Below are 57,671 nucleotides of genomic sequence, written 5' to 3'. Positions count from 1 at the left end.
TCGCCAGCGCCCATGTTGGCCAAGCGGCGGCGCAGACCATGCTCACCCCGGCTATCGCCAATGCCTATGCTGACGGCGTGGCAGCACTGAGCGAGAACCAAAACGCCCGCTGCGCGGCGAACAGCCTGCCGGCGCAGGGGCCGAACCAGTGCCAGGCTCAGTTGTTCGTCACCACCGCGCAGGCGTTTCTTGCCGACCCTACGCTGCAAGCCGAAGTGTTCGGCGCCGCCTCGCTGGTGGTGGCATGCGCCAACGATGAGCAAATCCGCCAGGTGGCCGAGCATCTGGAAGGCCAACTGACCGCCACCCTGCACCTCGACGAGGCCGATCTGGACAGCGCCCGCCGCCTGCTGCCAACCCTCGAACGCAAGGCCGGGCGGATCCTGGTCAATGGCTGGCCGACCGGGGTCGAGGTCAGCGACGCCATGGTCCATGGCGGCCCGTTCCCGGCCACCTCGGACGCCCGCAGTACCTCGGTGGGCACTGCGGCGATCCTGCGCTTCCTGCGCCCGGTGTGCTACCAGGACTTCCCCGACGCCCTGCTGCCCGGGGCATTGCAGCAGGCCAATCCGCTGCACCTGCGGCGGCTGCTCGATGGCCAGCGGGAAGCCTGAACCATGACCGCCACTGACACGGACATCGCCGTGGTCGGCGCCGGCATCGTCGGCGTCGCCTGCGCCCTGCAGCTGGCACGCCAGGGCCGCCGGGTGCTGCTGATCGATCGCCAGGCACCGGGCCATGGCGCTTCGTATGGCAACGCCGGGCACCTGGCCACCGAGCAGGTGTTTCCCATCGCCGACCTGTCGATCCTCAAGCGCCTGCCGGCGATGTTGCTGGACCCGATGGGCCCGCTGCGCCTGGACTGGAAGTACCTGCCGCGCGCCCTGCCCTGGTTCACCCGGCTGCTGCTGAACCTGCGCCCGGCGCCGTTCCAGCGCAGCGTGGCCGGCATTCGGGCGTTGAATGAAAACAGCCTTGGCGCCTGGCAACGGCTGCTCGCATCCATCGACCGCAGCCCCTTGCTCAAGGAAGACGGGTCGCTGCTGGTGTTCGAACGCCACGAATCGCGCCAGGTCCTCGCGGCGTTACGCGCCCGCATGCAGGCACAGGGCGTACCCGTGGACCTGTGGTCGGCAGAGGCAGTGAGCGAAGCGGCGCCGCAGTTGAGCCCGTCGATCCTGGGTGGCCTGTTCTTCCCGCGTACCGGTCACTTCCTCGACCCCTATCATGTGGTCTGCGAAATGTTCAGCGCCGCAAAGGCCGGCGGCGTACGCTTTCTTCGCGCCGAGGTCAGTGGCGGTCGGGTGCATGGCCAGGGCGTCAGCCTTGCCAGCGACCAGGGCCCCCTCGAGGCCAGCCAGGTGTTGATCAGTGCCGGCGCCCACTCGGCCAAGCTCACCGCCACCCTGACCGGCCGGCGGGTGCCCCTGGATACCGAGCGCGGCTACCACCTGATGCTACCGGCGGAGCAGCAGCGCCTGCCGTTTGCCGTCACCTCGCTGGAGCGCAAGTTCATCATGACGCCCATGGCCGACGGCCTGCGCCTGGCCGGCACGGTGGAGTTCGCCGGGCTCGAGGCGCCGCCGAGCATGCAGCGGGCTTGGCAACTGCACAGGTTGAGCAAGGGGTTGTTTCGGCGCGAGCTGGATGCCGAGGGGGCGACACCGTGGATGGGGTTCCGGCCTTCGCTGCCGGATTCGCTGCCGGTGATCGACCGGGTGGCCGATGGCAAGGTGTTGCTGGCATTCGGGCACCAGCATTTGGGGTTGACCCAGGCGGCGGTGACGGCGGAATGGATGGGGCGGTTGGTAAATGGCGAAGACTGCCCGCAAATCAGCGCCTATCGATTGAGCCGGTTTTGAAACGGGGGCCGCGTGGCGGCCCCTGCCTCACTCAGCGATAACGCTCGAGCCAGTGCGCATAAGGCGCTGGCAAGGTCCACGAAGCCTTGTCCACGCCCAGGGCCTTGGCAGCGGCATACGGCCAGTGCGGGTCAGCCAGGTGCGCACGCCCTACCGAAACCAGGTCCAGCTGGTTGGCCTGCAGCGCGCCTTCGGCCAGCTCCGGGGTGCCGAAGCCCCAGGCCGAGGTCACCGGCAGCTTGGCCTCGCGACGCACACGTTCGGCGATCGGGCCCATGAACGCCGGCCCCCACGGGATGTTGGTCTCGGGAATGGTAAAGCCAACGCTGACGCTCAGCAGGTCCAGGCCACCGGCCTTGAACCGGCGCGCCAGTTCGATGGATTCCTGCAGGGTCTGCTCGTCACGGCCGTCATACTCCAGCACGCCGAAGCGAGCGGTCAGCGGCAGGTTCTCCGGCCACACCTCACGCACGGCGGCCAGGGTTTCCAAAAGGAAGCGCGTGCGATTGTCGAAGCTGCCGCCGTAGGCATCGGTGCGCTGGTTGGAATGCTCGGAGAAAAAGCTCTGGCCCAGATAACCATGAGCAAAATGCAGCTCGATCCATTCGAAACCGGCATCGCGGGCACGCCGTGCGGCATCGACGAAGTCTTGCTTGACCCGGGCGATATCGTCCAGGGTCATGGCCTTCGGCACTTTCGGCAGGTGGGCGCCGAAGGCGATGGCGGACGGGGCGATGGTGTCCCAGCCACGGGCATCGTCGACGGCGATGTGGTCGTCACCTTCCCAGGGGCGGTTGGCGCTTGCCTTGCGCCCGGCGTGGGCGATCTGGATGCCCGGCACGGAACCGGCGGCCTTGATCGCTTTGACCACCGGCACGAACGCCTGGGCCTGGGTGTCATTCCAGATCCCGGCGCAGCCGGGGGTGATGCGCCCTTCCGGGGACACCGCGGTGGCCTCGACCACCACCAGGCCGGCGCCACCACGGGCCAGGCCCGCATAATGCACCTGGTGCCAGTCATTGATCAGGCCATCTTCGGCCATGTACTGGCACATCGGCGGAATGGCGATGCGGTTGCGCAGGTTGACGTCTTTGAGGGCGTAGGGTTCGAACAATGCGGCCATGAGGTAACTCCAGGGATGGGGTTGGATACGATTGTTCGATCATATTCGAACTATGGCAATTTGTGAAACCCCCGTTATCATGTCGACCATGCGAGCCTATACCCACCCCAATCCCGAAGACCTGACGCTGGAGCGCTTGCTCTACGCGCTGAGCGACCCTGTGCGCATGGATATCGTGCGCCGCCTGGCGGGTGTCGCCGAAGCCAGCTGCGGCGAGCTGGACGGCGGCCGGCCCAAGTCGAGCATGTCCCATCACTTCCGTGTATTGCGTGACTCGGGGCTGGTGTACACCCGCAATGTCGGTACCACGCACATGAACTCGTTGCGCAGCGATGAGCTCGAAAGCCGTTTTCCAGGGTTGCTGGGCAGCATTCTCGAACAACGTTGAACCCCTGCCTGCCGCCGGCGGGGCTGTTTCTCTCGATTATCCAGACACAAAAAAACCACGAGGCCGCCAGGGGCGATCCTCGTGGTTGGTGTTGCCGGGCAAGCCCGGCCAACATGGGCCTTACAGCGCCATGTCGTTCGCAGGCTTGCTCTCGACCGGCGCGCCTGGGGCAGCGGTGGTCTTGACGCTCTGATCGAGCACCGGCGGCTTCTCAAGTTGCAGGACTTCAGCGGTGTAATCCCACTCTTTCTGGGTGGCAGCGGCCGAGTCGTTCAGCTTGGTACCGTAGCTCGGCACGATTTCCTTGATCTTGGCCTGCCATTCAGGGGTGGCGACCTTCTCCTTGAACACGGTTTCGAGCACGTTGAGCATGATCGGCGCGGCAGTCGAGGCACCTGGCGAGGCGCCCAGCAGGCCGGCGATGGTGCGGTCCTGGGAAGCCACGACCTCGGTGCCCAGCTTCAGCACGCCACCCTTCTCTTCGTCACGCTTGATGATCTGCACGCGCTGACCGGCCTGCCAAAGCTTCCAGTCTTCCTTCTTGGCGTTCGGGAAGTAGGTCTGCAGGGCGGCGAAACGGTCGTCGTCGGACTGCATCAGCTGGCCGGCGAGGTACTCGACCAGCGGGTACTGGTCGATGCCGACGCGGGCCATCGGCCAGACGTTGTGGGTGGTGGCGCTGCTCAGCAGGTCCAGGTACGAGCCGTTCTTCAGGAACTTGGTCGAGAAGGTGGCGAATGGCCCGAACAGGATCACGCGCTTGCCGTCCAGCACGCGGGTGTCCAGGTGCGGTACCGACATGGGTGGCGCGCCGGTCGAGGCGATGCCGTAGGCCTTGGCCATGTGCTGCATGGCAACGGTCGGGTTCTCGGTCACCAGGAACGAGCCACCAACCGGGAAGCCTGCGTATTCCTTGGCCTCGGGGATGCCCGACTTCTGCAGCAGCTTCAGCGCGCCGCCGCCGGCACCGATGAACAGGAACTTGGCGTCGGTGGCCGATTCGGTACCGTCCTTCAGGTTCTTGTACTCGACGTGCCAGGAGCCGTCTTCGTTGCGGGTGATGTCCTGCACTTCGGTGGACAGCTTCAGGTCGAAGTTCTTTTTGGTCTGCAGGCTGCCAACGAACTGGCGGGTGATCTCGCCGAAGTTGACGTCAGTGCCGATCGGGGTCCAGGTAACCGCCAGCTTCTGGTTCGGGTCACGGCCTTCCATCATCAGCGGGACCCACTTGGCGATCTGCGCGTGGTCCTCGGAATACTGCATCGGACGGAACAGCGGGCTGGCCTGCAGGGCGTCGTAGCGCTTCTTCAGGAACTTGATGTTGTCATCGCCCCAGACGAAGCTCATGTGCGGAGTGGTGTTGATGAACGAGTGCGGGTTCTTCAGCACGCCCTGGCGTACCTGCCAGGCCCAGAACTGGCGGGAGATCTGGAACGACTCGTTGATCTCGATGGCCTTGGTGATGTTGACCTTGCCGTCTTTGTCTTCCGGGGTGTAGTTCAGCTCGGCCAGCGCGGAGTGGCCGGTACCGGCGTTGTTCCAGCCGTTGGAGCTTTCTTCGGCGACGCCGTCCAGGCGCTCGACCATCTCCATCGACCAGCTTGGCTCCAGCTCGTTGAGCCAGACAGCCAGGGTGGAGCTCATGATGCCGCCGCCAACCAGCAGCACGTCGACTTTCTTGGTGTCGGCAGCGTGCGCTTGCATGAAGCTCGCCGCGACAGCCAGACCCAGCAAGGTCTTGCCAGCTTTCTTGAACATTGATCGATTCCAGTCAGTAGAACGGAGGGTGGGCCTGTGGCTGGCCCAGGTATTCCATGTTCTTCAGCGCAGGCTTGTTGTGATCATTGTTCAGCAGCCAGAGAGACATTGGACGCGCCAGCCTTTGGTCGGATTGACCGACAAGGCTGAAACGATTTACGGATTGTAACCGAATTGCCAGCACAAACAAACGCGGGCCGGGGCGTCAAGACGACAGGTTGCCACGCGACAAGCCACCACGCCCCGGAAAACAAAAACCCCCGGCCACATCCATGGTCGGGGGTCTTGGATCAGGCCGTGAACGGCCGGATCAGGGTAATCCCAAGATTACTGCTGCTGAGGCAGTTTATCGATCGGACCGCAGCCGCCGATGATCTTGGAGATGGAAACCGATGGGTGGAACAGGTAGTCGTACGAGCAGTTCTTAGGCTGGTTGTAGACCTGGCCGGTGCAGCCGGACAGCAGGGCAACGCCCGAAACGACAGCAACAGCGACAGTAGCTTTGATCAGCTTTTTCATAAAAATCCTTTAGTCCATGATCCACCATCAAACGGATGGCGCGCGGATCATACGGAAAAGGGCCGCGCAGTGAAAGCCATTAGTGCAACGCTGGCCCTGGGGTTACATACACTCACAAGTGTCCAGACTAAAACTAAGCCAGTTCAGCCACTGCTTAATCGTTACAGGATCGGTAGTTTGCATCGTCTGCGCCGAGCGGCCTGATCGAAGGCGACCACTTGATGCTTGAACTAGAAGAGGCAATGGAAAGCGCCGAGCTTGAATACGGTATTTTGCGTAGCGATTGGACAAGCCGGCAAGCGATCTCACCGAAATAGGGTTTGCGGCGCTAGTGAATGAAGCTGTTTTTTACAGCGAGGACAAGCAGTTTCCATGGACTGGCAAATGTCGAAATCGTCTCTTCACCGCCGGTTTAAAAAAAAAGCCCGCGCAAGGCGGGCAAAGAAGGGGGGTCGGTTAAATCTGGTGGCTGTAGAACAGCGAGTAGGATTCAATACCGTCGTTGGGCTGCTTGATCCCTGCGTTGGAATAATGAATGGCGCGAAGGCCTACCTTTTGGGTTTCACCAATTTTCAGGCCGGCCCCGAGACGGTCTTCGAAGTTGAACGCCGAGCCGAACTCTTGATCGCCTGCCGCCGTTCCGGAGAATACCGCGACACCAATGCCCGCTTCCACGAACGGTTTAATATGGCCGTTACCGAATTCATAGACAAAGACCGGAGCGAACGAAAGCGAGTGTGCTCCGCCGGAAGCATCACCAGCTTCCCAATAGGTGTAACCCGCGTCCCAGTAGCCAGTCAGGCGCCCTGTGCTCGACTCGAACCAGCTTTTATCCCAGTTAAAACCCAGGCCTGCACGAGCGGTGATGCCGCCTTGGCTCGTCGCGCCAATGGCACCAGATAACTCCGCAGCGCCAGTTGTCGCGGCAAAAAGGGACAGCATCGCCACAGCGATGAATGTTTTCATGATCACGGTCTTCCATGGTTTGTTTACTTAGCTAGCGATCAGAAGCAAAGTGACATCAAAACGTTCAATACTTTTAAATTTTTTTTGTCGCGTCTGCCGGAATGCTTGTAGACGCGGGTGCTCCTGACCGACTCGTCACTTGATTTGCTGAGTGTCCAGCGCCCACCAAACATGCCGAGATGCCACGGCGCCAGCGGCTGATGACAAGCCTCCAGGGCGCGAAGCTGACGTAGGTCGACTATCGCACTCCTTGCTACCCTTCGGCATTCGAGTCGTTCGACAAGGGTCGGTCCAGGTCATCTCTGGCATGTAGCAGTCCAGGGCCCCGACGAGCGCTGTGCTCTCGTCATCGCGCATGTAGACGAAGCGCGCAGGCAACATGTCGCCTTCGGCAGCCCATCGCCGGGCTCAGCCTTGGATCCGGGGGGGCAAGCGGTTGGGTTTTGCCTGCGATGGATCTGGACGCGCCAGGCCTCGCCGCGCTTTTCGTGGTACGCCTCGGCGGGATGACTTCGAATGCTTGGAGGAATATCACCCTCCCCCAAAATGCACCCGGACGAAAAAAGCCCCGAGGGCTATACAGCGCTCGGGGCCTTCAATATGGCGGAGAGATAGGGATTTGAACCCTAGGTACTGTTGCCAGCACAACGGATTTCGAATCCGTTTTCGGCCCTAAATAAATTCTAGTGATTTACGAAAAATCCAATAAAATCAATGCCTTAAACGAATAGTCACACAACAGCACTCCACATGATTTGGGGGATCCATTCCCCCAAAATTCCCCCAAGATCGAGACATTCCTGATACGTGGGCTGCTTAAACCATCAAAATTCAGACCTGTCTTATTGGACGGAGGCCTGCCAAAAGATAAAACGGTCTCAAGCCAGACAGACTGGCCTTCCCTGCCACGTCGCACCGAAAGGTAGATCCATGAACTCCATACATAGCATCCAGTCCCTGCAGTTGCGTCTGATCGAATCAGCATCGGTGAGCGAAAGCTGTGCCAGCGATCTGCTGATGATTTTACGTAAGCTCAGCACAGCCGAGGCCACCAGTGTTGTCGGCATCATCAGTCTGCTCCACAGTGAGGCAGGGGCGTTGAGAAAGATATCCAAGGACATCACGCAGCGTTACGCAGCTTTGTCGGCCTGCTGAGGTCGACGAACGCTGTGTCAAAACTTCCTGACGCTTTCAGATCAACAGGAACGCCCGCCAGGTACGAAGAAAGGTAACTGCTTGGAAGCGAGGTACATTGCCGGGAGCGCCCCCTCATCTCAAACCCAGTTGTTAGCAATTCGCATAATGGCTTGGTAAGACCAGTCCGCAGCGCTCGAACCACACGCTGCCTGCAATCTCCCGGGCAAAACCGCAGGGTGTCAAGGCGACGTCAGAATGACCACATAATTACCTTGTGAGACCTGTTTACCGCCGGCATCAACCAGCGTGTAACGCAGAGTGGTACGGTCAAGTGCGCCAGCGCTGATCACCTGTACAGCCCCCCCTTCGCTTTCCACGCCCTGGACATCAATGTGGCTGCCAAGAGTCCCTGATGGACACTCATCCAGCCGAACCCCCCAATCCCCCGCAGTCCCACGACAGGAAGGCTCAACGATGCTGCCAGTGAACTGCAGCACTCCCGAACTTATATCGCTTTTTGCGTGCACCTGCGCTACCGCCCCCAAGCAGCTCATTGCGCATACCGCAAAGATCTTGATGTTCATTGCTTCACTCCCCAGTGAACCCACTTGCCCTCAGCCTATCCGATAAGTGGTGACAAGCACCGACCAAGGTGTGAGCCCGCTCACAAAGCGGATAACGAAAAGTGGATGCACATCGAGACCTTTTAAGAAACGTCTCAAAGCCGACAGGACTATCAGCTTCTAGCATGGCTCCTGACTACCCCAGTCAGCCTCACCGGAGCCGTTACTTGCCTACACCGCAGCGCTTCCCCTTGTTTTCGCTCAAGGCCGTCCAGGCGCTACTCGCCTCCCTATGCCTGGCGAGTAGTGCCTGGGCGCAGCTCAAGGTCGAAGGCACCCGCTTGATCTACCTTGGACAGGACAGGGAAGCCAGCATCAACGTTGTCAATCGCAGTGGCGAGGAGACCGTCATGCAGAGCTGGGTCAGCGACCCGCAAGGCGGTGACGATATCCCATTCGCTATTGTCCAGCCTCTGACCTTGTTACCCCCGCAAGGCCACCAAATGTTGCGCGTGCTCTATGCAGGTCAGGGCCTACCCACCGATCGAGAGTCGATGTTTTGGCTGAACATCCTCGAAATCCCGCGCAAGTCCGAGCACGCTGACAGCATGCAATTCGCAATTCGACAACGACTCAAGCTCTTCTATCGCCCTACAGAGCTGCAGGGCTCGACCAGCGATGCAGTGCGAAATCTGCAATGGCATCGGCATTCACAGCGTATCGAAATTAGTAACCGAAGTGCCTTTCACCTCTCGCTGGTGGACCTTGCACTCGAAGGCCCTGGCCTCCATCAGCCCTTAACAGATTACGTGCTGCTCCAACCGGGTGCATCAATCACCCTCGACGCGCGCTCACCCGTGCCTGACGGCAGCCGTGTCGCATTCACCGAAATCGCCGACAGCGGTCTGCTGCAAAACCACAGCGCGCCGCTGCCGTAATGACACAGCCACAGGATTCTCCCATGCCACCGATCAGGAAACACCTGTTGGGTCTACTGCTCATTGCCGCTGCATGTCCCACCACCAGCTACGCGCTGGCATGCAAGCTCGACCCGTCCAAAACAGCCGTTTTTAAAGAAGCACTGGGCACCGCGCTGGCTGTTCCAGCCGACGCGCCGGACGGCACCATCATCTGGGAGTCGGAGGAGCGCGCGTTGCCTGTGATCTGTGCGGATGATTACGAGATGGGGTTAGATGAAATCGTCTATTTCTACATCAACCCTGCGAAGGTGAGTGTCGGCCAGGGAATACGAGTGGGTATTCGCTACAAATCACAAGTGATCACCCAAGCCTCGGGGACTATCAGCACAGGCTACAGCTCGTTTTACGGGTGCAACTGGGCCAACTGCACGGGGTGGGACAAAGCGAGATTCACCCTGAATTTCAGTGTCTTCATCGAAAAATTCGGCAAAACGCCAGCCAACGGACAGGCCAGTACCGCCACCGAGTACCGGGTGTTTCAGCTGGACGGCAGGGGCGGCTTGAACCCCAAGCCTAACAGCAACCTGAACTATGTCATCACCGGCATGAACAACATCCGCTTCGTTCCCTGCTCGCCGGAGCTGACCATCACACCGTCCGTGGTCAACTTCCGCCGCGCCCTGACCAGTTCGGCGCAAGTAGGCCAAGTTGCCAGTTCGGCCAACTTCAGCCTCGACCTGATCAGAAACTGCGACACCCCCTACGCGGTCAACGCCCGCTTCACACCCGTCGCCGGTACGGCAAGTGTCATCGACAAGTTACTAGTACCGACCCAGAACACCTCCGTAGGTATCGCGCTGACGCGCCAGGACAGCAATCAGCCAGTCCCATTCGGAGACTGGTTCAAGCTCAGCGACCTGACGACGCCAGGGTTGATCCGGAACGAATTCCGCGCCGACCTTGTCTGGCGTGCCCCGGCAACCCCTGGAGCGTTCGAAGCCTCGGCCCTTGTCGATCTGTTTTTCAAGTAGCCACGGTTTAAGGATCGTCTGATGTCGTACTGCCACCTCCGTATCTAAAGTCGCTTCATGCGACTGAAAACCTACCTGCAGCAGATCAACCCACTGTTCTCCAACCCGGAAGCCGCTCGCCACCTGCTTCGCTTGTTGGCGCTTGTACTGTCGGCGGGCATTCTCGGTGGTGCCTATAGCTTTCTGCTGCTCAGCTTCAATACCGAAATATCCCAGCGCCGCGGCTACATGAGCAGTGCGATTGCCGAGGCGCACACCTTCTTCACCAACCGTGAAGCGCTGCTAGAAAGCCTGAGCCTCTCGGCGATTACCCGAACGGCACCAGGCGTAACGCACATGACGCAGACACCCAGCGAGGAGGTGCACCTGCTACTGGGCAACAAGCCGGGCCAACAATGGAGCCTGTGGCTGAGTCAACGTATGTGCGACTACCTTCGCGCCAAGCAGGTCAACCTGCTGTACGTCGGCGCTGGCCCTCAGGCCCAGGCGCGCTGGCTGTACAGCACCATTGCGCACGCGCATACCCCGTCCACGGCGCTGCTGGAGCGCTTGCAAACCGAGCAAAGGCGTCTGCCAGCCACGGTCAATGAGCTATGGCTGGCCGACAAAGATGAGCAGCATACGCACCTCTACATTTTCCAGCGCCTGGACCAGCGCGACCCAGAATCCGGTTGGCTGGGCCTGGAGATTGATAGCCGTGAAGTATCCCCGACCCTGGATGACGCGAGTTCGGGCAAGTTCATGATGTACAACGCCGATGGCATGCTGGTCTTCAGCAACAGCTCCGACCAGGCGCTGAGCCAGATGTTGAGAGCCCACCAGGGCAGTGACTTTTTCGGTTTCATCGGCCAGGGGTTGTTACCGGAGTACCTGGTCATCAACAAACCGTTGATGTCGTCAGATTGGCAGCTGGTATATGGGATCGACCTGCTTTCCATTCTCTCGGAGCTCTGGGTACAGCTGCTGGGCGCCCTGCTATTCTGCCTGCTCAGCATCAGCCTGATGCTGTTGCTGATCCGCCGCTTCGAACAACGGTTCATCACCCCGACGGTGCAACGCATACGGGCATTGGTTGAGAGCGAACTGTTCAACCGTGACGTCATTGAGACCGCGCCGGTCGCCCTGTGCGTGCTGCGTCGCAGCGACGGCCAGGTGGTGCTGGAAAATCACTTGGCCCAGCAGTGGCTAGGCGAAGCCCGCGAATCACGCAGCGCAGCGTGGATTGATCAGGCGTTCGCCGTGCCAAATGTTGCGGGTAGCGATTACTTCGAAACCAGTGATGGCCGGCATCTCTACCTCAGCTGTGCGCCAACCCGCTACAAAGGCGAGGACGTCGTTCTCTGCGTCTTCAGCGATATCAGTGCACGCAAGCGGATCGAAGCCGCTCTGGAAGATGCCCGACGCTCGGCCGACAGTGCCAATGAAGCCAAGACCCAATTCCTTGCCACCATGAGTCACGAGATCCGCACGCCCCTGTACGGTGTGCTCGGCACTTTGGAACTGCTGTCACGCACCGCGCTCGATGGGCAACAGCGCGACTACCTACAAGCAATCGAAGGCTCGTCGGCGACACTGCTGCAACTGATCTGCGATGTACTCGACGTATCGAAGATCGAGGCCGGCCAATTGGCTCTGGAGCACAGCGAGTTCTGCGTGCCGGAGCTGGCCATGGAAGTGATCCAGAGTTACAGCGCGGCGGCAAGGAACAAAGGCTTACAGTTGTATGGCTGCCTGGATCCGCACCTACCCGAACGTTTGCTAGGCGACGTCAACCGGATCCGCCAGATACTGAACAATCTTCTAAGCAATGCTGTGAAATTTACCGATTGTGGACGGGTGGTGCTGCGGGCGAGGCTGCTTCATCGCGAGGGCGAGCGTTCGTCCATACTGTGGCAGGTCGCAGACACTGGCAAAGGTATTGCCGAGCAGGATCACGCATCAATTTTCGACCCCTTCTACCAAAGTGGCGGTCACACACAGCTAGTTCCCGGTACAGGTCTGGGACTCGCCATCTGCCAGCGCCTGACGCAATTGATGAATGGCCAGTTGCGCCTTGTCAGCGAATTGGGCCTGGGCAGTAGTTTCAGCCTGACCTTGCCGCTGGAGGTGGTATCCGCGGGTGCCGCCTCGACCCTTGCCCCCTTCAACCTGCTGGCGGAACGCATACAGGTGGTCTCGCCAATCCATGAATTAGCCGAAACCTTCGCAGGTTGGTTGTGCCGCTGGGGCGCACGCGCCCAAATCGGCGTGGCGTCTACCGGCAGCCATGCCCCTGCCGGACTGCTGCTGGAGCTGCATCCCGGCAGTTTCGAGCAGTGGCTGGTGGCAGACTGGGACGGTCCGCGTATCGTGGCAAGTGCATTTGGCGGCTGGGAGGCCCGTAATGATGCCGGCCAATGGCAGGTGAACATAAACGATCTGGGCGCGCTTCATCACGCTATCAGTCAGGCCCAGGGCCTGCATCGCCCCCGCAGCGCCCTCTCGACGAGCACGGACGCGCCGGAACCACTCGGGCTACATGTGCTGGTTGCCGAAGATAATGTCATCAACCAATTGATCTTACGCGATCAGCTCCAAGAGCTGGGCTGCAGTGTGACCTTGACCTGCAATGGCGATGAGGCACTGCAGAGCTGGCAGCGCGAGCCATTCGACTTGGTTCTGACCGACGTCAACATGCCGATCATGAACGGCTATGACCTTGCCCGATCCCTGCGCAAGCAAGGTTGCAGTCTGCCCATCATCGGTGCCACCGCCAACGCACTGCGCGGTGAGGAAGAGCTGTGTCTGGCTGCCGGCATGGACCACTGCTTGATCAAACCTTTCAACCTACAAGCTCTGTTTAACTGCCTGGCCGCGTATAGAGGTAGCCGTTTTGAAGCCCTTTAACATCCTGATCGTCGAAGACCACCCGTTCCAGCATATGTACCTGCAGCACCTGTTCAACGAACTGGGCGCTTTCAAGCTGGAGGCGGCACGTGATGGCCAGGAAGCGCTGGAGCGCCTGCGCCAACAGAATTTCGACTTGGTGTTGACCGACCTATTGATGCCGGGCATGGATGGCGTGCAGTTCATCCAGCACCTAACCGGCCTGCCGCACAAACCAGGCCTAGCGATCATGAGTGCTGCTTCGCGGCGCATGCTCATGGCCGCGAGCCTCGTGGCCAAAAACCTCGGAGTAGACGTTCTCGGGTTGATCTCCAAACCAGTCGAGCCCGCTGCTTTGCGCAGCCTCATCGATCAACTACTGCTGCGACAGCAAGCTACCGTGCAAGCTAAGCCCGCCACCCTTGAGTTCAACCGGCAGACATTAGTTGATGCCCTGAACAAGCACTCGTTTCAGGCGTGGTTCCAGCCCAAGAAATCCTTACACAATGGCCGTATTGTGGCGGCCGAGGCGCTGGTACGCTGGATGCACCCGGAGCAAGGTGTGCTTTTGCCCAGCGCCTTTCTCCCCACCCTCAACGCCTTCGGCCTGGAGGAGCGCCTGTTGTGGGTAATGCTCAAACAGGCCATGGATGCGCAGACGCGTTGGCGCGAGCAAGGTTACGATATCCCAGTTTCAATCAATCTACCGACCCATCTACTGAACAGCCACGACCTCGCCGACCGACTTCTGGAATTCGTCCTGCATCACCAGGGGATGCCCGGTAAGCTGTGCTTCGAACTGATGGAGTGTTCAGTTCCAGAGGACCTTAGCAACTTCTACGCAGGCGCATGCCGCCTGCGAATGAAAGGATTCGGTCTCTCTCAGGATGACTTTGGCAAGGGCTATAGCTCATACATGAGTCTCGTGTCGACACCTTTCACTGAACTCAAGATTGACCGGGCGCTGGTGCAACGCTGCGATGAAAGCGAAAGTTTGTCCTCGGCGCTAGCCAGCATTGTCGCCCTCGGCCGCAAGCTCGGCCTCACGGTGGTCGCCGAAGGCGTCGAGACCCCCCAAGAGCTTGAGTTGCTGCGCAAGGTCGACTGCAATCAGGTACAAGGCTTCCTAATCTCCCATGCCGTATCGGCGGAACAGTTCCAGCGCCTCCTGCGCAGCGACGGCCCTCCCTTGACTTTTTAACCTATAGCGACCCGCTGTGGAGGCCGAGCATCGGAGGTAGTATCCATTTGATATCGACGCCCTCCAGGTCTTGTGGATCCCGTTCTCCATGAAAAAGTACAACGCGTTGTTGGACAACCTAGCCCGCAGCTCATTACGCCTGAACAAAGGCATGACCGCGCTGCTGGGGCTGGCTTTACTATTGATTGCTTTCGGCATCTGGTCACTCCAGCGCCTGGTCGACGAACACAACGACACGGTGAACATTCACTTCGCAAGGTTGATGGAGAACCTCCGCGAGCAGGAGTACTTCCTGAGGACCCTGGTACGGCAAAGCGTCGAAGGTCAGTTGCTTGAACGCCACCGCCCATTGGATGCAACGTTGACGCCGTTGCCCGAAGAAGGACAGGGGATTTTCCAGGGGCAGGCGTTCCCGTTTACCCTGCCGTTCAGCGTCAAGCTCGACTCAGAGCGGGTCAATAGCAGCGAAATGCCGCGCATCTTTAGCCAGGGCGCAAACCTAGCGGCCTTCTACAGTAGCTTCTGGTCTGCTGCCCATTACCGCTCACCCCAGGTGTTCCTGTTTTCGCCGAGCATGCACTACGATATTGCAGTGCCTGCAGCCGGCCGTGGTCGGGGTCAAACAATAAGTGGCAACGAGCCATTCTTGGAGGTGGTCGAGCAAGTGGCCATGCGAATGCCCGAAGAGAGCGCGTGGTCGCAGAATGACGCAGTAATCTGGCGCAGCTACGTCCCCCATCCCGACCATGCGTCCCCAGCGCGGTTACTGGCGTATACAAGTGTTCCCTTGAGCCCGACGCGCGCAGGCGCTGGCAGGTTCCTAATCGCATCGCTGGTCGACCTAGCCCAGATCAACGACTTCGAACGCATCATGGCCTGGACCGTGTATGACCGTTTTACCTTGATCACTCCGTCCGGCAGGACGCTCATTGGCGACGCCTTGTCACTAGCTGACCTACACGAAGGCTTGAATTTCAAGGCCAATGGCCTGGTGTTCCGCCTGTATGAACACGCAGGCGGCGGGTGGAGCGCGGTTTACACCGTGACCTACCAGCATTTCTTCCGCTATGCCTTCTGGTCGCTAGTCAGCCTGGCCGTAATCTTCCTCGTCATATTCGGACTGGGCCGGCTGGCCATCCGCTGGTACCAGTGGCGGGTCATCATTCCTGCGCGCGCCGCACACGCAACCATTACTGAGAGCGAAGCCTTCAGCCGCGTGGTCATAGACACTGCCCCGACTGGACTTTGCGTAGTGCGTAACGCCGACCATACCTTGCTGCTGGAAAACCAGCGCGCCCAAAAATGGAACAGCACCAGTGATCTGATCAAAACGCTTGCACCTCAGCTGGGCACCATATCCAGCGGAGAAGATCACGTGCAAATCGAAGGTCGCCATTTCAAAGTCGGCTTTGTCTCTACTCGTTATCATGGTGAGGACGTCAAGCTGCTGGCCTTCAACGATGTCACACACCACATCGAAGACGCCCAGGCGCTAGAAGATGCCCGCCGCGCCGCCGACGCTGCTAACCAGGCTAAGACTTTGTTCCTGGCGACCATGAGCCATGAAATCCGCACCCCACTATACGGCGTACTGGGTACACTCGAACTGCTCGGACTGACACAACTGGATAGTCGTCAGCAAGGTTACCTGCATACCATTCAGCGCTCCTCGGCAACCTTGTTTCAGTTGATCAGCGACGTGCTTGATGTGTCCAAAATCGAGTCTGGCCAGATGGCCTTGGAGCCCGTGGCATTCTGCCCATTGGACATGCTTGAGGACACCCTGCGCACCTATTGCGCTTTTGCCGAGCGTAAAGGCCTGCTGCTTTATGCATGCACCGATGCCCGTCTGCCTGCCCAAGTAGTGGGCGATCCGATACGCATCCGGCAGATTCTCAACAACCTGCTGAGCAACGCTATCAAGTTCACTGATACTGGTCGGGTAGTGCTACGTACTCGCGTACTGGCGATCGATGCCGCCCAGGTCAGCCTAGAATGGCAGGTGACAGACAGCGGTATCGGTATCTCCGAAGCCCAACAAGCCCGCCTCTTTGAGTTGTTCTACCAAGTCATGGATGCAACCAGCGAAGGTGGAGCTGGCCTAGGCCTGCCTATCTGTGGCTGGCTGGCGGACATGATGGGTGGACAAATCAAGGTGGTGAGCGAACCGGGCCTGGGCAGTAGCTTTTCACTGAAGGTGAGCTTGCCATTGGCACAGGGTGTACTGGGCGACTGCCCGTCGCTGGTGTCCGAGCCGACCCCAGTGTATGTCCGTGCGCCAATACCCGAGTTGGCACAGCATTGCGTCGACTGGCTCCAGCGGCTGGGCATCGCCGCGACCCTGACGATCCCCTCACAGGAGCAGGACAACGTCCAGGCCTTGGTGGTAGACATGCTCGACTGCACGAACAGTGAACCTTGGCAAGGCCAGCGGATCTGCGCCAGTAGCGACGGCCCCGTGCCCGCCGAATTCAAGAACGGCCGCTGGCATGTGAACATGCACGACGTTCGCGCAATCGCCCGAGTCATAGACCAGGTTCGCCGCGGCGATACGGCAGAAAACCATGTGATAGTGCAGCCACAACGTAACGCCCTAAACTTGCATGTGCTCGTGGCAGAGGACAACCCGATCAACCAAGCGATCCTGAAAGAACAGCTTGAAGCACTGGGCTGCAGCGCGGTCGTTGCTGCCAACGGCGAGCAAGCCATGCAGCAGTGGCAACCTGGCCTGTTTGATGTGGTGTTGACCGACGTGAACATGCCCTTGATGAACGGCTACGAACTAGCCAGGACATTGCGTCAACTCGACACACATATATCGATCATCGGTGTTACCGCCAATGCGCTACGCGAAGAAGGCCAACGCTGTCTCGAAATGGGCATGAATGCTTGGATGGTCAAGCCGTTGAGCCTGCATGCACTGCGCACCCACCTAGCACAAGTGTGCCGACCGAACTCGTTGAACGTCAGTGTCAACGTCAGTGACGAGCACAACCCCCTTGGCGCCCCCGCGCCTGCCGACACCGTGCAACTATCTCCGGCAATGCGCACGCTATTCATCAGCACCATGCAGGAGGACATGAATCTCCTGCTCCAAGCCCTGGAGCAGCGCAACAGCCAGCGCCTCATCGAACGCTTGCACAGCATTTCAGGCGCACTGGGCGCAGTTCAAGCCCGAGCCCTTGCCGAACAGTGCTGTGCCTTGGAGAACGCACTGCTCAGCGCCCCGATAGATGCCTCTCTGGTCGAGCGCGTGGACGAGGTCTTGACCAGGTTGACAGCAATCCTCGCCTCACTCGAATAGAATCCACCTTGGCACCGAACACAAATGGAATACCCCTCCCATTCGCACCGGCTAACGGGTCGTTTTTAATGGAAAAACTCAAGGTCATCATCGCTGACGATCATCCCATCGTGCTGCTCGGCGTGCGCGAACTGGTCGAGCGTGACCCGCGTTTCTGCGTGGTCGGTGAAGCGGTTGGCTCGCAAGGGCTTATCGAACTGCTCGAACGCCAGGCGGTGGACGTAGTCATTTCCGACTACAACATGCCGGCCGACTCGCCATACGGTGACGGCCTGAAACTGATCGACTACCTCAAGCGCCACTACCCAGCGTTACGCATCCTGGTACTGACCATGATTTCCAACCCGCTGATTCTGACACGACTGCATGAACTCGGGGTCGAGGGTGTCATCCAAAAGAGCCAGTTGCACACTGAAATAGAAAAAGCTCTTAACGCAATCGCGCGTAATAATACGTATCGCTCACAGGAGCCCACGAGAAACTCGGTCATAGCCTGTACTACCGCGATCGATCAACGGGTGGGGAGCCTGTCCCCGAAAGAATTCGAAATATTGCGTCTGTTCGTCGCCGGGCAAAGTGTGAGTGAAATTGCCCGTAGTCAAAACCGCAGCACCAAGACCATCAGCGCGCAAAAAGTCTCCGCCATGCGTAAACTGGACGTTACCAGCGATCAGGAACTATTAGCCTATTGCCTAGCCAGTAATATTTTTAATTGAACAAGTGGCATCAGGCTATCATTAAGATTCGTCTGATGTCCCCGTAACGCCATGCGACCTATCGTAAGCGTGCATTTTACATGCAGCACTTACTCATAATCGCATGGACATCAACATGAAAAAGTTTTCCTTGGCCGCATTGACCCTGTCGCTGATCACCGCCTCCGCCGGCGCCTTTGCCGCAGAACCTGCAGGCCCGGTCAAAGGTGGTAGCGGCAAGATCTCCTTCACCGGCGTAATCAACAATGACGCTTGTTCGGTCGATGGCGCCAATGCTGACCGCGTAATCGCGGTGGATATGGGCACCGTCTCGATCAAGGACATGGGCACCGCCGAAAACCCGGCATCGGGCCGCGTCACTGGCAAGGACTTCAACCTCAACGTCAACTGCAACGTGGGCACCAAGGTATCCATGGTCTTCGACGCCAACAGCGGCGGTTCGGGCCTGGTAACCGGTAAAAAGGTCCTGGCTCTGACCAAGGGTACCGGTACGGCCGCCAACGTCGGCATCGCCCTGCTCGACCCCGCCGGCAACCTGATCGACCTGAGCTCGGCCGCCACCGCGAAAATCCAGAGCGACGTGCACGGTACCGGCGCACAGGGTGGTGACGCAACTCTGAGCTTCTCCGCAGCCTACGTGACCACCGGCGCCGCCGGCACTGCCACCGCCGGTCGTGGTGATGCCACCCTGCCCTTCATCCTGCAATACGAGTAATCACCTAGCAGGTGTTCCATGCGCGAGGCCGAACAGGCCTCGCCATTTCTTCATACCGCAAGGTGCCCCACCATGTTGCCTCGTTCTATGTATTCCGTCCTCGGATTGCTGGGCATGCTCATCGCCGCCCAGGCAACTGCAAGCATTTCCCTGAGCGCCACTCGCGTCGTGTTCGACGGTGCGCATAAAGAAGCAAACGTCACCGTGCGCAATGGCAACCAGGAAGTCCTGGTCCAATCCTGGGTGGATAGCGGCGAAAGCGAGCTGGCACAAGTGCCGTTCGCCATTACCCCGCCGCTGGCCAGGGTGTTGCCTAAGCAAGAGCAACTCCTTCGCATTCTTTATGAAGGCCAAGGCCTGCCTACCGACCGCGAATCGGTGGTCTGGCTGAACGTCCAGGAAATTCCACAAGCCAGTGGCCAGGCCAACACCCTGCAACTAGCCGTGCGCCAGCGGATCAAGATTTTTTTCCGTCCCGCCAACTTGCCCGGCAATGCCCTCTTGGCGCCGGAACAATTGGTCTGGCAGATAACCCCGAACGGGGATAAAGCACAACTGACAGTTAAAAACCCCAGCCTCTACCATGTATCCATGGCAGATATCGAGGTTAAGTCAGGTAAAAAAATTCTCTTCTCCGCTGACTCGACAATGATTGCGCCCGGCGTTCAGAAAACTTTCACATCCGCACTTACGCCCGCGCAGACTACGATGACACTCACATTCAAGAACATTAACGACTATGGCGCCCAACATAAATATTCGGTGCAACTGAACACTACCCAACCCGCTAACGCCAAACCCGCAGAAACCACTATCGCCTTCTGAAAATCATCGCGCCCTACCTCGTACCGCCGGTTTGCGTGCGGCCTCCCTGTGCCCACTCCGTGCCGGGACATGAAATAGGTTCCTCGTATGTCTCTGTCCATCGCAGCTCGCCCCGTACGCGGCGCCGACGCAGGCGCGCGCGCGTTCAATCGCAGCACACCTCGCCCGACCTGGCAGCGCAACGCCCTGTCACTGGTCATATGCACCGCCCTGCCTGGACTGGCTGCCGCCGACACGCAAATTCAGGGTTTCAACACCACCTTCCTGCAGGGCGCACAATCCGCTGTCGATCTGCAACTACTGTTGTCGGCCAACAGCGTACTGCCGGGCAGCTATCGGGTGGACTTGTACAGCAACGAGGTGCTGGTGGGCCGACGTGACATCGAGTTCAAACGCAATGAGCAGACGGGGCGCGTTGAGCCTTGCCTGACCCTTGAGCTGCTTGAACAACTGGGTATCGACATGGACAAGCTTAAGGCACAAGGGCGCCTGGACACCGAGCAAGGCTGCCATGACCTGCCGACACTCATCGACCAAGCCAGCCTGAGCTACGACTCAAACCGCCTGCGCCTGGCCGCGAGCATCCCGCAAGTTGCGATGAAGCGCGGTCTGCGCGGCTACGTCGACCCGCAACTGTGGGATGCCGGAGTGTCCGCAGCGTTCGTAAACTACCAATTCAACACCAGCCGCAGCGCCAGCGACGACAAGACCCGCACCGCCAACAACCTGAGCCTGCGCAATGGCCTCAACCTGGGCGGATGGCGGCTGCGAAACGAGTCGAACTTCAGCAGCGGCACCGGCCGTCCGGATACGTTCAAAAGCAACCGCAGTTACCTGCAACACGACGTGACCGCACTGAAGGGCCAGTTCAGCGCCGGCGAAATATTCACCGACTCCGACCTGTTCGACAGTGTGCGTTACCGAGGCCTGAAACTGGCCTCGGACGAAGGCATGCGTGCCGATAGTGAACGCGGTTATGCACCAGTGGTACGCGGCGTGGCACAGACCAGCGCCACGGTCGAGATCCGCCAGAACAACTACGTGCTGTATACCACCAGCGTGCCACCCGGGCCGTTCGAAATCAGCGACATCTACCCCAGCGGCTCCAACGGTGACCTCGAAATCACCATCATCGAGGCCGATGGCCGTCGGCGGACCAGCGTGCAGGCGTTCTCCAGCCTGCCTCTGATGGTGCGCAGCGGCCAGGTCAAGTACAGCCTGTCCGCAGGGCGCTACAACAGCAACAGCGAAGGCTTGGCCACACCGCAGATGCTCAGCACTACGCTGGCCTACGGTCTGTCCAACACCTTAACCGGCGTCATCGGCCTGCAAGCCACCGATGACTATAAGGCACTGGCCGTAGGCAGCGGCCTGAACACCCTGCTGGGCGCGTTTTCCCTAGACATCACCCATTCCTCGAGCAAAGCCCAGGGTGAGACCACCCAAGGTAACAGCCTGCGGGCGCTCTACGCCAAGACCTTCACTGGTACCGACACCAACTTCACCCTGGCCGCCTATCGCTACTCCACCGAAGGTTTTCGCAGCATTACCAATCACATCGAGGACATCAGCACAGATGTGCGCAAGCGCAGCGGCAACTCCAAAACCCGCACCGACCTGACCGTCAACCAGAGCCTGGGGCGCAATCGCGAGTTCGGCAGCCTATACCTGACCGCTATCGATCAGCGCTACTGGAACCGAGGCGGCTCGCAAAGCCTTTCGGCCGGCTACAGCAACAACTGGGGAGATGTGACATACAACATCGACGTCAGCCGGACCAAGGACCTGGGCCCCTCCGGTCCATCAAGCGACGACACCCAGTTCAACCTTTCGGTGTCGTTCCCGTTGGGCAATCGAGTGCGAGCACCGCGTGCGTTCGTCACCACAAGCACTCAGAAGGCTAACTCCACCACCCAGGCGGGCATCAATGGCTATCTATCTGAAAACAGCGACACTTTCTACTCGATCCAGGGAGGCCACAGCCGCACCAGCGGTAGCTCCGCCTCGGCCAACCTGAATACTCGCACCTCGGTGGCCGATATCAGCCTGGGCTACAGCCAAGGACGCGGTTACGATTCGCAGAACCTGAACCTCGCCGGTGCGGTGGTGGCCCACCGAGGCGGCATAAACCTCGGCCAGACCGTAAGCGAGACATTCGCCTTGGTAGAAGTCCCCGGGGTGACGGGCGCAAAAGTCAGCAGCTACAGCGGTGTTGAAACCGGGCGCAACGGCTATGCGGTGCTCCCCAATGCACAGCCGTACCGGGTCAACTGGATAAGCCTAGACACCCGCGATCTTGGCGGCGACATCGAGATCGACAACGCGACCCAGCAGCTAGTACCGCGCCGCGGCGCCGTGGTGATTGCCCGCTATACCGGTAAAAGCGGGCGCCGCGTTCAGTTCGAGTTATTCGACAGTGGCGGCCAACGAATGCCGTTTGGTGCTTCGGTGGAGGATGCCGAGGGCAAACAACTGGCAATTGCCGACCCGAGCGGCAAAGCGTTGGTGCTGGTGGAGCAGGATCAGGGCAATCTGATCATAAAGTGGGGCGAGAACCAGTGCACGGCGCCCTACCAGTTGCCGGCGCGCGACAAGGCGGTGAACTATGAACGCCAGCGCCTGGTATGCCAGCCATGATCGCCAAGTCCCTGGCCACCGCGCCGGTCAGCAGTGGAGCGCAACTCTACCCTGACTCACAAAATGCGATTTTTTTTAATTTCGCGGGTGTGTAAAAACGGCTGGGCGATCGGTGGAGGAAGGCAAAAGCTGTAGAGATTTACCCTACCCCCCCTTCTCGCCGTTTTTTGGCCGATTTTCCGCGCTTGATCGCGACAAACTTTGATCGAGGATGGTCGGGCCTCTCGCTCGATTTGCGGGAGAAAGTTGTCAGTATTTACGTGCTGACGAGGCTAGAAATCGCCCGTTTCGCCCTAAATTTCCGGTGATATATGGTCGATTTCTGCCGGGGGTAAGCCGTTTTCCTTCGCCTCTTGGTGCTTGCTCCGCCGAACGATAGCTAGAAGATCACCTGCGGAATGTGCGGCACGGTCGAGACCTATGGGAAGCTCATGAAAGCTGTTGGGGGCCAGGCCTCGAAAGAGCTACAGCGTAAGTTCGGAAAGTTGTTCCAGTGACCTGATTTTCGAATTTGCATCCTCCCTTGGGATGGATCCTGGAAACCGCCACAGCCCGCGTCGGCACTGGCCTCGGCGGGCGATGGCGGGGTTTCCTGTCTCGGCTATGTCTCGGCGTGCAGCGCGGCAAAGCACCCTAAGCCAAAGTCGGGGCGAAAGCGGAAAGAGCCGCCAACCCTGATGAGCGCGGCATGAATGAGGAATGGAGTCCCCGCAGGAAGCCCTATACCAGGGGATCGTCTCATTGAGCGGGGCCGGGCATAGCCATTATTGCCTGATGGCACTCCGCACCCACTCCTTGGCCTAGCGAGAAGTCAAGTCAATTCGAAAGCAGCCGGCCCCGAATTACCAATATCGAACCATAGCGGTCTTTGAAAGGTGCGGCTGCAAGGACGCCGAACAGACGCCCCTTTGGATCACATCGCATTTGAGGACGTGATGTATGTCCTTTGGCTCGTCATTCAGTGAACCCTGCCACCATCACAGGCGCAAGGCTTTGCAGCAGTAGCGGGTCGCCTCGCAGATCTTGTTGGAAACCGGGAGGCTCACTCGCGGCACTCAAAGTGCGACGGGGCAGCTGGAGACTGCACCGTAATGCGATCCGCCAGGTCGCTCACTACCAAAGGCGCCCAGCTCCCACGTCCTTACCTGGCACCAGTGAACGCACTGACGAGTTGCATCAAGGCGATCGTCCGGAGGAATCCCCCTCCTCCTTCTCGAAGCGGAAATCCAGCGCGACGCAGCCTACGCCTACGGTAATGGGCCCGATTTAGCTGGTCATCCCCTCCTAGCTTCACTGAGTGAATCGTTGGAAGGATGTGGATGTAGTAACCGCCATCCCCATTAAACGGGCCTTGTAGGCCTAAATGTCAGTGGAGACGAAACAGTGACCATTTAGGCCACCAAAAGGCCATCTGTGTAAAGGTTATGGAGATGGCTATCTGCCACTGGTATACTGTTAAGTATATACGTCTAAATTTTTTCCGGGTTGCGTAGTAATGGAAGTGAAAGATCCAAGTGAATGGATGTACGACCGAGCAGATCACCGTCGGAAGCACTGCTGGAATCAGCCGTATGCAGACTTCGCGCCACGGCATTGGGGGCAGGTAGGGAAATGCTCCAATCAAATCACGGATGCTATTGCTACGGAGTTGCTTCAAGGTGCAATGCGAGACCAGCTCTACGTTGAGGACTCGCTCACTGAAGGGGATGACGAGACCTTTTATCCAGAAGAGGTTTATGCCGTCTATGATGGAGCTATATATGTAGCTGTGCCCACCCGAGCAGGCATCAGCTACCACGGATACCCTTACAAGGGGACGCTAAATAAGCGCCTTGTAAAGAAGCTGCAGGCGAAGGCTGAAGAAGCTGACTGCGCTGCGAAATTTAAAAAATGGGTGAAGGAGTACATTAAGTGATGGACATCTCTACCAATTTTTCCTTTGAGCTGAGCTTTGATAAAGTTCGCAATCAAGCGGAAAACCTTGCACGGGGTGACCTTCTTCTTCATATCAATGGTGATCTGATCTGGTGTCAGCAAGAAGAAGAAGCCGATCCAGCTCGTGGCAATGAAATTAAAAGCGTCGTGAATTGGACCTGGGTAGATCTTCTCGCATACCTGGCCAAGAACTGGTCTTACTTATTGTTTGAAGAACTTTACCCATTAGACCTACATCCTGAGACACCGCTTGAGCTGCGGCGTATTGCTGAGGCGCGCTGGCGCGATGCCTCTCTTGATGAAGACCAAATATTTGACGAAGACGATGAAGTTTGTGCTTTCGAGAAGCGGCATAACCTTTCTTCTGGACTGAAAGGTCTTTACCTTCCATCTGTATATATTGTGAGAGAAGGTCATCTGGCATGGGTTTGCGTGAAGGACGACCATGGCAATGAGACACCATGTAAGCATCGCTTCAAATTTGAGGTGATTAAGGAGGAGCTTCTTCGAGTCGGGAACCAAATCGCTTATCATCTTGCAAACTCCACGCACCCAAGCGCTATCAAAGCAGTGAATTCTTGGCAACAAGCATTGGAGAGCACTTCTAGAAAGCTAATCTCCATTCGTAGCGGGCTTAGTAATGCCGAACTCAAAGCGATTGAACAGTTCGCTGCAAATGACAACGACTTCTGGGAAGTGGCAGGTCATGACGATAGTGAGATTCTCGCCGCGGCTCGCCTAAGCCCTGGCAGCATGGGTGTTTCTGATAAAAAATATATTCTCCAGCGCGTCAAGGCTGTTCCATTTAGGTCTACACCTATTCTCGATAAGCTTTCTGATGAATGCTTGGCGACTATTCCTGCTTATCATGGTGAGCGTCCGTTTATTGGTGGATACGCTGCTGCGCTATGGCTCAGGGAAAAATTGGGTATCAAACAAAATGAAACTTTTGATCCCAAATACTGGCTTGAGACTTGGGGTGTAAGCCTTGACTATATCGAGACCGATGAAGAGTTGGAGGCTTTGGCATTCTGGGGGCGCAAGCATGGACCAGCAATTCTGATCAACAAGAATGGCGTCATCAACTCGAAGACCTCGGGCAATCGTACTACACTTGCTCACGAAATCTGCCATTTGCTATTGGATCGAAAAGGCTCGCTTCCTTTTGCCGATGCCATAGGCGGTAATACGCCTGAGTGGGTGGAAAAAAGAGCCAGGGCGTTTGCCGCTGAATTGCTATTGCCGCGCGACCTAATAAATGCCTACTTGTTGACACACTTAATGCTTACTGATATTTCTTCTCAACTGGATGCAGTTGATACTGCCATTGAAAATGCTTCATCTCACTTTGATGTTAGTACGAGCTTGATTATCCATCAGCTGTATAACTATAGAAGCGCGGAATTCAGCACAGAAGTTCGTAAAAAAATTAAAGGCCTACATGTTCACTATGCGCGTGAGACGCGCTTGGCTTGATTTACTAATTTCTGATTCGTAGTGTCACAGAGAAGGCCTAAAGCTCTATGAGCTTGGGGCCTTTTTTGTTGTCATTCACGAGCATCAAATGACACAGCACCATATTCCATGGTACCGGCCAAAGGGCCGGCGTTTACAGCACGCTCATCAGGCTGACGCGGTGCCACGGCAGGCCCAGTATCAACGCCTGGAGTTATTATACTGTCGAATTCTACCTCACAGCCATGATCAAGCTGCTGGGCTCGAGGCGTCAATCAGGGAAAGGATCCGCCGCGGAGTGTCGTGGCCGCCCAAGAGATTCAAATCGGACAGCCGACACTACTAGCAGAAAGAGGATGTGCGCACGTTTCTGCCCGAACTTCGAGAAGGGGAACACCAGAAAAAGCGAAAAGATCCACCATCGCTTCGGGTAGCTCAGGGCTTCTCGCTTTTAGAGCTCCAAGTAGAGCGCAATAGGATGCACGATAATTTGATTTACGGGAGGGCGATGAAAATGTGCCTCCAGCCCCTGCAGCGCCATCGTCGTATGACGAATCATTTCACTCATTGGACCTCCGCCAAAAATCGGGAAATCATCAGCCCCTTTCGCATTCTCGTCATACGCTCGGCACTGAGTAACCATACCGAGGAGAACCAACTCCACTTCAGCCATACGAGAATAAGTTTTAAAAACAAAATCTTCAGAATCCTTCAAGCAGTCCCGCTTGAGATCAGCATTTACTCGGCAATCCCGCATATCCATAGAAAGATCTAAACGTCTCTTGAAACCATGCTCAAGCACCGCCGCAATATTCTTATACTGAAGACGATCATTGGACGCCTTATCTTTCGGAATCTGAAATTTAGAAAATCTTTCAAGCTCCGACTTTAGTTGGGCCAGCCTTACTTTTTTGCTCGAATTATCTGCCAGGTTTTCGATCTCATTGAGCAAAGCTTCACGAAAATCATTGACGGCAACTATCGAGATCGCTTCTTGCATGTCAACCAAGGCTTCCAGATTATTCAAAATCTCTATCGCATCAAGGAAAGTCGCCTTCGCTTTGAGTCGGATAAACCTCCGTCCATCCGAAACGTTTGATACCTCGGCGAATAAACTATCCGAGGTGAGAGATATTATCTTGCCACTCTCCTGCAGTCTATCTTCAAAAATGGTATAAGCATAATCGTGCAGAAACTTTTTCTCCACATTACCGGATGTAGTTTCTATAATACTAGCCAATTTCTGGCCACTGCTAAACTTACCAGCCTGTGCCTCTTGCTCAGAATCTCTTGAAGAGTGCTCTTTAACCACGAAGTCAGTTACACCCTCCATTAATTGAGAAGACAGCGAGTACATCTTATTTTCATCTAGGTACACGAAGCTTTTCACGCTCTGCCTTCCTTCTCATAAAATTCTCATAGTGCCTATTTCGTGTATTTCTTGCGGTCAAAAACACAAAGAAGGACGAGATAACTATAAAGAAAACCCCAATCACAATTACAACCAAGTTGATCATGCCGCCACCTCATCCTTTTGGCCAGGAGCATAAGTCAACCGATCATACACCGCCCAGCACATCGCGAAGGAGCCAACAACCATACCTATTGAAGTTAACAAAACAAACAAAGAGTCAATATCTTTATATACTTCGGCAAGTAAAGAAAAAACGTACATTACTGCATAAAAAACAACCGCCAATACAGAAAGGCCAACGACCTGCTTTTTCCACACTGCCTCTTCAGTGTCGTTATACCTGATTTCTGCCAGAAGCGAGATATGCAAAACTATCCCTAGCGATATGACATCCGAAGCCGTGATCCACGGGATTTTTCCACCATTAACAAGCCCGGATGCGAGCAGCCGCATAAATATCGGCACCATGCCAAACAGAACGGTATAAATTAGCCATAGCACTTTCTTTTCGCTAAACAATTACCTTAACCCTCCCTAATTTCGAATCTGCCCTCACGTATCGAAAATACTAATAAACTATCCTAATTTTTCGGCCAGATCGTGCGGTGAAAGGTGCGTATAACGCTTGAGCATAGCAAGGGTCTTGTGGCCAGTGATACTCGCGACCTCCATCATGGTGAAACCGCGCTCAAAAAAACGACTTGTAGCCTCATGGCGAAGATCGTGAAGGCGCAGACCTTCAATCCCAGCAGCTTCGCAGGCTCGGGGGAAGTAGTTGCTGATCGTATTGAGAGCTAGGCTGAAGTACCGGCCACCACTGATCGGCGTGGGCAGCCCCTCAAGTAGCGCGATCGCCCGGGAAGACAGCGGAACAGCACGACGCTCACCATTCTTCGTGTCCTCAAGGTAGGCCACCTTGCCGCGCACCTGGTCGCGGCGCAGCAGCAGCAATTCCGATCTGCGCATGGCCGTCTCAACAGCCAGCTCAATGAATACCGGGAGCTGCGCATTCATCTGACCTGCAGTTTTGTAGAGAGCCTGGAGCTCCGCCGGTGTCGGCCGCCTATCCCTCTCCTTGCTGCCCCTCGGCATCCGGATAGCCCGGCACGGGTTGGTCAGACCTTCAATACCCCACTCCTTGGTGGCCACCGTATACAGGTGACTAATCACCGCCAAGTTAAGGCGAACAGTAGCAGTCGACTTCCCCTCCTCGAGCTCAGCATCTCGATACGCGGCCATATCGCTGGAGCGAATGGCGGCCAGGCCCTTGCTGGCCAGCTTGTGCTCCTTCCACTTCCTGATGCGGACCTCTTCCTGTTTGGCGCCTTTCTTGGTCGAGGTCACCTCGGACATATACCGGTCCAGGGCCTCGGAGAGCGTTGTGCTCTCGGCCTCGCGCATATCGACGAAGCGCGCACGCGACATATCGCCCTCGACCTCGGCAGCCCATCGTTGTGCTTCTGCCTTGGTGTCGAAGGTGGCGGAAAGGGTTGGGTATCCTTTGCGACGGATCTGGGCACGCCAGGCCTCGCCGCGCTTCTCGTAGTAGGCCATGGCGGAATGATATCGAACGTTTGGGGGAATATCACCCTCCCCCAATTCCCCCAAAATTCCCCCAAACGAAAAAAGCCCCGAGGGCTATACAGCGCTCGGGGCCTTTAATATGGCGGAGAGATAGGGATTTGAACCCTAGGTACTGTTGCCAGTACAACGGATTTCGAATCCGTCCCGTTCGACCACTCCGGCATCTCTCCAATGGCGCGCATCATACCAGCGATTTCGTTTCTGGCAAATCTTTTTTGAAAAAAATTCGCGTGGTATCAGGCGCTTGCGTGAACGCGCCGCTTACAGCGGCACGCCCAGGCGCTTGGCCACTTCTTCATAGGCTTCGATCACGTCGCCCAGGCCCTGGCGGAAGCGGTCCTTGTCCATCTTCTTGCGGGTCTCTTTGTCCCACAGGCGGCAGCCGTCCGGGCTGAACTCGTCGCCGAGGACGATCTGGCCGTGGAACACACCGAACTCCAGCTTGAAGTCGACCAGCAGCAGGCCTGCGTCGTCGAACAGCTTGCTCAGCACTTCGTTGACCTTCAGCGACAGTTTCTTCATCTCTGCCAGCTGCTCGGCAGTGCCCCAGCCGAAGGCAACAACGTGGGATTCGTTGATGAAGGGATCACCCTTCTCGTCGTTCTTCAAGAACAGCTCGAAGGTGGACGGCTCCAGCTTGATGCCCTCTTCCACGCCCAGACGCTTGACCAGGCTGCCGGCGGCGTAGTTGCGTACCACGCACTCGACCGGGATCATGTCGAGCTTCTTAACCAGGCATTCGTTGTCGCCCAGCAGCTTGTCGAACTGGGTCGGCACGCCGGCTTCTTCGAGCTTCTGCATGATGAAGGCATTGAACTTGTTGTTCACCATGCCCTTGCGATCGAGTTGTTCGATGCGCTTGCCGTCGAACGCCGAGGTGTCGTTACGGAACAGCAGGATCAAGCGGTCGGCGTCGTCGGTCTTGTAAACCGATTTGGCCTTGCCGCGGTAGAGTTCGTCGCGTTTTTCCATGATGGGCTCCGCTTGCTTGAGTAGGTGGGCTAGGCGATTTGGCGCCAGTCGAGCCCTTGATCCTGATTCGCCACCTGGAGCCAGTCCGGGTCGCACCCGAGGGCGTCGACGAAGCACTGGCGGGCCAGATGTGGCAGGTTGTTCTTGCTGCTGAGGTGGGCCAGCACCAGGTGCTGCAGGTTTTGCCAGCCCAACTCGGCCACCAGGCTCGCGGCCTGGTGGTTGTTCAAATGTCCCTGGCTGCCGCCGACCCGCAGCTTGAGAAAGCGCGGGTAATGCCCACGAGCCAGCAGGTCGCGGCAATGGTTGGCTTCGATCAGCAGGGCATCGAGCCCCTGATAGCGCTCCAACAACTGCGCGTCGTAACTGCCCAGGTCGGTGAGCATACCGAAGCGGCGGCGACCGTCGCTGATCACGTACTGCAACGGCTCGTAGGCATCATGCTCGACCCGTGCCGCGCTGACCTGCAGATCGCCGATCTGCACGACATCGCCGCAACCGAGAAAACCGGCCACCTCCACCGGCTTGCGCATGCCGCGCAAGGTGCCCTGGCTGAGGTAGACCGGTACATTGTAGCGCCGTGACAGCAACCCCACGCCATGCACGTGGTCGGCATGTTCATGGGTCACCAGCACCGCGCTCAGCTGCGTGGCCGACACCCCGAGCAGCGACAGGCGCCGCTCGGTCTCGCGCAGGGAAAAGCCGCAATCGACCAGGATGACCGTGTCACCACTGGCGATAAGCGTGCCGTTTCCCTGGCTACCGCTTCCCAGAACCGCGAAGCGCACTTAGCCCAGGTGGTCCTGGATCGCGCTCAGCACGCGGCGGGCGACATCGGCCGGTGCCACGGTGTTGATGTTCTTCTCGACGGTCACCTGGACGTTCTCACCCACCTTGCTCAGGCGTACCTGATAGCGCTCGGCGCGGGCTTCACGCTCTTCCTTGCTCGGCTCGCTGCCGAACAGGCGGCTGAAGAAGCCTGGCTCCTTTTGCTTGTCGTCGGGTTTTTCGGACAGGTTGATGTAGTACAGACCCAGGCTGCGGTTGATGTCTTCGACACGCCACTCGCCCTGTTCCAGGGCGCGACCGACGCCGGACCAGGCGCGGTCCAGGTCGGACCCCAGGAACAGCACCGGGTTGCCGCTGCCGTCCTCGCTCAGGCTGACCTGGCTCGGGGCATCGAAGTCGCGCGCGGCCAGCAGCGAGACCGACCCGCCCTTCTCGGCGCTGCGGTTCATGCTGGCGAGCATTTCGTCGACCAGCAGGGCGTCGGTGCCGGTATTGCTGGAGGCGGAGGGGAAGTCAGGCTCGGCAGTGCTGCCGGCTGGGCGCTCGACGCTGACCACGTACACCTCGGAAGTGTTGCGCTGCACGCCGGGCTCCATGCGTACCCGCACGCGGACTTCGCTGTCCGGGCTGCTGGAGGTGCTGGCCAGGCGCTGGCCGAGGGAGGCCGACAGCTCGTCGAAACGCTGCCAGGTGGTGTTGAATTCGCCGGTCTGCGGGCGCTCTTCAGCGATGCGGAAACCGTTGTCCTCAAAGAACTGGCGAGTCACCGGCCAGACTTCGGCGGGCGAGCGCTGGGCCAGCACCCAACGGCTGTTGCCGCTGCGCTGCAGGCTGAAATCGCTGATGTCGGCGGTGGCCGACAGCGGCTGTGGACGGGGTACCTCGAACTCGCCAGTGGCGCGATCGTCGGCCACGTTGCGCGGGATCGGCAGCAGCGGATCCAGGCGCTTGACGTTGCTGGCGTCCGGCGGCAGCTGCATCGGCGCGGTTGGCTGCGCCTGCAGGTAGTCGCTGCCACGGTCGCGGAAATAGCCATCCTCGCCCCACAGCCAGCCGCACCCGCTGGTGCTGGAAATGATCAGGGCGAGAGCGGAAAGACCAGCCAGTCGCTTCATGCGGTGTACTTCCTCGATTAAACCAGTACGCCGGACTGGCGCAAGGCAGTACGGACTTTTTCGTGACAGCCTTCGCTCAGCCAGGTCAGCGGCAGGCGGATACCTTGTTGCATCAGACCCATTTCAACCAGCGCCCATTTCACCGGGATCGGGTTGGCTTCGCAGAACAGGTCCTTGTGCAGCGGCATGAGTTTTTCGTTGATTGCGCGGGCCTTCTCGGCATTGCCCGCAAGGGCGGCCTCGCACAGGTCGGCCATTTCGCGCGGGGCGACGTTGGCGGTGACGGAGATGTTGCCCTTGCCGCCCATCAGGATCAGCTCGACGGCGGTCGGATCGTCGCCAGACAGGACGATGAAGTCCTTGTCGACGCCGTCCAGGATCTGTTTGGCACGGGCCAGGTCGCCAGTGGCTTCCTTGATGCCGATGATGTTCTTGACTTTCGACAGCCGGATCACGGTCTCGGCCTGCATGTCGCAGGAGGTGCGGCCGGGCACGTTGTACAGGATCTGCGGGATGTCGACGGCTTCGGCGATGTGCTTGAAATGCTGGAACAGGCCTTCCTGGGTCGGCTTGTTGTAGTACGGGACTACCAGCAGGCAGGCGTCGGCGCCAGCATTCTTGGCGTTCTGGGTCAGGTGCACGGCTTCGGCGGTGGAGTTGGCACCGGTACCGGCGATCACCGGGATCGGCTTCTTGCTGTGCTTGACCCGCTCAACCACGTGCTTGATGACCAGGATGTGTTCTTCGACATCCAGGGTGGCGGACTCGCCGGTGGTGCCGACAGCTACGATCGCGTGGGTGCCGTTTTCCAGGTGGAAGTCTACAAGTTTGTCGAGGCTTACCCAGTCCAGACGCCCTTGTGCATCCATGGGTGTGACCAACGCCACCATACTGCCCGCAATCATGTAATTGCTCCTGCCGGAAAAAGAGAGCGGTAATGGTACTGGCGCCATCGGCCTTGCACAAGCGAAGCAGGCGGGCGGAGCATTCCCCTTCGCGCCGCTTTTCGCTACCCTTGATCCTTTGATCGATACAGCGCGGCCCGTCGGGCCGTCGACAGTGCTCCTCGCCTGCGTCCACCGCCGCCTAAACCGGCCGGGGCCCTGCTGGAAAAGGAGGCTTGCCCCCGTCCTGTACCGACCGCTCATCGCTTTAGGAATGCTGCATGTCCACCCCCACCGTTCGCGAACAATTCCTCGTCATCAGCGCCCTGGGCCCCAACCCCATGGAGCTGGCCAACGTCCTCAGCCGCGCGGCCTTCGACAATCGCTGCGCGGTGGTCACCTCGCGCCTGTCGCGCCACGGCGAAACCAGCGCCCTGGTGCTGCAGGTCGGCGGCAGCTGGGATGCCCTGGCCCGCCTTGAGGCCACCCTGCCGGGCCTGGGCAAGAAGCACGGCCTGACGCTGGACGTGGTCCGCAGCGCCGACCAGGAGGTGCGCCCGCAGGCCCTGCCTTACGTGGCCTACGTCAGCGCCGCCTATCGCCCCGACATCATCAACGAGCTGTGCCAGTTCTTCCTCGACCACCGCGTCGAACTGGAAGCCATGACCTGCGACACCTACCTCGCCCCGCAGACCGGCAGCAGCATGCTCAACGCCCAGTTCACCGTGATCCTGCCAGCCGGCACCCAGATCAGCTGGCTGCGCGACCAGTTCCTCGACTTCGCCGACGCCCTGAACCTGGACGCGCTGATCGAACCGTGGCGCCCACAGAACCCTGTCTAAGGAAGCTCCCATGGCCGTAGCAATCGACCAACCCGTCGCCGATTTCCAGGTCCAGGCCACCAGCGGCCAGACCGTCAGCCTGGCTGAGCTGAAAGGCCAGCAAGTGGTGCTGTACTTCTACCCCAAGGACAGCACTCCGGGCTGCACCACCGAGGGCCAGGGTTTCCGCGACCAGCATGCGGCATTCCAGGCCGCCAACACCGTGGTGTTCGGCGTTTCGCGCGATGGCATCAAGTCGCATGAGAACTTCAAGGCCAAGCAGGCCTTCCCCTTCGAGCTGATCAGCGACAAGGACGAGGCGCTGTGCCAGCTGTTCGACGTGATCAAGCTGAAGAAGCTGTATGGCAAGGAGTACCTGGGCGTGGACCGCAGCACCTTCCTGATCGGCAAGGACGGTGTTCTGCGCCAGGAATGGCGTGGGGTGAAGGTGCCCGGGCATGTGGATGCGGTACTGGCTGCGGCCGAGGCCTTGAACAAGGCCTGATACCGGATACCGTGGGAGCGGGCAAGCCCGCTCCCACGAGTAGCCCTAAAGCATCGGCGCCACAGACGTTTCCTGCCGCGGCCAGGCATCCAGCACCGCCTTGAACAGCGTCGCCAGCGGGATCGCGAAGAAGATCCCCCAGAACCCCCACAGCCCGCCGAACAGCAGCACCGCGCAGATGATCGCCACCGGGTGCAAGCTCACCGCCTCGGAAAACAGTAGCGGCACCAGCACGTTGCCATCGAGCGCCTGGATGATCGCGTACACCGCCATCAGGTAGATGAACTGGTCGCCCCAGCCCCACTGGAACAGCGCGATCAGGGTCACCGGCACCGTCACCACCACCGCGCCGACATACGGCACCACCACCGACAGCCCCACCAGCAGCGCCAGCAAGGCGGCATAGTTGAGCCCCAGGCTGATGAAGGCGATATAGGTGGCAATCCCGCAGATCAGGATCTCGATGCCCTTGCCGCGGATATAGTTGGCGATCTGCCGGTTCATCTCGTCGCCCACCCGGTTGAGCAACGTGCGCTCACGCGGCAGGTAGCCACTGACCCAGCGCCCGATCAGCTCGCGATCCTTGAGGAAGAAAAACACCAGGATCGGCACCAGTACCAGGTAGATCATGGCATTGACCAGCAACGGCAGGCTCGACAAGGAGAAGGTCAACGCCCACTGGCCGAACTTGCCGATTTCACCGCGCACCGACTCGATGGCGCGCAGCACCTGCTCGTCCGACACCAGGTGCGGGTAGCGTTCGGGCAACAGCAGCAATAGCGACTGCCACTTGCCGAGCATGCCGGGCAGCTCGTTGAACAAGGTGATCAGCTGATGCCAGAGCAGCGGCACCAGCACCAGCATGAACACCGCCAGCGCACCCATGAACAGCGCGAACACCAGCCATACGGCCAGCCGCGTCGGCACCTTCAAGCGCTCCAGGGCATTGACCAGCCCCTGCATGAGAAACGCCAGGACCATGCCCGCCAGCACCGGCGCGAGCATGCCGCCCAGGGTCAGCACCACGGTGAAGGCCAGGAACAGCAGGACCGCCAGCACCACCGCCTCCTCGTCGGAGAAGTAGCGCTGCATCCAGTCGCGAAGTACTTTGAACATTGACGATCCTAGGTTCTGTACGAAAAGCCTTGAGACACAGGTCAGGCAAGGCGAAAACAGCCGCGGAACGGCCGGGGTCGCGCCCGACTGTACTAGAGTACATGAGCATTCCGAGGCTGTTTTCAACGCAGCATGAACAAGTCTCAAGGCTTTTCGTATAGAGCCTAATGAAGGGAATCAGGCCTTGCGCAGCCAGTAGGTGTAGACCCCGGCCTCGGCCGTTTCATGCAGCAGCGTATGACCGGCCAACTGGGCGAACGTGCGGAAATCGCGCTGGGAACCGGCATCGGTGGCGAGCACCTTGAGCACCGCGCCGCTGGCCAGGCGATTGAGCTCCATCTTCGCCTTGAGCAGCGGCAATGGACAGTTGAGACCGCTGGCATCGAGCTCGGCGTCACAAGTCGGGGTGTCACTCATCGGGCAGCGCTCCAGAACCGCATGGGGAAGGCCGCTAGGATACCGCCACTGGTCGGCATCGCGCGACCCGGCTACAGTAAGGCTTTTGACCGACGCGAGCTTCTGCATGAATCTACTGCGCCCCACCCTGTTGACGCTGGCCTGCCTGATGGCCCTCCCCGGCCACGCCGACGACCTGCCGTCACTGGGCGACGCCAGCTCCGCGATCGTCTCGCCACAACAGGAACACCAGCTCGGCCGCGCCTGGCTGAGCCTGTTGCGCGGCCAGGTGAACCAGCTCAACGACCCGCAGCTCAAGGACTTCGTCGAGACCAGCGTGTACAAGCTGGCCGAGACCAGCCAGCTGCAGGACCGGCGCCTGGAGTTCATCCTTATCGACAGCAAGGAACTCAACGCCTTTGCCGCACCCGGTGGCATCGTCGGGGTCAACGGCGGCCTGTTCCTCAATGCCCAGACCGAAGGCGAGTACGCCTCGGTACTGGCCCACGAACTGGCGCACTTGTCGCAACGCCACTTCGCCCGGGGCGTCGAAGCCCAGCAACGCATGCAGCTGCCGATGATGGCAGCCTTGCTGGCCGGCATCGTGCTGGCGGCGGGCGGCGGCGGCGATGCCGGCATTGGCGTGATCGCCGGCACCCAGGCCGCGGCAATCCAGGAACAGCGGCGCTTTTCCCGGCAGAACGAACAGGAAGCCGACCGTTTCGGCATCCTCAACCTGGAAAAGGCCGGCTACGATCCACGCAACATGCCCAGCATGTTCGAACGCCTGGCCCGCCAGTACCGCTACGATGCCAAGCCGCCGGAATTCCTGCTGACCCACCCGGTCACCGAATCGCGTATCGCCGACACCCGCAACCGCGCCGAACAGGCGCCAAAGGGCGGCGTGGAAGACAGCCTGCGCTACCAGTTGATCCGCGCCCGCGTGCAGCTCACCTACGAAGGCACGCCGGGCATGGCCGCCAAGCGTTTCCGCGCCCAGCTCGACGAAACCCCGAACATGGATGCCGCCCGCTACGGCCTGGCCCTGGCGCAGATCAAGGGTGGCCAGCTCAACGAAGCGCGGGAAAACCTCAAGCCACTGCTGGCCAAGGCGCCCAACGACATCACCTACAACCTGGCACAGATCGATCTGGACATCACCAATAACCGCCTGGCCGACGCCCAGCAGCGCGCACAGCGCATGCAGGCGCTGTACCCAGGCAACTATCCGTTGAAACAGGTGCGCGCCGATCTGCTGGTCAAGCAGAACAAGCCGGCCGAAGCGGAAAAGGTGCTGGATGACTTGGTCAAGAACCGCCCGGACGATCCGGACGTCTGGTACGACGTGGCCGAAGTGCGCGGACTGTCAGGCAACACCATCGGTCTGCACCGCGCCCGCGCCGAATACTTCACCCTGGTCGGCGACTTCGACCAGGCGATCCAGCAGCTCGACTACGCCAAGCGCCGCTCGGGCAGCAACTTCCCGCTGGCTTCGCAGATCGACCAGCGCCAGCGCGAGATCATGGAGCAGCAGCGCATGGTCAAGGAAATGATGGGGCGCTGATACACAGCCAGAAAAAATCGCGGGGCAAGTCGGGTCGCCGCATCGCCGCTCCCACGCCAGGTATCACCGTGGCGTGGGAGCGGCGATGCGGCGACCCGCGACTTGCCCCGCGATGGTTTGTGCAACCAGTCAGGCGTTACCGGACAACTTCAAACGCGCCGCCTGGGTGAAGTCGAGCATGCGGTTCAACGGCTTGATCGCCTTGGGGATCAGCGCCGGCTCGACGAAGATCTCGTTGCTGCCATTGCGCAGGCAGTCCAGCACCCGCTCCAGGGTGTTCATGGCCATCCACGGGCAGTGCGCGCAGCTGCGGCAGGCCGCGCCGTTGCCAGCGGTCGGCGCCTCGACGAATTCCTTGTCCGGGCACAGCTGCTGCATCTTGTAGAAGATGCCGCGGTCGGTGGCGACGATGAAGGTCTTGTTCGGCAAGGTCTGCGCCGCCTTGATCAGCTGGCTGGTGGAGCCTACCGCGTCGGCCAGCTCGATCACCGCTTCCGGCGACTCCGGATGCACCAGGATCGCGGCGTCCGGGTACAGCGCCTTCATGTCGGCCAACTGGCGCGACTTGAACTCTTCATGAACGATGCAGGCGCCATCCCACAGCAGCATGTCGGCACCGGTCTGCTTCTGGATGTAGCGGCCGAGGTGTTGGTCCGGCCCCCAGATGATGGTCTCGCCGTTGTCCATCAGGCTTTCGACGATTTCCAGCGCGCAGCTGGAGGTCACCACCCAGTCGGCCCGGGCTTTAACTGCCGCGGAAGTGTTGGCGTAGACCACCACGGTGCGCTCGGGATGCTGGTCGCAGAAGTCCGAGAACTCCTTGACCGGGCAACCCAGGTCGAGGGAGCAGGTCGCTTCCAGGGTCGGCATCAGCACGCGCTTTTCCGGGGTGAGGATCTTCGCCGTCTCGCCCATGAAGCGCACCCCCGCCACCACCACAGTCTCGGCGGGGTGATTCTTGCCGAAGCGCGCCATCTCCAGCGAGTCAGACACGCAGCCGCCGGTTTCCTCGGCCAGGGCCTGGATCACCGGATCGCAATAGTAGTGGGCCACCAGCACGGCGTTCTGCTTCTTCAGCTCGGCAGCGATGGCCGCACGGTAATCGGCCTCCTGCGCGGGCGTCAGCGGGTTGGGCTGCTTGGCATCAAGGTGCGCCTGGACCAACAGGCGTTCGGAAATCTGGGTCATGATCGCTGGACCTGCAGGGCGCTTGAGCGCGTCAGTCGAGTGTATCACCCGGCCCTGGCAGATCGGCTAGCGGTGCCGGACGGCCAGCGTCTCGGCCCCTCTGCGGGCGCGGATTATTGTCGGACGCGAAGGCTACAGGCAATCGGAAGGATGCAAAAGGGGTTTTTGCAGCCCTCCGTCGCGGGGTAAGTCGGGTCGCCGCATCGCCGCTCCCACGATGATGGGAGCGGGTCTGCCCGAGAGGTCAGCCCTGCGGCTGCAACGCCGCCAGGTGGCCGCTGATCAGCATGGCGAACTCTTCGACGGTCATCTTCTTGCCATTGAAGTCGACCATGCCATCAGCGTATTGCAGGCTCGATACCACATCAGTGCCTTCTACCGTGGCCATGCCGCTCTGCAATGCCATCATGCCGACCATTTCACCGGCCTGACTGGACTGCTGGGCGATGGCCTGGGCGTCGGTCTCGCCCTCAAGCAGGGCTTGCAATGTGGTCAGGTCGGCGACCATCGGCTTTGAAACGCTGAGCTTGGCCTTCAGCTGGGTCAACAGCTGCTTGCCGAGCTGGTCAGGGGGCAGGTCGAAGGAGCTGGGGCTGGCGAAGTCCATTGCCAGGTTGAAGTGGCTTTCGCCATTGGCGGTCTTGAATGCCAGCTTCTCCACGGCCACCTGGGGTTTGGCCACCAGCAACCGCTGCAGGTCGGCCTGGACCTTGGCCTGTTCCTCGGGGGTCATTTCCAGCGACGGGGCCTCGCCCTCGGCCGCCGCCTGCTGCATCTGCGGCAGCTGGGTCTGGTACCACTCCATCAGCGCCTGCATGGCCGCGATGTCGATGGACTTCATGGTCAGGACCATTTCTGCGCTGCCGACCTTGCGCCCGGCGTAGCTGATGTCGGCAACCTTGTATTCCAGGCGCCCGGCCAGCTTGTCCTTGGCCTCGCCCTCGGCGTTGTACAGGTTGTTCTGCTGCAGGCCCTTGAGCACCAGCACTTCCTGCTTCGGCCCGAAGGTCACCTGGGTGTCGGCCAGGGCCAGGTCGAAGTTGCCGACATAGACCATGTCGTGGGCGGTTTCGTGGAGCTTGCCACCGGCCTTGAAGCCGTTGAGCAGGATCTTCACCGGCGCCTGTTGCTCATCGACGAAATTCAACTCCAGGTGCTCGGCATTGCCGTGGATCTCCACCGCCTTGCCGTCGCGGTCTCCGCGCAGTTGCAGTTGCAGGCCGGAGAAGTCCAGGACGTTGCCGTCGTCTTCCTTGAGCGTCACCGGCGCCAGGCGGATATCGCTGTCGACGCTGCCGTTGTAGCCGAGGCTGACCTGGGCGGTGACCGGTGCCTTGTCGCCAGCGGCAGTGAACCAGCCCTCGGTGAAGTCATCCTTGTCCAAAGCGCTGTTGCTGGTGGCCATGACCGGCATCAGCTTGAACGCCTTGACCCGCGACCAGGGGAACGGGCCGTGCTCGATCTGGTCGGTCACGCCAACCTGGAAGTTCAGCGCCTCGGCCTCCCCGAGCTGCACGTTCTCGGCCTTCAGACGGTAGTGCGCGGTGCTGGTGAAGAAGTGCTGGTCCAGCGAGACCAACTCGATGGTCATGCTGCCGCCGTTGCCTGCTAGGGCCTTCTTCAGCTCTTCGTTGCCGCGCGCCACGGAGCGTTCCAGCTCCGCGGGCAGTTGCTTGCCGGTGTACCAGGCGCCAGCGGTGGTTGCGACGGCGATGGCGAGCGCCAGGCCGGAAAGGATGCCTACTGATTTCTTCATGAATAGAACCGATTGCTGTCCATAGGGAGGGCGATTGGGCGGACCACGGAAACGAGGGCACGCGGGGTGGCAAGAATACCATCGGCACCCGGCCGGCGCGGTAATGCTTGCTGGATTTCGTTTGTCGGCACCCCAAGGACAGCCTGCCTTGGCCAAAAGAAATGTAAATTTTTACGAACATCAAAATCGACTTACGATCCGCTCAATCGGCCAATAACAGTGCATAACGGCCAAAAAAACCGATTCCCCTTCCATCCAACTGACTACCTGTCATGTTTAACTTGACACCCAAACGACCATCGTTGTTTATTTCGCGCACCCTGCAGCTCCAACATAAAAGGTGAACAACATGGAGCCCATCCGCTCGACCTTGTCGTGCCCGTCACTCGCCGTGCCCGTTGTTTCGACACAGGAGCAGCGCCCGCATGCAGCCTGATCACAGCGCTCCCGGCGATGCCCAGTTCCGCAAGTCCCTGCGCCTTTGGCACGTGGTGATCATCGGCCTGGCCTACCTCACCCCGATGACCGTGTTCGACACCTTCGGCATCGTCTCTGGCATCACTGCCGGGCATGTGCCCAGCGCCTACATCCTGGCCCTGGCCGGCATCCTGTTCACCGCCGTGAGCTATGGCACCCTGGTGCGACGCTTCCCGCAGTCGGGCTCGGCGTACACCTACACCCAGCGCGCCATCAATCCACACGTGGGCTTCCTGGTCGGCTGGTCGTCGCTGCTGGACTACCTGCTGCTGCCCATGGTCAATGCACTGCTGGCCAAGCTCTACCTGTCGGCAATGTTCCCCGAAGTGCCGGCCTGGGCGTGGGTGGCCGGCTTCGTCACCCTGATCAGCCTGATCAACATGCGCAGCATCAACCTGGTGGCGCACTTCAACCTGCTGTTCGTCGCCGTGCAGGTGGCGATCATTTCGGTATTCATCTACCTCTGCTGGCGCGGCCTGGGCCATGGCGAAGGCCTGGGCACGGCCTGGAGCCTGGTACCGTTCGCCGATGACCAGACCCAGTTCGCCGCCCTCGCCGCCGGTGCGACCATCCTGTGCTTCTCGTTCCTGGGCTTCGATGCAGTGACCTGCCTGTCGGAGGAAACCCGCGACCCGGGCAAGACCATCCCCCGGGCGATCTTCCTCACGGCGCTGATCGGCGGCGTGGTGTTCATCGGCGTGTCCTACTTCATCCAGGCCTACTTCCCGACCATGCAGCGCTTCCACGACCAGGAAGCGGCCCTGCCGGAAATCGCCCTGTACGTCGGCGGCAAGCTGTTCCAATCGGTATTCATCGCCTGCACCGTGATCAACACCATCGCCTCGGGCCTGGCCTCGCAGACCAGCGTGTCGCGCCTGCTGTACGTGATGGGCCGCGACAACGTGATCCCGGCCGGGGTGTTCGCCCGCCTGCACCCGCGCTACAAGACCCCAGTGCTGAACATTGCGGTGGTCGGCCTGATTTCGCTGTCGGCGATCTTCTTCGACCTGGTCACCGCCACCTCGGTGATCAACTTCGGCGCGCTGGTGGCGTTCAGCTTCGTCAACCTCTCGGTGATCAACCACTGCTATATCCGTGAGAGGCAGAACAAGGGCCTGACGAACAACCTCAAGTATCTGGTGGCGCCGACGATAGGCTTCTGCATCATCGTCTCGCTGTGGCTGGACCTGAACGAACACTCCTTGCTGTTCGGCGGTGTCTGGGCCCTGCTTGGCGTGCTCTACCTGGCCTGGCTGACGAAGGCCTTCAGGGTTGCGCCACCGAACTGCATCGCCGAATGACCCCATCGACGCCCGCCTGACCGCGGGCGTTGTGTTTGCCCGAGAAGGAAAAGCCCATGTCGCAGCGAAGTCTGTCCATCCAGTGGAAGATCACCCTGCTCGCCGGCCTGTGCCTGCTGGCCATCGTCGCCCTGCTGGTGACTACCTCGCTTACCCAGGCGCGGCGCAGCGCAGCGCAGGTGTTCCAGGCCAATACCGAACTGCTCGACCACAGTGCCCGCCTGCGCTTGCAGGCCCACGGCGAAGCCCAGGCCCTGCGTATCCAGCGCTACTTCATGGATGCCTACCAGTACGGCAACGGCTTCGCAAGGCTGGTGCAGGCACTCAAAGCTCGCGGCGGTGACGACCTGCGTGCCGAACTCAGCCGCGAGGCTCGCGCCACCCTGGCCGGCAACACCGACCTGATCGGCCTGTATCTGGTGTTCCAACCCAACGCCCTGGACCAGCAAGATGCGCGCTTCGTTGACCAGGCCGAGAATGGCAGCAATGACAGCGGCCGCTTTTCGCTGTACTGGTCGCAGCCGGGCAGTGGCGCCCTGGAGGTGGAGACCATGCCCGAATCGATGCTCGCCGACACCAGCATCGGCGCCAATGGCTCGCCTTACAACCGGTGGCTGACCTGCCCTCTGGAGACGGCAAAGGCCTGCGTACTGGACCCGTATTTCGATGAAGTCAACGGTCATCAGGTACTGATGACGAGCATCGCCCTGCCGTTGCTGGACAACGGCAAGGTGGTGGGTGTGGTCGGCCTGGATATCGGCCTGGACAACCTGCAGCAACTAAGCCTGGCGGGTCGCCAGGAGCTGTTCGACGGCCAGGGCCAGGTCAGTATCATCAGCCCCGCAGGGCTGCTGGCCGGCCACAGCCAGGATGCCGGCCAGTTGAGCAAGACGGTACAGCAAGCGTTCGGCGCCAGCGCCATCGCCCTGGCAGCGCCGCTGCGCGCCGGCCAGGCTGTCGAGCGGCTGGACCAAGGCACCATGCGCATTTCCCGGCCCTTCACGCCAATTCCCGGCGCGGCACCTTGGCAAGTACTGCTCGAATTGCCCGAACAGGTGCTGCAAGCGCCTGCGGTCACTCTCAACCAGCGCCTGGATAGCCAGAACCAGCAGGCCAACTTCGTCAGCCTGCTGATAGGAATGGTTGCGGCCGTGCTGGGCCTGTTGCTGGTGTGGCTTACCGCCCGCGGCGTAACTCGGCCGATCCTGGCCGTGGCTGCCCGCCTGCAGGACATCGCCAGCGGCGAAGGCGACCTGACCCGACGCCTGGAGTACGCCCGCGATGACGAACTGGGCCAGCTCACCGGTTGGTTCAACCGTTTCCTCGACAAGCTCCAGCCGGTGATCGCCCAGCTCAAGGCCTCCCTGCATGAGGCCCGCGGCACGGCAGACCAATCGGCGCTGATCGCCAGTCAGACCAGCGATGGCATGCAGCAACAGCACCGCGAGATCGAGCAGGTAGCTACCGCCGCCAACGAGATGAGCGCTACCGCCCACGACGTCGCCCACAATGCCGCCCAGGCGGCACAAGCCGCGCGCGGCGCCGACCAGGCGACCCGCGACGGCCTGGCGCGAGTGACCGCCACCCGCGAGGCGATCGGCCAGCTGGCGGGCGGCATGGACGCGGCCATGGACGAGGCGCGTGCCTTGGCAAGCCGCGGTGAGCAGATCGGTTCGGTGCTTGAGGTAATCCGTGCCATTGCCGAGCAGACCAACCTGCTGGCACTCAATGCCGCCATCGAGGCTGCCCGCGCCGGTGAGGCTGGGCGTGGTTTCGCAGTGGTCGCCGACGAGGTGCGCAACCTGGCTCAGCGTACGCAGGTATCGGTAGAGGAGATCCGCCAGGTGATCGAGGGACTGCAGCAAGGCACACAGGACGTGGTCGGTGCCATGCATGCCGGCCAGCGCCAGGCTCAGGACAGCGCGGCGCAGATGGAGCAGACCTTGCCGGCGCTGCAACGCATCGGCGAGGCGGTGACGGTGATCACCGACATGAACCTGCAGATCGCCTCGGCGGCCGAGGAACAGAGTGCCGTGGCTGAAGAAGTCAATCGCAACGTGGCGGGGATTCGCGATGTGACCGAGGCGTTGTCTGGACAGGCCGACGAATCAGCACGAATCAGCCAAGCGCTGAACCGCTTGGCCAACCAGCAGCAAGTCTTGATGGAGCAGTTCCGGGTATAGCGCTGTGTTACGCCTGATCGTTATCCACAGATCAACTTCTCCCCACTCGCCACCGCTACGCCAACCCAGCAGCCCTAAAGCCGCGACTTCAGGAGCCACCTTTTGGCCTCCTGAAGCCGCAAGCTGTATCGCCTGAACGATCACGCGCCTGGCAACAACAAGCTCACCTGCCATATAGAGCACTCGTCGGTCTCTGCGGGCCTTTCATGAATTGTTGACGATCTTTTCACGCCGCCCCCTTTAGCTTCGCCTGCCAACCGATCCGGCAGGCAACCGCTCTCTGAGGCACACGTGTCCCGCACAACTCTTCCCGCTCGCACATCCATCGACTGGCCTGGCCTCGGCTGGCTCCTGCTGTTCTTCTGGTACTTCTCCGGCGTGACCCAGGCCTTGCTGCTGTTCAGTGGCACCACCGGCTTCGCCGGCTTTCGCGATGCCCTGTTCCTCAGCAGCCTGTGGCTGGCCCCGGTACTGCTGCTGCCACGCCTGACCCGCCCGCTCGCCGCAGTGATTGGGCTAGTGCTGTGGGCTGGATCGCTGGTGGGCCTCAGCTATTTCGGCATCTACCGGCAGGAGTTCTCACAAAGCGTCATCTTCGTGATGTTCGAATCCAACACCGCTGAAGCCGGCGAATATTTCAGCCAGTACTTCAGCACTTGGCTGTGCCTGGGGCTGCTGCTCTACAGCGCGATCGCCGTGCTGCTGTGGCGGCGCATCCGCCCGGTCACCCTGCCGCTGTACAGCCGTCTGCCGGTGGTTGCGGTGCTGCTGACTGCGACCCTGGGCTACCCGTTCTACAAACAGATGGTCTCCCAGCAACGCAATTTCGCAGACGCTCGCGAAAAGGTTGAACAACGCATGGCGGCTGCAGTGCCCTGGCAACTGGTGGTCGGCTACCGGCAATATCGACAGCAGTTGGACAACATGCAGGCACTGCTTCAACAGAACGCCGCCCTGCCGCCCCTGCAAAACCTCAAGGACAGTAGCGGCGACGCGCCGCGCACCCTGGTGCTGGTGCTAGGCGAATCCACCACACGCGAACACATGCATTTGTACGGCTACGACCGCGACACCACGCCGAACCTCGACGCCCTGGCCGCTCACGACAAAGGGCTCACCGTATTCCGTAATGTCGTCTCGCCACGCCCCTACACCATTGAGGTGATGCAGCAAATCCTGACCTTTGGCGACCAGCAGCACCCTGACCGTTTCCTCACCGACCCATCGCTGATCAACCTGATGAAACAGGCTGGCTACAAGACGTTCTGGATCACCAACCAACAAACCATGACCAAGCGCAACACCATGCTCACGACCTTCTCCCAGCAGACGGACGTGCCGGTCTACCTGAACAACCAGCGCAACCAAAACGCCAGCCAGTATGACAGCGTGGTGCTGGAACCTTTCGACAAGGCCCTGCGCGACCCCGCCGACAAGAAGCTGATCATTGTCCACCTGCTCGGCACGCACATGGACTACCGCTATCGCTATCCCGCCCAGTTCGATCATTTCAAGGACGCGACCGGCGCGCCGGCGGCGCTGGCACCCGAACAGGTACGCACCTACAACTTTTACGACAACGCCGTGCGCTACAACGACTTCGTGGTCTCAGACCTGATCAAGCGTTATTCGGCAAGCACGCCGAACGGCTTCCTGCTGTACCTGTCCGACCACGGCGAGGATGTCTATAGCTCCGGCAACCATGATCGCCTGGGCCGCAACGAGGCCAATCCAACCCGGCCGATGTACACCATCCCTTTCCTGCTCTGGACCTCGCCCAGCTGGCAGGCGACGCACCCGCGCGACCTGCAGGCGATGGTCAACCGTCCGTACAGCAGCGCACACCTGATCCATACCCTGTCCGACCTGGCAGGCCTGAGCTACGACCGCTACGAGCCGGCCAAGAGCCTGGTCAACGACAGTTTCACCGCCAGCCCGCGCTGGATCGGCGACCCGTACGCGAAAAATGGGCTGCACAAGTTCGACAACCTGCCCGGCACCCAAGCCAAGCCAGAACAACGGACCGCTAGCAGCAGTACGCTTCACCCTGACGAAGGTTGACTGCCCGCGACCAGGAAGCCCCCATAGCACGCCCTTCGCTTGAAGGGCTCCCCCCAAAAACCGATATCTGGCCTCCAGGTATCGGTGTTTTTTGCCGCTAAATGATGAATAAATTTCCGGCATATTGTTTCGTACATTTCATACCGATGACAAAACGACAATATAACAAAGCAAAATGACGTCTATTGCCCTCAGTAAATATGGGCAATTCAGTTGGATGCGTGCAACTAAACGGTTTTACTCAGGAAAATATGACGAAACCATGTATTCCAAAAAGTAATGATGTAGCAACTAATTGTCGTTTGTTGCGAACACCTTTCAACGCCAATACTGATTTCAATCAAAGCAATCGTTCCGCGCCGCAGCTCTGGAGAAGCTGTAGGCAGATCGAGGGCCTATCCGCCCGACAACTGCAAACTTGAAGTGGTCAGTTCACAACAAAAACAACAACTCACTCGCATGCAGATCCAATAGGTTGCCCATGACCCATTCGTACAACAACGGAAGTTTGACTGCAGCAGCCCCACCTTCCGGACACCTGAAACGCACCCTCACCAGCCGTCACCTGAACATGATCGCCATTGGCGGCTCTATCGGGACCGGCCTGTTCGTATCCTCTGGCGCCACTATTGCCCAGTCCGGCCCCGGTGGCGCGCTGCTGGCCTTCGCGGTGATCGGCCTGATGGTGTATTTCCTGATGACCAGCCTCGGCGAGCTGGCCGCATGCATGCCGGTCAGCGGTTCGTTCTCTACCTACGCCTCACACTACGTGGACGAAAGCTTCGGCTTCGCCCTGGGCTGGAACTACTGGTATTCATGGGCAGTGACCATCGCCGTGGACCTGGTGGCCGTGCAGATCATCATGGTCTACTGGTTCCCGGACACCCCGGGCGTAATCTGGAGCGCAGCCTTCCTGGTCCTGCTGTTCGCCCTCAACGTCGCCTCGGTGCGCTTCTTCGGCGAAGCCGAATTCTGGTTCGCGCTGATCAAGGTCGTCACCATCATCCTGTTCATTGGCGTGGGCATCCTGATGCTGCTGGGCATCCTTGACGGTGGGCAGGAGGGCGGCACCCACCTCTGGCAGCTCGGCGATGCGCCGATCGCCGGCGGCCTGCCTGCCCTGATCGGCGTGGCGATGATCGTCGGCTTCTCATTCCAGGGTACCGAGTTCGTCGGCATCGCCGCAGGCGAAACGGAAAACCCTGGGCGCAACATTCCCAAGGCAGTTCGCCAGATCTTCTGGCGCATCCTGCTGTTCTATGTGTTCACCATCATCGTGATCGGCCTGTTGATCCCCTACACCGACCCCCGCCTGCTCAAGGACGGCCTTTCGGACATCACCATCAGCCCATTTACCCTGATTTTCTCAAAGGCTGACATGCTCGCCGCCGCCGCAGTGATGAACGCGGTAATCCTGACCTCAGTGTTGTCCGCCGGCAACTCGGGCATGTACGCCTCCTCGCGCATGCTCTACAGCCTCGCCCTGGAGCGCAAGGCGCCGGCGATATTCGCCCGGGTGACGCGCAGCGGCACCCCGGTGTGGGCGCTGCTGGCAACTGCAGCGGTCGCCGGCCTGTGCTTGCTGAGCTTCCTGTTCAGCCCCGGCAAGCTGTACCTGTGGCTGCTGAACACTTCCGGCATGCTCGGCTTCATTGCCTGGCTTGGCATCGCCATCAGCCACTACCGCTTCCGTCGCGGATACCTGTTCCATGGCAACGACCTGGCGAAACTGCCGTATGTCTCGAAGTACTTCCCATTCGGCCCCCTGTTCGCCTTCGGCCTGTGCATGGTGGTGATGCTCGGGCAGAACTACCAGGCCTTCATCGGCGGCCAGATCGACTGGATCGGCGCCTTCGCCACCTATGTCGGGCTGGTGCTGTTCGTGGTGGTGTGGCTCGGACGCAAGCTGCTTACCGGCTCCAGGGTGGTGCGCTACAGGGAAATGGATTTCTCCTATATCGAGACACGCAAGACCCAACACAGCAACGCAGAGCCCTGCGTCGAGGCGGTCGCGGCCAGCCAGCAGCCCGCCTGAAAACTCCATTGGCGGACCCGCCTCGGTCCGCCCATCTGCGTCATGGAACCCTTATGAACAGCACCCTCGACTCCTACTACGAAGCCAGTGCCAGCAGAACCCTCTACCCTGCCCAAACGGGACGCACCGATGCCCGTGTGTGCATCCTGGGCGGCGGTCTGGCCGGGCTTTCGACCGCGATAGGGCTTGCCGAGCGCGGAGTGAGCGACGTGACGATTCTTGAATCACAACGTATCGGCCACGGTGCCTCGGGGCGTAATGGCGGCTTCGTCTTCGGCGGCTACAGTCTCGGCAGCGCGGACTTGCTGTCGGCACTGGGCGCCGACGAGGCCCGCAAGCTGTATCGACTGACCCTCGAGGCCGTCGACCTCATTCGCGAGCGCACCCATCGCTACGCCATCGATTGCGATCTGGTCGACCAGGGCGTGATCCTCGCCAACTGGTTCAACGACCCATCGCGCCTGGACAAGCCGCGCCAGTTGATGAAGGAGGCCTATGGCGTCGACTGGCAATACATCACCCCAGGCGAACTGAAGGAACAGCTCAGGACCGGACGCTATTACGGCGGGTTGCTGGAGCGCAACGCATTCCACTTCCACCCGCTCAAATACGTCTGCGGCATCGCCGAGGCTGCCACCCTAGCCGGGGTGACAATCTACGAGCAGTCGCCGGTGACCGGCATCGAAAAGAAGGCTGGCGGTTACATCGTGCGCACCCGCCAGGGCGAGGTTCATGCCGAGGAGGTCGTGTTCAGCGCAGGGGGCTACGCCCGAGGCGTCTACCCCCCGATCGAGCGCGCCGTGCTACCGATCGCCACCTATATAGTGACCACTCCACCACTGGGCGCGCACCTGCCGGATGCCATCAACTGCCAGTCGGCCATCTACGACACACGCTTCGCCTTCGACTACTACCGCCCGTTGAAAGACACCCGGATCCTCTGGGGTGGACGCATCTCCATCCTCGACCGCGGGCCCCAGGCCATCGCCAGGTTGCTCAAGGCTGACTTGGTCAGCGTCTACCCGCAACTCGAAGACGTGGAACTGGAATACGCCTGGGGCGGCTTGATGAGCTACGGACGCCACCAGATAGCGCAGATTGGCCAGGATGGTAACGGCATATGGCATGCGGTCGGATTCGGCGGCCATGGCATGGCACCGACCACCGTTGCCGGCGAAGTCCTGGCGCAGGCCATCGCTCACCGCCAGCCGATCCCGAGCGGTTTCAGCCAGTTCGGCCTAGACCGGACCTTTGGCGTGGCCGGCCTGCTGGCGGCGCAGGCCACCTACACCGCTTATCAAGCACGAGACGCCTTCGATGCACGGCGCCTAAACCGCTGACGTCGGCACGCCATTGCTGGAAATGCCTAGAAGAAGACGGTACGCCATCAGCCCAAACGCACTACCGCGCGCTTGACCTTGTCGAGCAACTCCGACATTTTGAATGGCTTGACCAGCATGTCCATCCCAGCCCCCAGGAACGCTTGGCGGTCCAGCGCCGCATCGGCATACCCGGTCATGAACAGCACCGGCAGCCCCGGTCGATGCAACCGTGCGATATCAGCCAGCTCTCGCCCACTCATGGTGGGTAATCCAACATCAGTCAGCAACAGGTCGATGCTCTGCAGTTGCTGCAGATGCTGCAACGCCTCATCGGTGGTCGACGCCAGTGTGCAGCGGTACCCTGCCTCGCCCAGCGCCTCGGCCACCGACAGTCGGACCGAGGCCGTGTCCTCCACGATCAGCACGTGCTCGCCATTGCCCTGCTGGTCATTCCCTACCTCGCGGTCCACGCTGACCGCCGCCTCATCGCTGGCCGGCAGCAACAGCGTCACCTCGGTACCCTCGCCAACAACGCTGCGCAGCTCCACATGCCCACCCGACTGGCGAGCGAAACCGTAGATGGTCGACAAGCCCAGACCAGTGCCCTGGCCGAGGGGCTTGGTGGTGAAGAACGGATCGAAGACCTTGTCGATCAAGCCGGCCTCGATGCCGCTGCCGTTGTCGCGCACGGTCACGGCAACGTAGGCGCCATCGGCGAGGTTGGCGTCGCCTTGGCACCAGACCGCCGAGGTATTGACCCAGATGTGCCCGCCTTTGGGCAGGGCATCGCGGGCGTTGATGACCAGGTTGAGCACCGCGCTTTCCAGTTGCACCGGGTCGACCAGGGCGATGGCCGGCAGGGTGGACAGCTCCAGGGTCAGGGTGACTCGTTCACCGATCGTGCGGGTCACCAGTTCCTCAAGCGAGCGCACGTGCTGGTTGACGTCAACTGGACGGGTATCGAGCGGTTGCTGACGGGCAAAGGCCAGCAGCCGCTGGGTGAGCACAGCGGCGCTGTTGGCCGAGCTCAGCGCCACCTCGGCGTACTTCGGCACCTTATCCACACGGTTTTCCGCCACCCGCTTGCGGATCAGCTCAAGGCTGGTGATGATGCCGGTAAGCAGGTTGTTGAAATCGTGGGCGATGCCCCCGGTGAGACTGCCCAGGGCGTCCATTTTCTGCAACTGCAACAGTTGCGCCTCGGTGCGCACGCGCTCGGCTACTTCCTTGGCCAATTGGCTGTTGGCATCGTCCAGGCGTGCCAGGTGCGAGCGCTCGCGGTGACGGTGTTCGGTAATGTCCTCGACGAACACCAGGCATAGGCCAGGCGCCTGGTACGGGGAAAGTTGCCACTCAGTGTCGCGCGGTTGACCATGCAGACGCATGCCCAGCGTGCCTTTCCAGCGCGCCCCCCGTACCAGGTGCTGGCGCAACTCCTCAAGCGCGTTCAGCTGGCCATCGGCGAAGCACTCGTACAGGCGTTGCGGATCGCGGTTGTCCTGCACCAGGTGGGCGAAGGCATGATTGCATTCGTGCACCTTCAGGTTGCCGTCGAGTACGGCAATGGGGGCGGACACACCCCGGAAGATTTCCTGGAAGCGCGCCTCGCTCTGGCGCAAGGCCCGCTCGGTATCGCGCACCCTCAACAGGGTGCGCAGGGTGGCCAGCAGCACATCCGGGTCTACCGGGTAGACCAGATAGGCATCAGCACCGGCATTCAAGCCGGTAATGATATCGCCGCTCTGGATCGATGCCGCCGACACGTGGATCACCGGCAACAGCGCCGTGCGGCTGTCCTCACGCAGCAGCCGGACAATGTCGAAACCGCTCATGTCCGGCAGGTTGACGTCGAGGATCAGTGCATCCACTTGCTCGTCGCGAATCAGCGCCAGCCCCTCCCCGCCGGTGCCCGCCTCAAGCACTTCGTAACCGTGCGCACCGAGACGACGACGCAGGGCGTAACGGGTGGCGACGTTGTCGTCGACGATCAGCAAGCGCAGGTCAGGTTTCATCAACGTTATCCTGGGCCAAAGCCAGTGGAATGATCACGAAGAACGTTGAACCGACACCCGGCTCGCTGTGCACGCCCACCTCCCCGCCTAGCAGCGCGACGAAACGCTTGCATAATGACAGCCCCAGCCCGGTGCCACGCAGGCGTTTTTGCAACGGTGAATCGACCTGGGCGAAATCCTCGAATAGCGTACCCAACAGGTCCGAGGCGATGCCGATGCCGGTGTCGCTGACGGCGAAGCGGATGTGTTGAGCATCGACGAGTTGCGCCGATACCCGCACTTCACCGCGGGTGGTGAACTTCAAGGCATTGGAGATGAAGTTGCGCAAGATCTGCGCTAGTTTCTTGTCGTCGGTGTAGAGACGCGGCAGCCCCACCGGCTCTTCGAAAATCAGGTCGACCGCCGTGGCGTCGACGATCGGCCGAAACATCCCGCGCAGCGCCGCGAACAGGTCGAACATGTCGAACCAGGCCGGCGAGATGGTGATGCGCCCGGCTTCGATCTTGGCGAGGTCGAGCAGGTCATCGACCATGTCCGACAACTCGCGGGTCGCATTGCTGACAAAGGCCACTTGGCGGTGCTGCTCTTCCGACAGCGGCCCGTCGAGCTCGTCGGCCAGCAGACTGGTGATGCTCAGTATCGAGCCCAGCGGGGTGCGGAACTCGTGGCTCATGTACGACAGGAAGCGACTTTTCAGGTCTGACGCCTGGCGCAAGTGCTCGGCCTGGATGTCGAGCTCGGCATACAGGGCCAGCACTCCTTGATTGGTTTCTTCAAGCTCGGCGCGCAGGGCCTCATTTTCAGCCTGCAGGCGCGCAAACTGCTCGGCGTCTTGCATGGGAAGCTCAGCCATGGTCTGGCTCCAGGTCGATGACCAGCACCGTCACGTCGTCCCGCCCCCGGCAAAAATCGCGGTGCAGCACGGTAGCAATCACCGCCGGATGGCGATGCACCAACCCGGGGTACTCTTGCAGGTTCCAGCGCGACTGCAGGCCGTCGCTGTAGAGGATCAGCAGGTTGCCAGTCACGTCAGCGTAGTCGAAGACCTGGGCCTTGCGATATTGCCCGCCGACGATCCCTGGCAGCGAAGGCATACCGCGCATCCGCGTCGGCGCCACCAGGCTGGCGCCGATGTTACCGATGCCGGTGAAGGCCATATGGCCGCTGCGCAGATCGTGTTGGGCGATGGCCACCGCGCCGCCGCGGGTACTGCTCATCGCCAGGTGCAGCCGCTCGATCAGCAGAAGTGGATCCATAAAGGCGTGCTCGGCGAATGCCGCTGCAGCGCTCTGGGCCGCCTCCTCGGCTTGCGTGCCATGCCCCAGGCCGTCGACCAGCAAGGCGCTGAGGCGCCCATGGGTGAGCTTGACGTGCCAGGTGTCGCCGCAAGCCGGATCGTCATGTAACGCATGATGGCTTACACCGATGCGCAGATCGCGGTTCTTGGCATCGCGTCGGTACACGCGAGCCATGATCACCGAGCCGCGAGCGTCGGTGTGCATATCGAACACCTCGGCCAGGCGTGTCACCGCTCCCAGGCCAATACCCTGGGTGCCGCCGGTGGAATAACCATCGGCCAGGCATGTCTGAGCATCGAACCCCTGGGCCCGGTCCACTGCCACCAACTCGATGCCCAGGCCACTGGCACCAGGCACGGTGCGCAGGTGCAAGGCGCCCTGTCCGGCGTGCTTGAGCACGTTGCTGGCCAGCTCGGTAGCCAGCAATGCCACTCGGCCAGCCTCCTCGCTGTCGAAGCCTTGTTGCTCTGCCAGGCGCTGTGCGGTGCGCCGGGCGTGCCCGACCTGGCTGGCCTCATCCAGGGGCAGGACCAGCGTCCTGCTGGCGGGAATGTTCATATCCATCGCGTGATCGTCACTCGCGTGCCCTCTCCTGGCACGGTGTCGAGCTCGAACTCGTCCACCAGACGGCGCGCACCGGTCAAGCCCAGGCCAAGGCCATTGCCGGAGGTCCAGCCATCGGTCAGGGCCAGCTTCAGGTCGGCGATGCCTGGCCCTTCGTCGCGAAATAACAAGCGCACACCGGTGCGGCCCGCTTCCTCGAGCACCTGCCAATCCATATCGCCCCCGCCGCCATAGACCACGGTGTTGCGTGCCAGCTCGCTGACGGCGGTAACCAGCTTGGTCAGATCCACCAGGCGCATGCCGCAGTCGCTGGCCAGTTTGCGTGCCAACTGCCGGGCCAGTACCACATCCTGCTCGATGCGTACCGGCAGGCTGCCACTGTGCTCGCCGCTCATGGCCGCCTCACATGCTGGCTGAGCCGCTGCATGCCACGCTCCACATCCAACGCCGTGCTCACCCCAGGTAGGGTCAAGCCCAGCTCCACCAAGGTAATGGCCACGGCCGGCTGCATGCCCACCACCATCACTCGGGCATCCATCAGCCGCGACAGGCTGGCGATGTCAGCGATCATCCGGCCAATGAACGAATCGACCATGTCCAGCGCCGAGATGTCGAGCAACACCCCTCGGGCGGAAGTGGCGCTGATGCGGTCGGTAAGGTCGTCCTGCAAGCGCATGGCCAGCTTGTCATGCATGTCGACCTGAATGGTAACGAGCAGGAACTCGCCCATCCGCAAAATCGGGATACGCTCCATGGGCTTATACCTGCTCGCCCAGGTTCACGCCCAAGCGCTTGAGCGCGAGCTTCAGGGCATCGGCGAGGTTGGCCTTGGTGGTCAGGGTGCCCAGGTCCAGCCCCAGATGCACGATGGTCTGCGCGATCTGCGGGCGCACGCCGCTGATGATGCAGTCGGCGCCCATCAGACGGATGGCGGTGACGGTCTTGAGCAGATGCTGGGCGACCAGGGTATCGACAGTCGGCACACCAGTGATGTCGATGATGGCGATTTCCGAACCGGTGTCGACGATACGTTGCAGCAACGACTCCATCACGGTCTGGCTTCGTTGCGAATCGAGCGTGCCGATCAGCGGCAGGGCCAGCACGCCATCCCACAGCTTGACCACCGGAGTGGACAGCTCCAGCAACTCTTCCTGCTGGCGCTTGATAACCGCTTCGCGGGTCTTTTGGAAGGTGCGGATGGTGTGCATCCCTAAAGTGTCGAGCAATTCGGAGATCAACCACAGTTGCTCGGCCAAGCGCGCCGGGTCGTCGCTGAAATGCGTTTGCAGCAGGCTGAACAGGGGCCGCTTGAGGGCGAAGATGAAATACGCCGCCTGGTGCGAGTCGTGCCCCAGTTGGGCACGGCTGGCCGAGAGCCTTTCCAGGAACCGGCGGGCTTCGTCCCAGTCGCTGCTGACAATGTCATTGCCACTGTCTGCCTGCAAGACATCGATCAGCAGTTGCAGGAAATCGCGGGTTTCCTGCGACAGGGTTTGCTCCTTGATATTACGGGTAGCGCCATTGGCCTCAAGCGCCGCTACCCATTGCACCAACAGTTGCGCATGATTGTGCTTGATTGCTTCCAATGTGCTGCCGTGCAGTGATGCCATGTGCGTTCGCTCCTATGCGGTTAGGCCGGCATCCCCATGAACAGCCGACCTGCCAAGAATGACATTTAGCGCTGCAAATAGTTGTAGAGAATGAAAAGATAAATGCAAAAAGCCACCGCGCCGGAGAAGCGGGCATTTGCGAAGGGAATAATGAGAGTGGCTGGATCAGCGACAACGTGCGATAGAGCGTGTCAGCTCAAAAAGCACCAAGTCTTTGTGTATTTTGGCCCAGAAACGAAAAAACCCGCCAATAGGGCGGGTTTTTCGTATCAACCATTCCAGACCGGAAAGGCTGAGAATATGGTGGGTCGTGTAGGATTCGAACCTACGACCAATTGGTTAAAAGACAATTGGGATCTAGGCCGATAATTCCACCTAGGGAGGGGTTTTCAGCACCATTCCGCGCCTAGGCACGCAGCCTCTAATGAAATCCACATTAGAGGCATGGCAATGACACATCCGAAGAAAGCAAAACGAGCAGGTAAGGTTTCAACCAAAGGCGGCACCGGTAAATCCACCGGCTCCACCAATCTGGGGGCATTCACAGCAGACGCTGGGTTGCGCACCCTCCTCATCGATCTGGACCCCGTCCAGCCTTCCGCATCCTCCTATTTCCCCCTGGAGTACACTGCCCCGGGCGGCATTTTCGAGCTGCTGTCGTACAACGAGACCGACCCGGCCAAGATCATCTCCCGCACGTCGATCAAGAATCTCGACGTCATCATTTCGAACGATGCCAACAACCAGCTCAACAACCTCATACTGCAGGCGCCTGATGGCAGACTGCGACTAGCCAACCTGATGTCGGCTTTCGATGCCGATTACGATCTCATCCTCTTTGACACCCAGGGCGCCCGCTCTGCGATGCTGGAGATGGTCGTTCTTGCATCTGATATCATCCTCTCCCCCCTCCCCCCGAACATGTTGGCCGCGCGCGAATTCAGCCGTGGAACCATCCATATGATGGATGGCCTGCGCAGTTACGCTCGTCTCGGCCTCACCATTCCCCACATCAACATCATCATCAACGGCCTGGATGAAACTGCTGACGCGCGCGAGATCCACCGCACCGTCCGTGAAATCTTCGACGGGAACCCAGACTACACCGTCCTGCAATCGATCATTCCAGATGCCGTCATCTTCAAGAAAGCCGCGAGCCAAGGCGTGCCGGCGCATCGGCTTGAATATCGTCAACCTTCGAACCGTAAGTCGCCGGCGGCGCTGAACATCATCCGCAGCTTGGCGATCGAGGCCTTCCCTGAGTGGACGGACCGCTTCGAGGCAATGACCGAAGAGCGTGTAGCCCAAATCGTCAAAGAAGGGCGCTGAGATGGCCAAGAGACCCATCGTCATCACCGATGCCAGCGACATCACTACCGAACTGGTTCTGCAACTCGGGAGAACGCACTCCGCCAAGGACCTTCGCAGCGTCCAAACCCGGCTCACCTCCATCGCAGGTGATCTGCGCAAGTTCGGGTATCACTGGAATAAAGAGTCTGGGCTACTCGGAAAACTCGGAGAGCACCTGACCGATGCTCAACGGCAGCTTCTGCTCGACGCATCGCGCCTGGTTGAATCCATCGGCAACAACGTTACTCATGCCAAGGAAAAACTTGTTCGGACCGAGAAGGACACGAAACGCCGGCAAGATGCCCGTGATGCACTGGCGAAGCAGCTCGTTGCGCGTACATTCCCCTTGCCCACCGAAACCCATGAAGAACGGCTCGAGACGATCAAGGCTGCACTCATCCTGAATCGTGCACGACAGTTCCATACCTCCTACAACCCATCTGAATTCAACCTCTACGTCAGGAGCGATCTGAAGACGCCTGATCGACTCTACGGGGCCTCACCTGAGCAACACCGGGTCGGGAATATCCAAACACTCCGTTACTTCATGATCAGCGACCTGACCAGCCACCTTGCTTATGACGATGGTTCGTCGGTTGAGGAACGTCTGCGACTCCTGCAGGAGAAAGTGGCCGAAGCTGTTGGCCTGGCTGCCTTGACAGCAGACGAACGCGAGACCCTGCGCCTGTGGAAAGAGGCTCTCTCCCCCGATGGGGCGAAGCAGGAGGGCCAAGCATGAACAACGTCAGCCAACAGCAGCTCGACCTTCTCTGGCACACCTTGGGTCTGTCCGCCGAAAACAGACACCGGCGCACAGTTAGCCGCAATTACTTTCTCACAAGCCCAGGTTGCAGCGATGCACGACAGCTCGACGTGCTCGTCGCAGCAGGGCTCATGTCGTGCGGAAAGCCTCCAGCTTTTTGTCCCCAGGATGAAGTTGTTTATCGCGCTACGAGTCAGGGCCAGCACTTCGCAGAGACCAGCCTCCCTCCGCTACCAAAACTCACTCGGTATGACGAGTTTCTGGATGCAGACAGCGGGCTTGAGTTTCACGAATGGCTCGGGATCGAAAAACCCACGATTGAGCATCGTTGTAAGTCATTCGGCTACAGCGAAGTGGGCAGCCTGATCTCTATAGAGTCCGGCTGTCGCATGAGCTCAAGCCGTGCTACGGGCGAGTGGTGCAAGACCAAGAAAGACGCCAAGGCCAGTTACAAAGCGGCCTTAGCGGCTTCGAAGGCTCATCGCGCGGAGGCTGCATGATGAATCCTGCCTCTATTTCCCAGTTCGCTGGCACGCTTTGCCTGTACCTCATGAACTGCTCTGTGGCACTGGCGACCGCCTATGGCTTGGGTTCGATCTTCAAAGCCCCGCTCGCCGAAATCGCTCTGCAGGGTTCGGTCTACTCGGCCTATGCGCTCGGCACGGTCGGGA

At 60.0% G+C, this 57,671-nt stretch carries 49 protein-coding genes, 1 tRNA gene and 1 pseudogene (2 of these 51 cut by a window edge); 28 read left to right on the top strand and 23 right to left on the bottom strand.

All coding sequences use genetic code 11. From position 1 onward, the window contains the following. Both LU688_RS07665 and LU688_RS07660 read left to right on the top strand, forming a co-directional pair. Window positions 1-614: the final stretch of an aldehyde dehydrogenase (NADP(+)) gene (locus tag LU688_RS07665; protein WP_094010058.1), read on the top strand. 964 nt of this gene lie to the left of the window's left edge; only the last 614 of its 1,578 coding nucleotides appear in the window; its start codon lies beyond the left edge, outside the window; it ends in the stop codon at window positions 612-614. Window positions 615-617: 3 nt separating this feature from the next. Next, the gene (locus tag LU688_RS07660; protein WP_160291290.1) at window positions 618-1,862 is read left to right on the top strand and encodes an NAD(P)/FAD-dependent oxidoreductase; all 1,245 of its coding nucleotides are present in this window, start codon (window positions 618-620) and stop codon (window positions 1,860-1,862) included. Window positions 1,863-1,893: 31 nt separating this feature from the next. Here LU688_RS07660 and LU688_RS07655 read toward each other — a convergent pair whose 3' ends face one another. After that, window positions 1,894-2,985 (bottom strand): NADH:flavin oxidoreductase/NADH oxidase, encoded by a 1,092-nt coding sequence (locus tag LU688_RS07655; protein ID WP_094010060.1) that lies wholly within the window; start codon window positions 2,983-2,985, stop codon window positions 1,894-1,896. Between the two features lie 52 nt (window positions 2,986-3,037). Here LU688_RS07655 and LU688_RS07650 point away from each other — a divergent pair, with 52 nt between their 5' ends. Next, window positions 3,038-3,373 carry an ArsR/SmtB family transcription factor gene (locus LU688_RS07650; RefSeq protein WP_046856709.1) on the top strand — a complete coding sequence of 112 codons (336 nt, stop codon included), beginning with the start codon at window positions 3,038-3,040 and terminating at the stop codon, window positions 3,371-3,373. A 120-nt stretch (window positions 3,374-3,493) separates the two neighbouring features. Here the strand turns inward: LU688_RS07650 and mqo are convergent, their stop codons facing one another. The 3 genes from mqo to LU688_RS07635 form a co-directional block, all read right to left on the bottom strand. Then, the gene (mqo, locus tag LU688_RS07645; RefSeq protein ID WP_094010061.1) at window positions 3,494-5,131 is read right to left on the bottom strand and encodes a malate dehydrogenase (quinone); all 1,638 of its coding nucleotides are present in this window, start codon (window positions 5,129-5,131) and stop codon (window positions 3,494-3,496) included. Window positions 5,132-5,458: 327 nt separating this feature from the next. After that, a complete protein-coding gene (locus LU688_RS07640; protein ID WP_023630554.1) occupies window positions 5,459-5,650 on the bottom strand; it encodes a DUF4223 family protein in 192 nt (63 codons plus the stop codon). A 456-nt stretch (window positions 5,651-6,106) separates the two neighbouring features. Beyond that, window positions 6,107-6,616 (bottom strand): acyloxyacyl hydrolase, encoded by a 510-nt coding sequence (locus LU688_RS07635; RefSeq protein ID WP_094010062.1) that lies wholly within the window; start codon window positions 6,614-6,616, stop codon window positions 6,107-6,109. Between the two features lie 930 nt (window positions 6,617-7,546). Here LU688_RS07635 and LU688_RS07630 point away from each other — a divergent pair. After that, complete coding sequence (locus tag LU688_RS07630; RefSeq protein WP_094010063.1) at window positions 7,547-7,771, top strand: hypothetical protein; 225 nt, start codon at window positions 7,547-7,549, stop codon at window positions 7,769-7,771. 221 nt (window positions 7,772-7,992) lie between these two features. On the opposite strand, the gene LU688_RS07625 is transcribed toward LU688_RS07630, so the two are convergent. After that, window positions 7,993-8,337, bottom strand: coding sequence for a hypothetical protein (locus tag LU688_RS07625; protein ID WP_143067509.1), 345 nt, complete (start codon window positions 8,335-8,337; stop codon window positions 7,993-7,995). 206 nt (window positions 8,338-8,543) lie between these two features. Between LU688_RS07625 and LU688_RS07620 the strand changes: the two genes are divergently transcribed. The 11 genes from LU688_RS07620 (at window position 8,544) to LU688_RS07570 (ending at window position 25,941) form a co-directional block, all read left to right on the top strand. Beyond that, on the top strand, window positions 8,544-9,254 hold the full coding sequence (locus LU688_RS07620; RefSeq protein WP_232888272.1) for a fimbrial biogenesis chaperone: 711 nt from the start codon (window positions 8,544-8,546) through the stop codon (window positions 9,252-9,254). A gap of 23 nt (window positions 9,255-9,277) precedes the next feature. After that, window positions 9,278-10,267, top strand: coding sequence for a fimbrial protein (locus tag LU688_RS07615; RefSeq protein WP_160291289.1), 990 nt, complete (start codon window positions 9,278-9,280; stop codon window positions 10,265-10,267). Between the two features lie 57 nt (window positions 10,268-10,324). After that, complete coding sequence (locus LU688_RS07610) at window positions 10,325-13,153, top strand: ATP-binding protein (RefSeq protein ID WP_094010066.1); 2,829 nt, start codon at window positions 10,325-10,327, stop codon at window positions 13,151-13,153. Beyond that, window positions 13,140-14,333, top strand: coding sequence for a response regulator cyclic di-GMP phosphodiesterase PvrR (gene pvrR / locus LU688_RS07605; RefSeq protein WP_232888273.1), 1,194 nt, complete (start codon window positions 13,140-13,142; stop codon window positions 14,331-14,333). The genes LU688_RS07610 and pvrR overlap by 14 nt, the downstream gene beginning before the upstream one ends. 88 nt (window positions 14,334-14,421) lie before the next feature. Beyond that, window positions 14,422-17,637: a hybrid sensor histidine kinase/response regulator gene (locus tag LU688_RS07600; protein ID WP_094010068.1), complete on the top strand. Its 3,216-nt coding sequence runs from the start codon at window positions 14,422-14,424 to the stop codon at window positions 17,635-17,637. 68 nt (window positions 17,638-17,705) lie between these two features. Beyond that, complete coding sequence (locus tag LU688_RS07595) at window positions 17,706-18,353, top strand: response regulator (protein ID WP_094010069.1); 648 nt, start codon at window positions 17,706-17,708, stop codon at window positions 18,351-18,353. A 115-nt stretch (window positions 18,354-18,468) separates the two neighbouring features. After that, the gene (locus tag LU688_RS07590; RefSeq protein ID WP_094010070.1) at window positions 18,469-19,068 is read left to right on the top strand and encodes a fimbrial protein; all 600 of its coding nucleotides are present in this window, start codon (window positions 18,469-18,471) and stop codon (window positions 19,066-19,068) included. Window positions 19,069-19,140: 72 nt separating this feature from the next. After that, window positions 19,141-19,893, top strand: coding sequence for a fimbrial biogenesis chaperone (locus LU688_RS07585; RefSeq protein WP_094010071.1), 753 nt, complete (start codon window positions 19,141-19,143; stop codon window positions 19,891-19,893). A gap of 87 nt (window positions 19,894-19,980) precedes the next feature. Further along, window positions 19,981-22,530 carry a fimbria/pilus outer membrane usher protein gene (locus LU688_RS07580; RefSeq protein ID WP_094010072.1) on the top strand — a complete coding sequence of 850 codons (2,550 nt, stop codon included), beginning with the start codon at window positions 19,981-19,983 and terminating at the stop codon, window positions 22,528-22,530. Between the two features lie 1,495 nt (window positions 22,531-24,025). After that, window positions 24,026-24,445 (top strand): hypothetical protein, encoded by a 420-nt coding sequence (locus LU688_RS07575; RefSeq protein ID WP_143067510.1) that lies wholly within the window; start codon window positions 24,026-24,028, stop codon window positions 24,443-24,445. Further along, the gene (locus tag LU688_RS07570; RefSeq protein WP_160291288.1) at window positions 24,445-25,941 is read left to right on the top strand and encodes an ImmA/IrrE family metallo-endopeptidase; all 1,497 of its coding nucleotides are present in this window, start codon (window positions 24,445-24,447) and stop codon (window positions 25,939-25,941) included. The genes LU688_RS07575 and LU688_RS07570 overlap by 1 nt, the downstream gene beginning before the upstream one ends. A gap of 430 nt (window positions 25,942-26,371) precedes the next feature. On the opposite strand, the gene LU688_RS07565 is transcribed toward LU688_RS07570, so the two are convergent. The 8 genes from LU688_RS07565 to dapA all read right to left on the bottom strand — a co-directional run bounded on the left by LU688_RS07565 (window position 26,372) and on the right by dapA (window position 32,699). Then, on the bottom strand, window positions 26,372-27,310 hold the full coding sequence (locus LU688_RS07565) for a DUF6414 family protein (RefSeq protein ID WP_232888274.1): 939 nt from the start codon (window positions 27,308-27,310) through the stop codon (window positions 26,372-26,374). Window positions 27,311-27,433: 123 nt separating this feature from the next. After that, window positions 27,434-27,853, bottom strand: a complete 420-nt coding sequence (locus LU688_RS07560; RefSeq protein ID WP_143067511.1) for a hypothetical protein — start codon at window positions 27,851-27,853, stop codon at window positions 27,434-27,436. A 57-nt stretch (window positions 27,854-27,910) separates the two neighbouring features. After that, window positions 27,911-28,888, bottom strand: a complete 978-nt coding sequence (locus tag LU688_RS07555) for a site-specific integrase (protein ID WP_094010076.1) — start codon at window positions 28,886-28,888, stop codon at window positions 27,911-27,913. A 110-nt stretch (window positions 28,889-28,998) separates the two neighbouring features. Beyond that, a tRNA-Ser gene (locus LU688_RS07550) sits at window positions 28,999-29,088 on the bottom strand. Between the two features lie 91 nt (window positions 29,089-29,179). Next, window positions 29,180-29,890: a phosphoribosylaminoimidazolesuccinocarboxamide synthase gene (gene purC / locus LU688_RS07545; RefSeq protein ID WP_004375217.1), complete on the bottom strand. Its 711-nt coding sequence runs from the start codon at window positions 29,888-29,890 to the stop codon at window positions 29,180-29,182. Between the two features lie 29 nt (window positions 29,891-29,919). Further along, window positions 29,920-30,678, bottom strand: coding sequence for an MBL fold metallo-hydrolase (locus LU688_RS07540; RefSeq protein WP_023630556.1), 759 nt, complete (start codon window positions 30,676-30,678; stop codon window positions 29,920-29,922). Next, window positions 30,679-31,794, bottom strand: coding sequence for an NlpB/DapX family lipoprotein (gene bamC / locus LU688_RS07535; RefSeq protein ID WP_028692996.1), 1,116 nt, complete (start codon window positions 31,792-31,794; stop codon window positions 30,679-30,681). Between the two features lie 17 nt (window positions 31,795-31,811). Continuing rightward, a complete protein-coding gene (gene dapA, locus LU688_RS07530) occupies window positions 31,812-32,699 on the bottom strand; it encodes a 4-hydroxy-tetrahydrodipicolinate synthase (protein ID WP_094010077.1) in 888 nt (295 codons plus the stop codon). A gap of 260 nt (window positions 32,700-32,959) precedes the next feature. On the opposite strand from dapA, the gene LU688_RS07525 reads away from it, so the two are divergent. Then, a complete protein-coding gene (locus tag LU688_RS07525) occupies window positions 32,960-33,520 on the top strand; it encodes a glycine cleavage system transcriptional repressor (RefSeq protein WP_038705592.1) in 561 nt (186 codons plus the stop codon). A 10-nt stretch (window positions 33,521-33,530) separates the two neighbouring features. Then, complete coding sequence (locus tag LU688_RS07520) at window positions 33,531-34,004, top strand: peroxiredoxin (RefSeq protein WP_160291286.1); 474 nt, start codon at window positions 33,531-33,533, stop codon at window positions 34,002-34,004. Between the two features lie 45 nt (window positions 34,005-34,049). Here the strand turns inward: LU688_RS07520 and LU688_RS07515 are convergent, their stop codons facing one another. Both LU688_RS07515 and LU688_RS07510 read right to left on the bottom strand, forming a co-directional pair. Beyond that, the gene (locus tag LU688_RS07515; protein WP_023630921.1) at window positions 34,050-35,120 is read right to left on the bottom strand and encodes an AI-2E family transporter; all 1,071 of its coding nucleotides are present in this window, start codon (window positions 35,118-35,120) and stop codon (window positions 34,050-34,052) included. A gap of 177 nt (window positions 35,121-35,297) precedes the next feature. Beyond that, on the bottom strand, window positions 35,298-35,537 hold the full coding sequence (locus tag LU688_RS07510; protein ID WP_023630920.1) for a sulfurtransferase TusA family protein: 240 nt from the start codon (window positions 35,535-35,537) through the stop codon (window positions 35,298-35,300). 106 nt (window positions 35,538-35,643) lie between these two features. Between LU688_RS07510 and LU688_RS07505 the strand changes: the two genes are divergently transcribed. Further along, a complete protein-coding gene (locus LU688_RS07505; RefSeq protein WP_038705591.1) occupies window positions 35,644-37,080 on the top strand; it encodes a M48 family metalloprotease in 1,437 nt (478 codons plus the stop codon). Between the two features lie 129 nt (window positions 37,081-37,209). On the opposite strand, the gene nadA is transcribed toward LU688_RS07505, so the two are convergent. Both nadA and LU688_RS07495 read right to left on the bottom strand, forming a co-directional pair. Further along, complete coding sequence (gene nadA / locus LU688_RS07500) at window positions 37,210-38,268, bottom strand: quinolinate synthase NadA (RefSeq protein WP_046856750.1); 1,059 nt, start codon at window positions 38,266-38,268, stop codon at window positions 37,210-37,212. Window positions 38,269-38,512: 244 nt separating this feature from the next. Then, a complete protein-coding gene (locus LU688_RS07495; protein ID WP_094010078.1) occupies window positions 38,513-40,024 on the bottom strand; it encodes a YdgA family protein in 1,512 nt (503 codons plus the stop codon). A gap of 425 nt (window positions 40,025-40,449) precedes the next feature. On the opposite strand from LU688_RS07495, the gene LU688_RS07490 reads away from it, so the two are divergent. From LU688_RS07490 to LU688_RS07470, 6 genes and pseudogenes are all read left to right on the top strand, one after another. Continuing rightward, window positions 40,450-41,802, top strand: coding sequence for an APC family permease (locus LU688_RS07490; protein WP_094010079.1), 1,353 nt, complete (start codon window positions 40,450-40,452; stop codon window positions 41,800-41,802). A gap of 56 nt (window positions 41,803-41,858) precedes the next feature. Then, window positions 41,859-43,127, top strand: a pseudogene (locus LU688_RS27905) (methyl-accepting chemotaxis protein); the annotation flags it as partial. 102 nt (window positions 43,128-43,229) lie between these two features. Then, window positions 43,230-43,985, top strand: coding sequence for a methyl-accepting chemotaxis protein (locus tag LU688_RS27900; protein WP_376786905.1), 756 nt, complete (start codon window positions 43,230-43,232; stop codon window positions 43,983-43,985). A gap of 291 nt (window positions 43,986-44,276) precedes the next feature. Continuing rightward, window positions 44,277-46,046 carry a phosphoethanolamine transferase CptA gene (locus LU688_RS07480; RefSeq protein ID WP_094010081.1) on the top strand — a complete coding sequence of 590 codons (1,770 nt, stop codon included), beginning with the start codon at window positions 44,277-44,279 and terminating at the stop codon, window positions 46,044-46,046. A gap of 481 nt (window positions 46,047-46,527) precedes the next feature. After that, window positions 46,528-48,081, top strand: coding sequence for an amino acid permease (locus LU688_RS07475; protein WP_094010082.1), 1,554 nt, complete (start codon window positions 46,528-46,530; stop codon window positions 48,079-48,081). Between the two features lie 53 nt (window positions 48,082-48,134). Continuing rightward, on the top strand, window positions 48,135-49,421 hold the full coding sequence (locus tag LU688_RS07470) for an NAD(P)/FAD-dependent oxidoreductase (protein WP_232888275.1): 1,287 nt from the start codon (window positions 48,135-48,137) through the stop codon (window positions 49,419-49,421). 47 nt (window positions 49,422-49,468) lie between these two features. Here the strand turns inward: LU688_RS07470 and LU688_RS07465 are convergent, their stop codons facing one another. Genes LU688_RS07465 through LU688_RS07440 form a run of 6 tightly spaced genes read right to left on the bottom strand, consistent with a single transcriptional unit; the run spans window position 49,469 to window position 54,887 of the window. Next, window positions 49,469-51,415 (bottom strand): response regulator, encoded by a 1,947-nt coding sequence (locus LU688_RS07465; RefSeq protein ID WP_232888276.1) that lies wholly within the window; start codon window positions 51,413-51,415, stop codon window positions 49,469-49,471. Next, window positions 51,405-52,268, bottom strand: coding sequence for a sensor histidine kinase (locus tag LU688_RS07460; RefSeq protein WP_094010085.1), 864 nt, complete (start codon window positions 52,266-52,268; stop codon window positions 51,405-51,407). The genes LU688_RS07465 and LU688_RS07460 overlap by 11 nt, the downstream gene beginning before the upstream one ends. Further along, window positions 52,261-53,271, bottom strand: coding sequence for an ATP-binding protein (locus LU688_RS07455; protein ID WP_094010086.1), 1,011 nt, complete (start codon window positions 53,269-53,271; stop codon window positions 52,261-52,263). The genes LU688_RS07460 and LU688_RS07455 overlap by 8 nt, the downstream gene beginning before the upstream one ends. Next, on the bottom strand, window positions 53,268-53,672 hold the full coding sequence (locus LU688_RS07450) for an anti-sigma regulatory factor (RefSeq protein WP_023628759.1): 405 nt from the start codon (window positions 53,670-53,672) through the stop codon (window positions 53,268-53,270). The genes LU688_RS07455 and LU688_RS07450 overlap by 4 nt, the downstream gene beginning before the upstream one ends. Continuing rightward, complete coding sequence (locus LU688_RS07445) at window positions 53,669-54,031, bottom strand: STAS domain-containing protein (RefSeq protein WP_023628760.1); 363 nt, start codon at window positions 54,029-54,031, stop codon at window positions 53,669-53,671. The genes LU688_RS07450 and LU688_RS07445 overlap by 4 nt, the downstream gene beginning before the upstream one ends. Before the next feature lie 4 nt (window positions 54,032-54,035). Continuing rightward, window positions 54,036-54,887: an STAS domain-containing protein gene (locus LU688_RS07440; RefSeq protein WP_094010087.1), complete on the bottom strand. Its 852-nt coding sequence runs from the start codon at window positions 54,885-54,887 to the stop codon at window positions 54,036-54,038. A gap of 450 nt (window positions 54,888-55,337) precedes the next feature. Between LU688_RS07440 and LU688_RS07435 the strand changes: the two genes are divergently transcribed. The 4 genes in view from LU688_RS07435 to LU688_RS07420 are tightly spaced (at most 1 nt apart) and all read left to right on the top strand, a layout consistent with a single transcriptional unit that may run on beyond the window. Then, the gene (locus LU688_RS07435) at window positions 55,338-56,216 is read left to right on the top strand and encodes a ParA family protein (protein ID WP_023628762.1); all 879 of its coding nucleotides are present in this window, start codon (window positions 55,338-55,340) and stop codon (window positions 56,214-56,216) included. A gap of 1 nt (window position 56,217) precedes the next feature. Then, entirely contained in the window at window positions 56,218-56,976 is a 759-nt protein-coding gene (locus LU688_RS07430; RefSeq protein WP_023628763.1) for a hypothetical protein, read from the top strand. After that, window positions 56,973-57,500: a hypothetical protein gene (locus tag LU688_RS07425; RefSeq protein WP_023628764.1), complete on the top strand. Its 528-nt coding sequence runs from the start codon at window positions 56,973-56,975 to the stop codon at window positions 57,498-57,500. Before LU688_RS07430 ends, LU688_RS07425 begins: the two co-directional genes overlap by 4 nt. After that, window positions 57,497-57,671: the 5' portion of a hypothetical protein gene (locus tag LU688_RS07420; RefSeq protein WP_023628765.1), read on the top strand. It continues 71 nt past the right edge of the window; only the first 175 of its 246 coding nucleotides appear in the window; its start codon is at window positions 57,497-57,499; the stop codon falls past the right edge of the window. Before LU688_RS07425 ends, LU688_RS07420 begins: the two co-directional genes overlap by 4 nt.

It is taken from the genome of Pseudomonas soli, from assembly GCF_021283165.2.
Taxonomy (GTDB): domain Bacteria; phylum Pseudomonadota; class Gammaproteobacteria; order Pseudomonadales; family Pseudomonadaceae; genus Aquipseudomonas; species Aquipseudomonas soli.
Note: the sequence above shows the minus strand (reverse complement) of the source record. Positions and strands in the feature narration are given on the sequence as shown.

What these genes read in the sequence shown, in the direction of transcription:
- LU688_RS07600 (WP_094010068.1), top strand. Translation starts at nt 14,422, where the DNA reads ATGAAAAAGTACAACGCGTTGTTGGACAACCTAGCCCGCAGCTCATTA.
- LU688_RS07640 (WP_023630554.1), bottom strand. Translation starts at nt 5,650, where the DNA reads ATGAAAAAGCTGATCAAAGCTACTGTCGCTGTTGCTGTCGTTTCGGGC.
- dapA (WP_094010077.1), bottom strand. Translation starts at nt 32,699, where the DNA reads ATGATTGCGGGCAGTATGGTGGCGTTGGTCACACCCATGGATGCACAA.
- LU688_RS07610 (WP_094010066.1), top strand. Translation starts at nt 10,325, where the DNA reads ATGCGACTGAAAACCTACCTGCAGCAGATCAACCCACTGTTCTCCAAC.
- LU688_RS07430 (WP_023628763.1), top strand. Translation starts at nt 56,218, where the DNA reads ATGGCCAAGAGACCCATCGTCATCACCGATGCCAGCGACATCACTACC.
- LU688_RS07570 (WP_160291288.1), top strand. Translation starts at nt 24,445, where the DNA reads ATGGACATCTCTACCAATTTTTCCTTTGAGCTGAGCTTTGATAAAGTT.
- LU688_RS07585 (WP_094010071.1), top strand. Translation starts at nt 19,141, where the DNA reads ATGTTGCCTCGTTCTATGTATTCCGTCCTCGGATTGCTGGGCATGCTC.
- LU688_RS07590 (WP_094010070.1), top strand. Translation starts at nt 18,469, where the DNA reads ATGAAAAAGTTTTCCTTGGCCGCATTGACCCTGTCGCTGATCACCGCC.
- LU688_RS07465 (WP_232888276.1), bottom strand. Translation starts at nt 51,415, where the DNA reads ATGAAACCTGACCTGCGCTTGCTGATCGTCGACGACAACGTCGCCACC.
- LU688_RS07475 (WP_094010082.1), top strand. Translation starts at nt 46,528, where the DNA reads ATGACCCATTCGTACAACAACGGAAGTTTGACTGCAGCAGCCCCACCT.
- LU688_RS07515 (WP_023630921.1), bottom strand. Translation starts at nt 35,120, where the DNA reads ATGTTCAAAGTACTTCGCGACTGGATGCAGCGCTACTTCTCCGACGAG.
- LU688_RS07445 (WP_023628760.1), bottom strand. Translation starts at nt 54,031, where the DNA reads ATGGAGCGTATCCCGATTTTGCGGATGGGCGAGTTCCTGCTCGTTACC.
- LU688_RS07630 (WP_094010063.1), top strand. Translation starts at nt 7,547, where the DNA reads ATGAACTCCATACATAGCATCCAGTCCCTGCAGTTGCGTCTGATCGAA.
- LU688_RS07580 (WP_094010072.1), top strand. Translation starts at nt 19,981, where the DNA reads ATGTCTCTGTCCATCGCAGCTCGCCCCGTACGCGGCGCCGACGCAGGC.
- mqo (WP_094010061.1), bottom strand. Translation starts at nt 5,131, where the DNA reads ATGTTCAAGAAAGCTGGCAAGACCTTGCTGGGTCTGGCTGTCGCGGCG.
- LU688_RS07595 (WP_094010069.1), top strand. Translation starts at nt 17,706, where the DNA reads ATGGAAAAACTCAAGGTCATCATCGCTGACGATCATCCCATCGTGCTG.
- LU688_RS07510 (WP_023630920.1), bottom strand. Translation starts at nt 35,537, where the DNA reads ATGAGTGACACCCCGACTTGTGACGCCGAGCTCGATGCCAGCGGTCTC.
- LU688_RS07435 (WP_023628762.1), top strand. Translation starts at nt 55,338, where the DNA reads ATGACACATCCGAAGAAAGCAAAACGAGCAGGTAAGGTTTCAACCAAA.
- LU688_RS07615 (WP_160291289.1), top strand. Translation starts at nt 9,278, where the DNA reads ATGCCACCGATCAGGAAACACCTGTTGGGTCTACTGCTCATTGCCGCT.
- LU688_RS07525 (WP_038705592.1), top strand. Translation starts at nt 32,960, where the DNA reads ATGTCCACCCCCACCGTTCGCGAACAATTCCTCGTCATCAGCGCCCTG.
- LU688_RS07425 (WP_023628764.1), top strand. Translation starts at nt 56,973, where the DNA reads ATGAACAACGTCAGCCAACAGCAGCTCGACCTTCTCTGGCACACCTTG.
- LU688_RS07660 (WP_160291290.1), top strand. Translation starts at nt 618, where the DNA reads ATGACCGCCACTGACACGGACATCGCCGTGGTCGGCGCCGGCATCGTC.
- LU688_RS07455 (WP_094010086.1), bottom strand. Translation starts at nt 53,271, where the DNA reads ATGAACATTCCCGCCAGCAGGACGCTGGTCCTGCCCCTGGATGAGGCC.
- LU688_RS07470 (WP_232888275.1), top strand. Translation starts at nt 48,135, where the DNA reads ATGAACAGCACCCTCGACTCCTACTACGAAGCCAGTGCCAGCAGAACC.
- LU688_RS07505 (WP_038705591.1), top strand. Translation starts at nt 35,644, where the DNA reads ATGAATCTACTGCGCCCCACCCTGTTGACGCTGGCCTGCCTGATGGCC.
- LU688_RS07440 (WP_094010087.1), bottom strand. Translation starts at nt 54,887, where the DNA reads ATGGCATCACTGCACGGCAGCACATTGGAAGCAATCAAGCACAATCAT.
- LU688_RS07650 (WP_046856709.1), top strand. Translation starts at nt 3,038, where the DNA reads ATGGCAATTTGTGAAACCCCCGTTATCATGTCGACCATGCGAGCCTAT.
- LU688_RS07635 (WP_094010062.1), bottom strand. Translation starts at nt 6,616, where the DNA reads ATGAAAACATTCATCGCTGTGGCGATGCTGTCCCTTTTTGCCGCGACA.
- LU688_RS07460 (WP_094010085.1), bottom strand. Translation starts at nt 52,268, where the DNA reads ATGGCTGAGCTTCCCATGCAAGACGCCGAGCAGTTTGCGCGCCTGCAG.
- LU688_RS07490 (WP_094010079.1), top strand. Translation starts at nt 40,450, where the DNA reads ATGCAGCCTGATCACAGCGCTCCCGGCGATGCCCAGTTCCGCAAGTCC.
- nadA (WP_046856750.1), bottom strand. Translation starts at nt 38,268, where the DNA reads ATGACCCAGATTTCCGAACGCCTGTTGGTCCAGGCGCACCTTGATGCC.
- LU688_RS07555 (WP_094010076.1), bottom strand. Translation starts at nt 28,888, where the DNA reads ATGGCCTACTACGAGAAGCGCGGCGAGGCCTGGCGTGCCCAGATCCGT.
- LU688_RS27900 (WP_376786905.1), top strand. Translation starts at nt 43,230, where the DNA reads ATGCAGCAACAGCACCGCGAGATCGAGCAGGTAGCTACCGCCGCCAAC.
- LU688_RS07625 (WP_143067509.1), bottom strand. Translation starts at nt 8,337, where the DNA reads ATGAACATCAAGATCTTTGCGGTATGCGCAATGAGCTGCTTGGGGGCG.
- LU688_RS07495 (WP_094010078.1), bottom strand. Translation starts at nt 40,024, where the DNA reads ATGAAGAAATCAGTAGGCATCCTTTCCGGCCTGGCGCTCGCCATCGCC.
- LU688_RS07575 (WP_143067510.1), top strand. Translation starts at nt 24,026, where the DNA reads ATGGAAGTGAAAGATCCAAGTGAATGGATGTACGACCGAGCAGATCAC.
- LU688_RS07520 (WP_160291286.1), top strand. Translation starts at nt 33,531, where the DNA reads ATGGCCGTAGCAATCGACCAACCCGTCGCCGATTTCCAGGTCCAGGCC.
- purC (WP_004375217.1), bottom strand. Translation starts at nt 29,890, where the DNA reads ATGGAAAAACGCGACGAACTCTACCGCGGCAAGGCCAAATCGGTTTAC.
- bamC (WP_028692996.1), bottom strand. Translation starts at nt 31,794, where the DNA reads ATGAAGCGACTGGCTGGTCTTTCCGCTCTCGCCCTGATCATTTCCAGC.
- LU688_RS07450 (WP_023628759.1), bottom strand. Translation starts at nt 53,672, where the DNA reads ATGAGCGGCGAGCACAGTGGCAGCCTGCCGGTACGCATCGAGCAGGAT.
- LU688_RS07655 (WP_094010060.1), bottom strand. Translation starts at nt 2,985, where the DNA reads ATGGCCGCATTGTTCGAACCCTACGCCCTCAAAGACGTCAACCTGCGC.